At 69.4% G+C, this 55,208-nt stretch carries 50 protein-coding genes and 1 pseudogene; 31 read left to right on the top strand and 20 right to left on the bottom strand.

The genetic code is table 11. The annotated features are described in order from the left end of the window. Positions 1-259 precede the first annotated feature (259 nt). Together ABH920_RS48585 and ABH920_RS48580 are read left to right on the top strand one after the other, a co-directional pair. Positions 260-349 (top strand): annotated as a pseudogene (locus ABH920_RS48585) (short-chain dehydrogenase/reductase); the annotation flags it as partial. A 184-nt stretch (positions 350-533) separates the two neighbouring features. After that, complete coding sequence (locus ABH920_RS48580; RefSeq protein ID WP_370356417.1) at positions 534-743, top strand: hypothetical protein; 210 nt, start codon at positions 534-536, stop codon at positions 741-743. A 58-nt stretch (positions 744-801) separates the two neighbouring features. Here ABH920_RS48580 and ABH920_RS48575 read toward each other — a convergent pair whose 3' ends face one another. Further along, positions 802-1,251: a MarR family winged helix-turn-helix transcriptional regulator gene (locus ABH920_RS48575; RefSeq protein WP_370356415.1), complete on the bottom strand. Its 450-nt coding sequence runs from the start codon at positions 1,249-1,251 to the stop codon at positions 802-804. Positions 1,252-1,412: 161 nt separating this feature from the next. Here ABH920_RS48575 and ABH920_RS48570 point away from each other — a divergent pair, with 161 nt between their 5' ends. Next, the gene (locus ABH920_RS48570; protein WP_370356413.1) at positions 1,413-2,387 is read left to right on the top strand and encodes an amidohydrolase family protein; all 975 of its coding nucleotides are present in this window, start codon (positions 1,413-1,415) and stop codon (positions 2,385-2,387) included. 16 nt (positions 2,388-2,403) lie between these two features. On the opposite strand, the gene ABH920_RS48565 is transcribed toward ABH920_RS48570, so the two are convergent. Together ABH920_RS48565 and ABH920_RS48560 are read right to left on the bottom strand one after the other, a co-directional pair. Next, positions 2,404-2,565 (bottom strand): hypothetical protein, encoded by a 162-nt coding sequence (locus ABH920_RS48565; protein WP_370356410.1) that lies wholly within the window; start codon positions 2,563-2,565, stop codon positions 2,404-2,406. Positions 2,566-2,671: 106 nt separating this feature from the next. Further along, a complete protein-coding gene (locus tag ABH920_RS48560) occupies positions 2,672-3,613 on the bottom strand; it encodes an NAD-dependent epimerase/dehydratase family protein (RefSeq protein WP_370356408.1) in 942 nt (313 codons plus the stop codon). Positions 3,614-3,682: 69 nt separating this feature from the next. Here ABH920_RS48560 and ABH920_RS48555 point away from each other — a divergent pair, with 69 nt between their 5' ends. Next, the gene (locus tag ABH920_RS48555; protein WP_370356406.1) at positions 3,683-4,150 is read left to right on the top strand and encodes a MarR family winged helix-turn-helix transcriptional regulator; all 468 of its coding nucleotides are present in this window, start codon (positions 3,683-3,685) and stop codon (positions 4,148-4,150) included. A gap of 158 nt (positions 4,151-4,308) precedes the next feature. Here the strand turns inward: ABH920_RS48555 and ABH920_RS48550 are convergent, their stop codons facing one another. Beyond that, positions 4,309-6,072: a cell wall-binding repeat-containing protein gene (locus ABH920_RS48550; RefSeq protein ID WP_370356404.1), complete on the bottom strand. Its 1,764-nt coding sequence runs from the start codon at positions 6,070-6,072 to the stop codon at positions 4,309-4,311. Positions 6,073-6,937: 865 nt separating this feature from the next. Here ABH920_RS48550 and ABH920_RS48545 point away from each other — a divergent pair. Beyond that, the gene (locus tag ABH920_RS48545) at positions 6,938-9,541 is read left to right on the top strand and encodes a M4 family metallopeptidase (RefSeq protein WP_370356419.1); all 2,604 of its coding nucleotides are present in this window, start codon (positions 6,938-6,940) and stop codon (positions 9,539-9,541) included. A gap of 271 nt (positions 9,542-9,812) precedes the next feature. Further along, positions 9,813-11,120: a sorbosone dehydrogenase family protein gene (locus tag ABH920_RS48540; RefSeq protein WP_370356402.1), complete on the top strand. Its 1,308-nt coding sequence runs from the start codon at positions 9,813-9,815 to the stop codon at positions 11,118-11,120. Between the two features lie 308 nt (positions 11,121-11,428). On the opposite strand, the gene ABH920_RS48535 is transcribed toward ABH920_RS48540, so the two are convergent. Continuing rightward, complete coding sequence (locus ABH920_RS48535; RefSeq protein WP_370356400.1) at positions 11,429-13,003, bottom strand: PQQ-binding-like beta-propeller repeat protein; 1,575 nt, start codon at positions 13,001-13,003, stop codon at positions 11,429-11,431. Between the two features lie 266 nt (positions 13,004-13,269). Between ABH920_RS48535 and ABH920_RS48530 the strand changes: the two genes are divergently transcribed. The 5 genes from ABH920_RS48530 to ABH920_RS48510 all read left to right on the top strand — a co-directional run bounded on the left by ABH920_RS48530 (position 13,270) and on the right by ABH920_RS48510 (position 18,775). Then, positions 13,270-14,058 carry a DUF2306 domain-containing protein gene (locus ABH920_RS48530; RefSeq protein WP_370356398.1) on the top strand — a complete coding sequence of 263 codons (789 nt, stop codon included), beginning with the start codon at positions 13,270-13,272 and terminating at the stop codon, positions 14,056-14,058. A 151-nt stretch (positions 14,059-14,209) separates the two neighbouring features. Continuing rightward, complete coding sequence (locus ABH920_RS48525) at positions 14,210-15,229, top strand: alcohol dehydrogenase catalytic domain-containing protein (protein WP_370356396.1); 1,020 nt, start codon at positions 14,210-14,212, stop codon at positions 15,227-15,229. Positions 15,230-15,389: 160 nt separating this feature from the next. Further along, complete coding sequence (locus ABH920_RS48520) at positions 15,390-15,758, top strand: YciI family protein (RefSeq protein ID WP_370356394.1); 369 nt, start codon at positions 15,390-15,392, stop codon at positions 15,756-15,758. Positions 15,759-15,951: 193 nt separating this feature from the next. After that, entirely contained in the window at positions 15,952-17,163 is a 1,212-nt protein-coding gene (locus tag ABH920_RS48515; RefSeq protein ID WP_370356392.1) for a PucR family transcriptional regulator, read from the top strand. Positions 17,164-17,737: 574 nt separating this feature from the next. Continuing rightward, on the top strand, positions 17,738-18,775 hold the full coding sequence (locus ABH920_RS48510; RefSeq protein WP_370356390.1) for a PP2C family protein-serine/threonine phosphatase: 1,038 nt from the start codon (positions 17,738-17,740) through the stop codon (positions 18,773-18,775). Between the two features lie 83 nt (positions 18,776-18,858). Here ABH920_RS48510 and ABH920_RS48505 read toward each other — a convergent pair whose 3' ends face one another. Continuing rightward, positions 18,859-19,833 (bottom strand): LysR family transcriptional regulator, encoded by a 975-nt coding sequence (locus ABH920_RS48505; protein ID WP_370356388.1) that lies wholly within the window; start codon positions 19,831-19,833, stop codon positions 18,859-18,861. A gap of 123 nt (positions 19,834-19,956) precedes the next feature. On the opposite strand from ABH920_RS48505, the gene ABH920_RS48500 reads away from it, so the two are divergent. The 3 genes from ABH920_RS48500 to ABH920_RS48490 all read left to right on the top strand — a co-directional run bounded on the left by ABH920_RS48500 (position 19,957) and on the right by ABH920_RS48490 (position 23,694). After that, complete coding sequence (locus ABH920_RS48500; protein ID WP_370356385.1) at positions 19,957-20,901, top strand: NAD-dependent epimerase/dehydratase family protein; 945 nt, start codon at positions 19,957-19,959, stop codon at positions 20,899-20,901. Between the two features lie 186 nt (positions 20,902-21,087). Further along, the gene (locus ABH920_RS48495; protein ID WP_370356383.1) at positions 21,088-22,218 is read left to right on the top strand and encodes an MFS transporter; all 1,131 of its coding nucleotides are present in this window, start codon (positions 21,088-21,090) and stop codon (positions 22,216-22,218) included. Between the two features lie 324 nt (positions 22,219-22,542). Then, a complete protein-coding gene (locus tag ABH920_RS48490; RefSeq protein WP_370356380.1) occupies positions 22,543-23,694 on the top strand; it encodes a YbhN family protein in 1,152 nt (383 codons plus the stop codon). A gap of 43 nt (positions 23,695-23,737) precedes the next feature. On the opposite strand, the gene ABH920_RS48485 is transcribed toward ABH920_RS48490, so the two are convergent. The 3 genes from ABH920_RS48485 to ABH920_RS48475 form a co-directional block, all read right to left on the bottom strand. Then, the gene (locus ABH920_RS48485; RefSeq protein WP_370356378.1) at positions 23,738-24,922 is read right to left on the bottom strand and encodes an AI-2E family transporter; all 1,185 of its coding nucleotides are present in this window, start codon (positions 24,920-24,922) and stop codon (positions 23,738-23,740) included. Between the two features lie 253 nt (positions 24,923-25,175). Next, positions 25,176-26,093 (bottom strand): aminoglycoside phosphotransferase family protein, encoded by a 918-nt coding sequence (locus tag ABH920_RS48480; protein ID WP_370356376.1) that lies wholly within the window; start codon positions 26,091-26,093, stop codon positions 25,176-25,178. A gap of 126 nt (positions 26,094-26,219) precedes the next feature. After that, entirely contained in the window at positions 26,220-26,759 is a 540-nt protein-coding gene (locus ABH920_RS48475) for a hypothetical protein (protein WP_370356374.1), read from the bottom strand. Between the two features lie 161 nt (positions 26,760-26,920). Between ABH920_RS48475 and ABH920_RS48470 the strand changes: the two genes are divergently transcribed. Both ABH920_RS48470 and ABH920_RS48465 read left to right on the top strand, forming a co-directional pair. Continuing rightward, complete coding sequence (locus tag ABH920_RS48470; protein ID WP_370356372.1) at positions 26,921-27,496, top strand: AAA family ATPase; 576 nt, start codon at positions 26,921-26,923, stop codon at positions 27,494-27,496. Next, positions 27,493-28,284: a maleylpyruvate isomerase family mycothiol-dependent enzyme gene (locus ABH920_RS48465; RefSeq protein ID WP_370356370.1), complete on the top strand. Its 792-nt coding sequence runs from the start codon at positions 27,493-27,495 to the stop codon at positions 28,282-28,284. The genes ABH920_RS48470 and ABH920_RS48465 overlap by 4 nt, the downstream gene beginning before the upstream one ends. A 163-nt stretch (positions 28,285-28,447) precedes the next feature. Here the strand turns inward: ABH920_RS48465 and ABH920_RS48460 are convergent, their stop codons facing one another. Continuing rightward, positions 28,448-29,443, bottom strand: a complete 996-nt coding sequence (locus ABH920_RS48460; protein ID WP_370356368.1) for a hypothetical protein — start codon at positions 29,441-29,443, stop codon at positions 28,448-28,450. A gap of 297 nt (positions 29,444-29,740) precedes the next feature. Between ABH920_RS48460 and ABH920_RS48455 the strand changes: the two genes are divergently transcribed. From ABH920_RS48455 to ABH920_RS48430, 6 genes are all read left to right on the top strand, one after another. Further along, positions 29,741-29,989 (top strand): hypothetical protein, encoded by a 249-nt coding sequence (locus ABH920_RS48455; protein WP_370356366.1) that lies wholly within the window; start codon positions 29,741-29,743, stop codon positions 29,987-29,989. 110 nt (positions 29,990-30,099) lie between these two features. Next, positions 30,100-30,609: a sigma-70 family RNA polymerase sigma factor gene (locus ABH920_RS48450; RefSeq protein WP_370356364.1), complete on the top strand. Its 510-nt coding sequence runs from the start codon at positions 30,100-30,102 to the stop codon at positions 30,607-30,609. After that, positions 30,606-31,319 carry an anti-sigma factor gene (locus ABH920_RS48445; protein ID WP_370356362.1) on the top strand — a complete coding sequence of 238 codons (714 nt, stop codon included), beginning with the start codon at positions 30,606-30,608 and terminating at the stop codon, positions 31,317-31,319. The genes ABH920_RS48450 and ABH920_RS48445 overlap by 4 nt, the downstream gene beginning before the upstream one ends. 469 nt (positions 31,320-31,788) lie before the next feature. Further along, entirely contained in the window at positions 31,789-32,397 is a 609-nt protein-coding gene (locus tag ABH920_RS48440) for an RICIN domain-containing protein (protein ID WP_370356360.1), read from the top strand. Positions 32,398-32,688: 291 nt separating this feature from the next. Next, positions 32,689-33,273 carry a TetR/AcrR family transcriptional regulator gene (locus ABH920_RS48435; protein WP_370356358.1) on the top strand — a complete coding sequence of 195 codons (585 nt, stop codon included), beginning with the start codon at positions 32,689-32,691 and terminating at the stop codon, positions 33,271-33,273. Between the two features lie 135 nt (positions 33,274-33,408). After that, positions 33,409-34,395 carry a zinc-binding dehydrogenase gene (locus tag ABH920_RS48430; RefSeq protein WP_370356356.1) on the top strand — a complete coding sequence of 329 codons (987 nt, stop codon included), beginning with the start codon at positions 33,409-33,411 and terminating at the stop codon, positions 34,393-34,395. A gap of 28 nt (positions 34,396-34,423) precedes the next feature. Here the strand turns inward: ABH920_RS48430 and ABH920_RS48425 are convergent, their stop codons facing one another. Both ABH920_RS48425 and ABH920_RS48420 read right to left on the bottom strand, forming a co-directional pair. Continuing rightward, positions 34,424-34,807 carry a limonene-1,2-epoxide hydrolase family protein gene (locus tag ABH920_RS48425; protein WP_370356354.1) on the bottom strand — a complete coding sequence of 128 codons (384 nt, stop codon included), beginning with the start codon at positions 34,805-34,807 and terminating at the stop codon, positions 34,424-34,426. 82 nt (positions 34,808-34,889) lie between these two features. Then, a complete protein-coding gene (locus tag ABH920_RS48420) occupies positions 34,890-35,798 on the bottom strand; it encodes an alcohol dehydrogenase catalytic domain-containing protein (protein WP_370356352.1) in 909 nt (302 codons plus the stop codon). A gap of 82 nt (positions 35,799-35,880) precedes the next feature. Between ABH920_RS48420 and ABH920_RS48415 the strand changes: the two genes are divergently transcribed. Next, on the top strand, positions 35,881-36,414 hold the full coding sequence (locus ABH920_RS48415; protein WP_370356349.1) for a MarR family winged helix-turn-helix transcriptional regulator: 534 nt from the start codon (positions 35,881-35,883) through the stop codon (positions 36,412-36,414). 101 nt (positions 36,415-36,515) lie between these two features. On the opposite strand, the gene ABH920_RS48410 is transcribed toward ABH920_RS48415, so the two are convergent. Together ABH920_RS48410 and ABH920_RS48405 are read right to left on the bottom strand one after the other, a co-directional pair. Continuing rightward, the gene (locus tag ABH920_RS48410) at positions 36,516-37,568 is read right to left on the bottom strand and encodes an alpha/beta hydrolase (protein ID WP_370356347.1); all 1,053 of its coding nucleotides are present in this window, start codon (positions 37,566-37,568) and stop codon (positions 36,516-36,518) included. 104 nt (positions 37,569-37,672) lie between these two features. Next, the gene (locus ABH920_RS48405) at positions 37,673-40,498 is read right to left on the bottom strand and encodes a BTAD domain-containing putative transcriptional regulator (RefSeq protein ID WP_370356345.1); all 2,826 of its coding nucleotides are present in this window, start codon (positions 40,496-40,498) and stop codon (positions 37,673-37,675) included. Between the two features lie 219 nt (positions 40,499-40,717). Here ABH920_RS48405 and ABH920_RS48400 point away from each other — a divergent pair, with 219 nt between their 5' ends. Further along, on the top strand, positions 40,718-41,413 hold the full coding sequence (locus ABH920_RS48400) for an aspartate/glutamate racemase family protein (protein WP_370356343.1): 696 nt from the start codon (positions 40,718-40,720) through the stop codon (positions 41,411-41,413). Between the two features lie 49 nt (positions 41,414-41,462). On the opposite strand, the gene ABH920_RS48395 is transcribed toward ABH920_RS48400, so the two are convergent. Genes ABH920_RS48395 through ABH920_RS48375 form a run of 5 tightly spaced genes read right to left on the bottom strand, consistent with a single transcriptional unit; the run spans position 41,463 to position 47,037 of the window. Then, entirely contained in the window at positions 41,463-42,452 is a 990-nt protein-coding gene (locus ABH920_RS48395) for an N-acetylglucosamine kinase (protein WP_370356341.1), read from the bottom strand. Further along, positions 42,449-43,729, bottom strand: coding sequence for a 6-phospho-beta-glucosidase (locus tag ABH920_RS48390; protein ID WP_370356339.1), 1,281 nt, complete (start codon positions 43,727-43,729; stop codon positions 42,449-42,451). The genes ABH920_RS48395 and ABH920_RS48390 overlap by 4 nt, the downstream gene beginning before the upstream one ends. Next, the gene (locus ABH920_RS48385) at positions 43,726-44,631 is read right to left on the bottom strand and encodes a carbohydrate ABC transporter permease (protein WP_370356337.1); all 906 of its coding nucleotides are present in this window, start codon (positions 44,629-44,631) and stop codon (positions 43,726-43,728) included. The genes ABH920_RS48390 and ABH920_RS48385 overlap by 4 nt, the downstream gene beginning before the upstream one ends. Then, complete coding sequence (locus tag ABH920_RS48380) at positions 44,628-45,617, bottom strand: carbohydrate ABC transporter permease (RefSeq protein ID WP_370356334.1); 990 nt, start codon at positions 45,615-45,617, stop codon at positions 44,628-44,630. Before ABH920_RS48380 ends, ABH920_RS48385 begins: the two co-directional genes overlap by 4 nt. Positions 45,618-45,639: 22 nt before the next feature. After that, positions 45,640-47,037: an ABC transporter substrate-binding protein gene (locus ABH920_RS48375; RefSeq protein ID WP_370356332.1), complete on the bottom strand. Its 1,398-nt coding sequence runs from the start codon at positions 47,035-47,037 to the stop codon at positions 45,640-45,642. A gap of 197 nt (positions 47,038-47,234) precedes the next feature. Between ABH920_RS48375 and ABH920_RS48370 the strand changes: the two genes are divergently transcribed. The 5 genes from ABH920_RS48370 (at position 47,235) to ABH920_RS48350 (ending at position 52,985) form a co-directional block, all read left to right on the top strand. After that, complete coding sequence (locus tag ABH920_RS48370; RefSeq protein WP_370356330.1) at positions 47,235-48,071, top strand: GntR family transcriptional regulator; 837 nt, start codon at positions 47,235-47,237, stop codon at positions 48,069-48,071. A gap of 130 nt (positions 48,072-48,201) precedes the next feature. Then, complete coding sequence (locus ABH920_RS48365) at positions 48,202-50,229, top strand: glycosyl hydrolase family 18 protein (protein WP_370356328.1); 2,028 nt, start codon at positions 48,202-48,204, stop codon at positions 50,227-50,229. A 31-nt stretch (positions 50,230-50,260) separates the two neighbouring features. Continuing rightward, positions 50,261-50,383, top strand: coding sequence for a hypothetical protein (locus ABH920_RS48360; protein WP_370356326.1), 123 nt, complete (start codon positions 50,261-50,263; stop codon positions 50,381-50,383). A 247-nt stretch (positions 50,384-50,630) separates the two neighbouring features. Continuing rightward, on the top strand, positions 50,631-51,704 hold the full coding sequence (locus tag ABH920_RS48355; protein ID WP_370356324.1) for a LuxR C-terminal-related transcriptional regulator: 1,074 nt from the start codon (positions 50,631-50,633) through the stop codon (positions 51,702-51,704). A 183-nt stretch (positions 51,705-51,887) separates the two neighbouring features. After that, entirely contained in the window at positions 51,888-52,985 is a 1,098-nt protein-coding gene (locus ABH920_RS48350; protein ID WP_370356322.1) for a glycosyltransferase, read from the top strand. A gap of 107 nt (positions 52,986-53,092) precedes the next feature. Here the strand turns inward: ABH920_RS48350 and ABH920_RS48345 are convergent, their stop codons facing one another. After that, positions 53,093-53,629 carry a TetR/AcrR family transcriptional regulator gene (locus ABH920_RS48345; RefSeq protein WP_370356320.1) on the bottom strand — a complete coding sequence of 179 codons (537 nt, stop codon included), beginning with the start codon at positions 53,627-53,629 and terminating at the stop codon, positions 53,093-53,095. Positions 53,630-53,703: 74 nt separating this feature from the next. Between ABH920_RS48345 and ABH920_RS48340 the strand changes: the two genes are divergently transcribed. Both ABH920_RS48340 and ABH920_RS48335 read left to right on the top strand, forming a co-directional pair. Further along, positions 53,704-54,750 (top strand): aldo/keto reductase, encoded by a 1,047-nt coding sequence (locus ABH920_RS48340; RefSeq protein WP_370356318.1) that lies wholly within the window; start codon positions 53,704-53,706, stop codon positions 54,748-54,750. Between the two features lie 164 nt (positions 54,751-54,914). Next, positions 54,915-55,088 (top strand): transposase, encoded by a 174-nt coding sequence (locus tag ABH920_RS48335; protein WP_370356316.1) that lies wholly within the window; start codon positions 54,915-54,917, stop codon positions 55,086-55,088. The last annotated feature ends 120 nt before the right edge of the window (positions 55,089-55,208 follow it).

Below are 55,208 nucleotides of genomic sequence, written 5' to 3'. Positions count from 1 at the left end.
GAGACCTCACCTGCTTGTCAGCATCCTGCAACACCAGGGCGCCCGAGCCGTGACGGCTCAGGCGCTCACACCTCACTTTTCAGACACGGCCTAGACAAGGCTGACGTGCTGAAGCTGCTCGGCAGCTACAGCGCCGCAGAACGATAATGGAGAGCTCGCAGATGGCTGCCCGAGGCGGGCGAGGCAAGCGGGTCAGGCGAAGCAGGCAGCGCACTGCTGGCCGGCCCCTCGACGTCACCACGAACAGCAGGCCACAAAGGCCGTCACCGCTGGCTTCGGCCGGATCGACGTGCTGGTCAACAACGCCGGCTACGGCCTGTTCAGCGGCATCGAAGAGGTCACCGACGCCGAAGTCCGCGCGCTGTTCGACACCAATGTGTTCGGCCTGCTCAAGGTTCTCTACAGCGCTCGAAGTTCGCCGTGGAGGGAATCACCGAGGCCGCACCGACTTCCTGAGCACCGGCAGCAGACGCCACGCAGCCGAGAACATCCCGGCCTACGCCGCCACGCTCGGCCGACTCAACGAGGCGATCGTGGCCAACAACGGCCGCCAGCCCGGCAAACGGCAACCCGGCGAAAGCTGTGGCCGCGATCCGGCAACTGGCCACGGCAGACCAGCCGCCGCGCGCCTCCACCTCGGCGGCGACTGCGTGCAGCTGGTCGAGGGCAAGCTCGCGAGCGTCGCAGAAGAACTCGACCGGTGGCGCGAGCTCGCCCTGTCGACCGACTTCGCCGCCGTCTAGGAACTCCAGCGCGCCGGCTCACCGGATTCGTCAGGTCCCGCCGATCGGGTCCCGCCGATCAGCTCCCGCCGCGCGTTCGGGCGACAAGACGTGCCTCGATGTTCCGCAGGGTCGAGATCGCGGCGTCGATCTCGGCCTCTTCGGAGTCGGTGACAGCCCCCTCCATGAGGTGGCTCCAGGCCGTACGCAGTCGTTGCAGGTTCTCCTGCGCCTTGTCTGTGGGAAAGAGCAGCACGCGCCGCGCGTCCTGGGGATCGACGTCGCGTCGTATGTAGCCCGCCTTCTCCAGGTTCCGCACCGCCCGGCTGAAGTTGCTGGAGATCAGCTGCGTGGCCTCCGCCGCCGCACTGGCCGTGGTGCCCGGGTGCCGGTCGATGTAGCGCATCACCGCCCCCTCCATCGGCGTTCCCGACTCGGCCGCGGCCTCCTTGGACGCCTGGATGTGGCGGCCCACCGCCAGAATCAGGTCGGCGAGCTCGAACAGCCGCGAAGTCTGTTCCTCGTCCATCCGCCCGGGACCTCCGTCGTCGCCGCGTGATTGCCATCGCGTGATCGCTATCAATTGACAGCGAATTCTGCCCTGGGCTAGCTTTGCTGTCAATTGATAAGCATCGCGGTGCACGGCGGTCGACCGAGCCGCCGGCGGCGCCGATGGAAAGGGCGGCCACCATGACTCTCATCGCCATCGAAGAACACTGGATCATGCCGGAGCTCACCTCCGCCCTCACAGCCCTGCCGCGGCCGGACGAGAGCCTGGCCTTCAACGAGATGGGCGACCACCGGCAGCGGCTGGAGGACCTGGGGGACGGCCGGATCGCCGCGATGGACGAGCAGGGCATCGACGTCTCGATCCTCGCCCTGACCCCGCCTGGGACGCATCCGCTGCCGCCCGACCAGGCCCTGCGGCTCAGCCGCGCCGCGAACGACACGGCGATCGAAGCCGTCGGCAAGCACCCGACGCGGCTGCGGGCGCTGTCGACGCTGCCGATGTCCGCCCCGGAGCACGTCGCCGGCGAACTCGCCCGGGCCGCCGCGCAGGGACACGTCGGCACCATGGTCTACGGCCGCTGCGGCGAGCGCTTCCTCGACGATCCGGTCTACGAGGACTTCTTCGCCGCCGCCGCGCGCCTCGGCCAGCCGGTCTTCATCCACCCGCAGATCCCCTCCGACGCCGTCCGCGACGCCTCGTACCGCGGCTTCGACGCCGTCACCAACCTCGGCCTGGCCACCTTCGGATGGGGCTGGCACCTCGACACCGCCACCGCCGCCCTCCGGCTCATCCTGGCCGGCACCTTCGACCGGCACCCGGAGCTGCAGATCGTCCTCGGCCACTGGGGCGAGATGCTGCTGTTCTGGCTCGACCGCGCCGACAGCCTCTCGCGCGTCGCCGGCCTGCAGCATCCCGTCAGGCACTACATCCGCACGAACTTCCACATCACCGCATCCGGCATGCTCAACCCGGCGCTCCTGCAGTACGCGCTGACCGTCACCACCATCGACCGGCTCATCTTCTCCACCGACTACCCCTTCCAACACCCCACCCGAGACGAGATCACCGCGTTCCTCGCGCATTTCGCCACCGACGAGGACCGGCAGAAGTTCGCCGCGACCAACGCCGCAGCCCTCTACGGACTCGAACTCTGATCAGTGCGAACTCTGATCAGTGCGGAGCCTTGAGCCCGGCGAGGTCGGAGTCGGCCAGTTCGCCGAGTTCGCCCAGTTCGTCGTCGGACAGGGCCGCGACCAGCCGCCGGCCGTAGTCGGTGTAGTCATGGGCGGGGGCGATCACCAGGTTCGGCAGTTCACGGCGCAGCCATTGCACGCGTCGGATTGGACCGACGAGCGGCGGAGGGTTGTCGTTCGCGGAAGAGTTCTTCAGAGGTGGGCTCTTTCCTGAGGCATTCGGTAGGCCGCCGCCGCGACCGACCTCAGCGCGGGTTGCCTGCTCTGAGCCAAGCGATGTAGTCGGCGGCTGCGCGGGCGGTGTCGTACTCGGGCTCGAAGCCGGTGTCCTGCTTAAGCCTGCTGATGTCGAGGGCGGCTCCGGGCCGGCGCGTGCCTGCCGGGAGTTCGAGGTCGGCGTCCGGCAGCGTCCGGCGGATCGCTGCGATCACGTCGGCGTTGTCGGTCACCCGCCCTGACGCGATGTTGTAGGTGCGGTGCTCGAGGTTGTCGGCGAGCTGCAGCAGCGCGATAGCCCGGCCGGTGTCCTTGACGTAGCACAGATCGAGCCCGTCCCCGAGGTACGGCTGGGCGAGCAGGCCCGACAGGTCGAGGGGCTGCCTGCTGGCGGCTGCGTGGACGAGCGCGGGTGCGGCGAAGAACGGGTCCTCGTGGCCGAGCGGGCCCCACGTGCCGGAGATCCGGAGGTTGACGAATTCGACGCCGGTCGCCTCGGCGAACTGCTCTCCGAGGAGCTCTGCGATCTTCTTCGACCGCGGGATCGGGTGCGGAGCGGTCAGCCGCACCGGCAGATCCTCGGTCAGCGGAGCATCCGTCTCGACGCCGCCGTAGACCCCGAGCGTGCTGGCCAGGCCCACCCGGCGCACGCCCCACTCCTGGGCGACGCGGGCGATGTTGAGGAGCCCGTCCAGCAGACCCTGCGTGGCCTCGATGCCCCCGACGGTCCCACGCGGCGCGGGGTAGCCCGCCAGGTGCACGATGCCGGTGATCCGGTGGCGGGCACCGATTCCGCGCAGCGCGTCGAGGTCGGCCACGTCGGCCCGCTCGGCCGTGACGGGCAGATCTGCGAGGTGGTCGGGGACCTGGTCCGTCCCGCGCTGCACCACGACGCTCGCCTCACCGAGGCCGTGCAGCGCACGGACGGTGTGGGAGCCGATGAAGCCGGACCCGCCGGTGACGAGGATCATGACGACGCCTTTCGTTTGCCAGATAAATCATCGGAGCAACCGACGATAAGTCTACGATACGATACTGGCGTGTCGAGGCCGAATTCTGACGACGCGGACCAGATCCGCGCACACGACGACGTGCTCGGGTACCTCCTCAAGCACGCGCAGCGCGCGCTGGAGCAGCGCACCGAAGCCGCGCTCGCCGACCTGGACCTGACCCCCCGCGACCTCGGCGTACTGCGGGTCATCGCAGGCGGCGAGGCGAAATCGCAGCAAGAGGCCTCAGTCGTCCTCGGCGTCGACCCCACATCGATGGTCGCGCTCCTGGACGCACTCGAGCACCGCGGCATCGTCGCGCGCAAGCCGTCCGAACGAGACCGGCGCCGCAACATCGTCGAGCTCACCGGCCACGGACGCGACGTCTTCCGGCAAGCAGAGGACCGCTACGCCAAAGCCGAGAAAGCGTTCACGTCGAGCCTGGGCGACACCGGGGCGGCCGAGCTCCGCCGGGCGCTACAGACGGTCCTCCAGAACGCGAAAGACGAGAGCGCCTGACCCTCGTCACCGACCCCGACCGGCTGCACCGGACAAGGGCACTCGCCTGCACTGCTGGCGCCGTGGCCAGGCGGTGCAGGCGGTGCAGGCGGTGCAGGCGGGACCCTTTCGCTACCGAACGTACCCCCAAGGCCGACCACAGCGGCCCACGCCCAGCCCTACGGCAGCCCCGGCGCCACCCGGTTCTCGCCGTACCCCCAGTTGTCAGTGACGGTGACGGTGTCGGCGACGGCCGCCGCGACCGGAGGCGGCACCACGCTGTGGCCGCCGAACACGACGATCTCCTCGACGGCTGCGGAGTTCGCGGTCAGGTACGCGGTCTCGCCGGCGGACAGGCCGTTCGTCCCGGGGCCGGTCAGCAGGAGGGGGCCGGGGTGGGCGCCCAGCAGTGCGCCGCCGCCGAGGGCGTCGGGCCAGTTGGCGGCGGTCGCCACGCCGATGGTCGAGGGCTTCGATGCTCCGCTGTAGAAGTGGTTCGCGAGCTTGGCCGCGGTGTCGAAGCGGTCGTAGCCGCGGAACTGGGAGGTGATCGTGGCGGACGGGACGGCTGACGCCAGCGCGTTGCTGCCCTGGTTGCCCACGCCGAGCAGGGTGTCGCCGCTGTGGTGGTGCGCGGTCAGGTAGTTCTTCGTCGTCGCCGACAGGGTGTTGTCGTCGGACAGCAGGACGACCGCGTTCGGGATCGCCCCGGCGACGGCTCCGGCGGCGAGCGCGTCGGGGAAGTTCCGGCCGGTGGCGACCAGGAACGTGTGCGGCGTGGCGGTGATCTGCTGCGCGATCGCCACGGCGGTGGCGTCCCGGTCGGGCCCGGCGACCCGGGACGGGGTGAATCCGAGTGCTGCGACCTGCTGTGCGACCTGGTCGGACAGGGCGTTGACGCCGCCCAGCAGGTAGACCTTCGCGTGCGGCGGCAGGACGCGCTTGAGTTCCCGGGCGACCGCCGGGTCCAGTCCCGCGGTCCCGGTCAGCAGCAGCGGCCCGTGCTTGTCCGCGGCCAGCGCGCTGCCGGCCAGCGCGTCGGCGAAGGTGTCGGAGCGGGTCAGCACCGCCGCCTGCGCCTGGCGGCCGTCGGCGCCGGTGGCGGCGAAGCCGAGCTGCGAGGTGGCGATCGCGGTCCCGATCCGGTCGGCGCCCCCGACCCGGTCCTCCTGCACCGGGGTGGGGACCGGCCGCCAGGCCATCGGCAGGTCCAGGACGTTCGGCGCCGGCGCGACCGCGGCGGTGACCGTCCCGGTGCGCATGTCCCGCACGGCGACGTGCGTCTCCGTCGGCCCGGACGAGGACGTCGCGTCGACCACCGGGTAGGCAAGCCGTGTTCCGTCCGGCGACCACACGAGGTAGGCGATCTCGGTGCCCGACGCGATCTGCGTGCTCTGTCCGCCGGCGATGTCGACGAGGTCCACCACGACGCTGCCACTGCTTTGCGGCGTCCCGGAAAGGACCGCGAACGACCTGCCGTCCGGCGCGGCGGCGAACTGCGTCAACAGCCCCTGAGCGACCTGTCGCAGGGCGGCGTCGCCGGGGTGCCAGACCGAGATCGTGCTGTAGGTGCTGAAGTACTGCTCCAACAGGTAGCCGCCGCCGGGAAGCACGTCGTAGCCGATGTACCCGAAGGTGCTCGTCGGCGCGGGCGCGGGCACCTGCGCGGCACCGGTGCCGTCCGGACGCACCGTCCAGATCTGGGCGCCGCCAAGGGAATTCTGCTGGAGGAACGCGATCGCCGAACCGTCCGGAAGCCAGCGCGGCTGGAACGCGTGCTTGCCCGAGGGCGGCGTGTAGACCGTCACCTGGTGGCTGCCGTCGGCATCGAACACGGAGATCGTTCCGCCTTCGGAGGCGGCGAACTTGGAACCGTCCGGCGACCACGACATCCCGCCGTTGGGATACGGCAGCGTCGTCGCGTGGTCGCCGCCGGCGTCCACGGACCGCAAAGTAGTGGTCGACCCGACCTGCTTGGCGTAGTAGAGCCCGCCGTTATTCGCGACTCCGTGCGCAGCCGCAACCACATCAGCGTGAGCGCCCGATGTATTGGCAGCCGAAGCGGCCGGAGCGGCCAGCGCACCCGGTATATTCCCCGCCGCCGCCACACCCGCGACTGCAAACCCTAGTACGGCCCGCGCCGCGATATCGCGATTCCTGCTCTGTCGATTCACGCCGAGCACCCCTCTTCGTTCCATAGCCGATTGCTGTGATGGACGCATCAAGAGTCGGGGCAGGAAGCGTGGGCGACAAGTAGGGAGTTCTCTGTGCCGAACCGGGACTCCGCGGATGCGAAACCCGCTTTTGGGCGCGGCACAAAAACCAGGCTGCCTCGCAGATCAGGGTACTGATGAGAATGCGAATGATCGCGTCGTGACTGCCGCTCGCGTGCCCGATGGAATGCGTTGGACAAGGTGCGGTCGAGGGCGTTTTCGATCTCAGTGCGGCGTCTTTTGTGGTGCCCGCCAGCTCGACTAAGGCGGGGATGCACACAACCCGCAGGATCATCGTCCAGAAGCGCCTCGGCGCCTCCGATCCGGCCGCACGACCGTCTGGCCGTCCGCCTCGATGCCCCCGAAGCGTTGACGTTCCGCAATCAGGCCACTACTTTCCTCCGAAACGTCAGGGTTCTTAGAACACTCATAGCAAATCCTGTGCAAAACCTTGACGTTCTGCGCTGGGCCATGCCACCAAGCATCGGCGCGCGCTCTCCCCGCACCCCCTTCGCACCACTCCCGCGAGAGGAAGCCCGTGAGATCGCAACACCCCCACACCAAGCGCGGCCGTACCCGACTGCTCGCCGCCGGCCTGGCCGTCGGCACCGCCGTCGCGGCCGGCGTCACCGCGCTGACCGCCGGAGCCGTCACCGCGGCCGCCGCCGGACCGGTCGTCACCCCGAACGCACAGACCCTGGCCGCCCAGAGCGCTGACACGCTCGTCGCCGCCCGGCCCGCGTTCCTGCACGCCAGCGCGAACGACCAGTTCGTGCGCCAGCAAGTCATCTCGTCCAACGGTGCCCAGTACGTGCCGTATCTGCGCACGTACTCGGGTCTGCCCGTGGTCGGCGGCGACTTCGTCATCGCCACCAACAGCGCCGGCCAGGTCGTGTTCCAGTCGGTCGCCCAGGACCACGCGATCGGCGCGCTGTCCACCACCCCGACACTCAGCAGCACTCAGGCCGTCAAGGCAGCCTCCGGGCAGCTGAAGTCGGTCTCGAAGGTCGAGGGCACGCAGCTCGTCGTGTACGCGCTGGGTTCCGCACCGGCCACCCTGGCCTGGGAGACCACCGTCGACGGTATCGGCGACGACGGCGTCAGCCGGCTGAGCGTGGACGTCGACGCCAGGACCGGCGCGGTCCTGCACACCCAGGAGCACGTCGAGCACGGCAGCGGCACCAGCGCCTGGAACGGCCCCAACCCGGTCCACATCGACACCTCGGGCTCGGGCAGCTCGTTCTCGATGAACACCCCGAACATCACCAACATGCCTTGTCAGGACGCTGCGAACGACACCACGTTCACCAAGTCCACCGACGTCTGGGGCAGCACCGACAAGACCAGCCGGGAGACCGGCTGCGTGGACGCCCTGTTCGGGGCCCAGACCGAGTTCAAGATGCTCGCCCAGTGGGACGGGCGCAACGGCATGGACGGCAACGGCGGCGCCTGGCCGATCCGGGTCGGCGACCAGGAGGAGAACGCCTACTACGACGGCACCCAGGTCCAGATCGGCTACAACTCGCAGGGCCAGTGGATCGGCGCGCTCGACGTCATCGCGCACGAGATGGGCCACGGCGTCGACGACCACACGCCCGGCGGCATATCCGGCAACGGCACCCAGGAGTTCGTCGCCGACACCTTCGGCGCGTCCACCGAGTGGTTCGCCAACGAGCCCGCGCCGTACGACGTCCCGGACTTCACCGTCGGCGAGCAGATCAATCTCCAGGGCACCGGGCCGATCCGCAACATGTACAACCCGTCGCTGATCAACAACGACCCGAACTGCTACTCCAGCGCCATCCCCGGTGACGAGGTGCACGCCGCGGCCGGTCCCGGCAACCACTGGTTCTACCTGGTGGCCGAGGGAACCAACCCGACCAACGGCCAGCCGACCAGCCCGACCTGCAACAACTCCACGGTCACCGGCCTGGGCATCCAGAACGCCGAGAAGATCATGTACAACGCGATGCTGCTGAAGACCTCGGGAGCCTCGTACCTGACCTACCGCGTCTGGACCCTGCAGGCGGCCAAGACCCTGGACCCGACCTGCGCGGAGTTCAACACCGTGAAGGCGGCCTGGACCGCGGTCAGCGTCCCGGCCCAGTCCGGCGAGCCGACCTGCACCGCCAGCACCAACGACTTCTCGATGGCGCTCTCCCCCACCTCCGGCTCGGTCAACCCCGGCAGCTCCCTGACGGCGACCGTGTCCACCACCCTGACCAGCGGCTCAGCCCAGTCGGTCGCCCTGACCGCGGCCGGCCTGCCGTCCGGCGCCACCGCCTCGTTCAGCCCGTCGTCGGTCACCTCCGGCTCGACCTCGACGCTGACCCTGAGCACGGCGAGCACCACGCCCGCCGGCAGCTACCCGGTGACCGTCACGGGCACCGGCGCATCGGCGACACACACCGCCACGTTCACGCTGACGGTCAACGGCTCCGGCAGCGAAACGGTCTCGGTCACCAGCCCCGGTAACCAGACATCGACTCAGGGCACTGCCATCAGTACCCTGCAAATCTCGGCGACCGACTCCGCCGGCAAGTCGCTGACCTACTCGGCCACCGGTCTCCCGGCCGGCCTGTCGATCAGCTCCTCGGGCGCCATCACCGGCACCCCGAGCGCGGCCGGCAGCTCGAACGTGACCGTGACGGCGTCCTCGGGCACCGCCTCCGGCTCGACCTCCTTCACCTGGACGGTAAACCCCTCCGGTGGCGGCGGCTGCACCGCGACGCAACTGCTGGGCAACCCGGGCTTCGAGACCGGTAGCGCCGCCCCGTGGAGCGCCTCCTCCGGTGTCATCAACAGCGACACCACCTCCGAGCCCGCCCACTCCGGCAGCTACAACGCCTGGCTCGACGGCTACGGCACCACCCACACCGACACGCTCTCCCAGAGCGTGACGATCCCGTCCACCTGCAAGACGGCGAACTTCTCGTTCTTCGTCCACATCGACACCGCGGAGACCACGACCACCACCGCCTACGACAAGCTGTCGGTACAGGTCCTGAACTCCTCCGGCACTGTGCTCGGCACCCTGGCGACGTACAGCAACCTGAACGCCGCCAGCGGCTTCGTGTCCCACTCCTTCAACCTGGCCAGCTACATCGGCCAGACCGTCACCCTGAAGTTCACCGGTACTGAGGACGCGTCCCTGCAGACGTCGTTCGTGCTCGACGACACCGCGCTGAACGTCAACTGACACCACGAGTCGCCGTAGCACGATGACGCGATAACGCGCGTTCACGGTGACAGACAAGACCAGCGGCCGCCTGGCGATCCACTCCGGATCGCCAGGCGGCCACATTCGAGCCCCGGTCTTTGGCTGAAGATTGTGATGGAATCCGACCCCCAGCGGTTCTTCCGAAATGCGCTTTTCATGCGCCCACAAACTGCTTGATGGGATCTGTACCGTATCGAAGTACTCTGTCATGCTGGGGTTCGACCTCGGAGGCATGACGAAAGGACCGTACGTGTCAGAACCCATAGTCGTGGCGGAAGGATTGCAATTCCCGACGAGTCTCGCCTTCGACGCGGCGGGCCGGGTCTATGTGGCCGAGTCCGGCCTTCCCTTCGGCGGTGCCCCGCCCGGCGGACAGGTGTGGCGGCTGGACGCGGCCGACGGGGCCGACGGGGCCGACGGCGCCGCGCAGCGGAGCCTGGTGGCCGACGGGCTGGCCGGTCCGGTCACCGGGCTGTGCCGGCATGGGGAGCAGCTGTACGTTTCCGAGGGCGGCGCGGGCCGCATCACCCGGATCGACCCGGACGGCAGTCGTACAGCCGTCGTCGAGGGCATGCCGGGGCCGGGCAACTACCACACCAACATGGCGGTCGTCGGGCCCGACGCGAAGCTCTACTTCAGTCAGGGCTCGATGACCAATCTCGGCGTCATCGGCCTGGACTCCTTCGAGCTGGGCTGGCTGCGCCGGGTCCCGCACGCCCACGACATCCCGGGTCTGGACGTGGTGCTCACGGGCGCCGACTCGGCCACCCCGGACCCGCGCGAGGGGGCGTCCGAAGCCGAGGTGCTCACCGGCGGGTTCGTGCCTTTCGGCACCTCCACCGAGGCCGGGCAGCGGATCGCCGCGGGGTTGCCGTGCACGGCTGCGGTCATGCGCTGCGAGCTCGACGGCAGCGGCCTGGAGCTGGTGGCGTGGGGGCTGCGCAACGCGTTCGGCCTCGGCTTCCTGCCCGACGGCCGGCTGCTCGCCCTCGATCAGGGTGCTGACGACCGGGGCAGCCGCCCGGTCGGCGGGGTGCCGGAGCTGCTCTACGAGGTCCAGGCAGGTGCCTGGTACGGCTGGCCGGACTTCATCGGCGGGGTGCCGGTGACCGATCCGAGCCTCAAGCCGCAGCGCGGCCCGCAGCCGGGCTTCCTGCTGGCCAACCACGACGAGCTGCCGGAGCCGCAGCGGCCGCTGCTGGCCCTCGAGCCGCACACGGCGGCCACCCGCTTCGCGGTGGCGCCGTCGAACACGCGCTTCGCCGGGCAGCTGGTGATCACTCTGTTCGGCGACGAGGCACCGATGACCGCGCCGGCCGACTCCCCGCGCGCCGGGCGGCACCTGGTCCGCGTCGACCCGGCCGACTGGTCGGTGCACCGGCTGTGGCCGGGATCCCCGCTGCACCGGCCGATCGACGTCGGCTTCAGCCCGGTCGACGGCGCGCTGTACATCCTGGACTTCGGAGCCTTCGAGATGTCCGCCGACGGCGTGCAGGCCCAGGCCGGCAGCGGACGGCTGTGGCGGTGGCCGGACTGGGACGACCCGGCCTCGGCCTGAGTTCGGGGGCTGCGGGCGACGGCGGTTCAGGCCACGCTCGACACGTTCTCTCTCGCGCCGCTGCGAACAGATCCGGCGCCGCGTCCTCGACCAGCCGCCGCGCGGCGTGCCAGCCGATTCCGTGCTGCGCGCCGCGTGCCGATCCCGCTGCGGATCACGACGAACCGCCGCATGCGGGCGGACAGCAGTACCTTGAGTTTCTCCCGGACCGTCGCGACCACTCGCACGCGCCTGATGGCACAAAGCTGGGGATCCGCGGCGTATACGCCGCGGATCCCCAGCTTGCTCACGGGCCGCGCCTCGGGTACTCAGGGCAGGGAGTACTCGACGAGTTCCGGCGTCGTGCCGCCGGCGGGCGAGCCCGCGCCGATCAGGATGCTGTTTCCGATGACCGCCGGCGGCGAATTGATGCCGGCCGGCTGCTGCGCGGTCCACAGGGTGCTGCCGGTCCTGGTGTCCAGCGCGTACTCGGTGCCGTCCAAGGTGCCGGTGAACAGCACGTCGTTGGCCACGGTCGCGGAGCCGATGTCCATCTTGGGGAAGCTCCGCTGCCACACCACGTGCCCGGTGGCCACCTGGATCGCGGCGATGCCGCCGGTACCGATGCTGATGTCGGGGTCGCCCTCGGACGTGGAGGTGAACGTGGACGGATCATCGCACCAGGGCACGAACAGCAGGCCGTCCGACAGGGCCATCGGCGTCTCGACGCCGCCGAAGACGCCGGGGTACACCGTGACGGGGGTGTCGGGCAGCGGGCCGGTGTCGTTCTCGTGCTTGCCGACCGACACGGTCCACAACGGCTTGCCGTCGTCGGCGCGGAACGCGAGCACCTGGCCGCTCTTGCCCGCACCCACGACGACCTCGGTGCGGACCCCGTCGATCTCGGTGTAGGAGACGATCGGCGAGTCTTCGAAGTCGTAGTCGCGCAAGTCGTGCGACACCGCCTGGTGGTACCACAGGAGCTTGCCGGTCCGGGAGTCCAGGGCGACGAGCGAGTCGGTGTAAAGGTTCGCGCCGGGCCGGCTGGAGCCGTTCGGATACTGCACCGGACCGCCGAAGGGAGCCGGGTTCCCGGTGCCGAAGAAGATCCGGCCCGCACTGTCGACGGCGGGCGGGTACCAGGTACCGCCGCCGCTGTTGACCGCGGCATTGCCCCAGAGGTACCCGTCCTTGACGGTGTTGAAGTCCCAGCTGATCGCCCCGGTGCGCACGTTGAGGGCGTAGATGATGCCCATCGCGCCGCCGGCGTAGTCGGAGAACGTGGTCGGGACGGTGGAGACGATGAGATTGTCGCCGACGACCTGCGGCATGACGTCGATTCCGCCCAGTCCGTTCTGGACGAGCAGTCGGGACCACCGGAGCGATCCGTCGCGCGCGTCGAGCGCGAAGGCGCTGTCGACGGTGGTGCCGAACAGCAGCCCGTCGGCATAGACCAAGCCGTTGGGGCCCACCGTCGGGCTGGTGAAGGCGTGCTTCCATTTCAGGGTGCCGGTGGCGCGGTCGATCGCGAAGACGTCGGAGTCGGTGTTGATCAAGTAGACGGTGCCGCCCACCACGACCGGGGCCGACACGAGTTGCCCGGCGAAAGTCCCGGGCCCGGTCAGCGGGAAGCCCCAGGCCTTCGACAGGCCCGCCACATTGGCGGCGTCGATCGCGGTGTGCGTGGTCGCGCGGGTGTTCTGCAGGTTGCCGTTGGCGCTCGGCCAGTCGGTGCCGTGGGACCCGTGCGACGGGTCGACGCGGGCGGCCGCGGCGGCCGGGTCGGCGGAGACGCCGGTGGGAAAGGCAGCGAGCGGCGCGCAGAGCACCGCCGCGGCGAGCACGTACCGCAGTCTGCGGGTCGAGGCTCGTGCATTCGTGTTTACGCCGGGAAGTTCGGTCATGTCCTGCCTTACTGTCGTCGGCTTCAAGATGAGGTCGAATTTCCCGCGCGCGCCGGTGTGGACACGATCGCATCGCCCCGCCGCCGCGACTTCTTTCAGATTGCGCTGTTCGGCAACCGGCGGGAACTGCGCACAGAACGCAACTACAGAGAAGCCGACGCGCGCGCGTGCCAGCACAGTGGACTGCGGTGGCTCCCTTCGGGCACACCGCCTCAGTGGTCCGACCCCGTCGGCCCAGACACCGGAGCCAGGGCGAGGAGCCGAAAATGACCCAGCATTCTGATGTCGGCGGAGCGGGCCGCCTCAATCCCGGCGCGGGGCCCGAGGGCCGGCGCGCCGCGCGCCGGTGGTGGCGCACCCCGTGGGCGCTGGCGGCGCTGGCGGCCGTGGTGGTGTTCAACCTCTTCTACGCGCTGCCGCGCTACCTGCAGTTCAACCCCAAGCTGTCCCGGGTCCCGCTGGACCCCACCTTCTTCGGGCACGGGGACGGGCACTTCGCCGTGGTGGTCGTGCACGTCATCGCGGGCAACCTGGCGATGGTGACGATGTTCGTCCAGCTCGTGCCCTGGATCCGGCGCAACCATCCGAAGATCCACCGGATCAGCGGCCGGGTCTACATGCTCGGCGGAGTGCTGCCCACGGCGGTGCTCGCGCTGATCCTGGTGCCCTACTCGACGGCCCCGATCGGCAACGTCGGGCTGGTGGCCATGGCGGTCCTGTGGCTGTCCACCACCGCGATGGGCTATGTCAGGATCCGGCAGCACCGCTACCTCGAGCACCGGCGGTGGATGTACTACAGCTTCGCGCTGGCGCTGGGCACCTCCTGGGGCCGAGTCCTGGGCGAGCTCGGGCAGCACGTCCCCGCGCTGGCCATCAACGACACCGACATCTTCCTGGAGATCGCCGGCTGGCTCGGCTGGATCGTGAACCTGGCGCTCGTCCAGATCTGGCTGGAGTTCACCTCGAAGCGCGTGACCGAGGCCTCGCTCGCCCCGCGTCGGCGCCGCCGGACGAGCGAGGCCTCGGTCACGCGCACGGAGAAGGTGCTGCCGTAACACAGGCTACTGTCACACCACCGCCCTTCGCGACCCGAGAAACCCACCACGACCAGCAGGGACGGCGAACGGCGTCGCGCCCGCACGATCCGCGCGACGCCGTTCGCCGTCCCCGTCTTCGCATGCGCCGCAACCGAAGAAAGGTATCGCTATGAAAGCCGCTGTCGTCCCTGGGCCGGGTGTCCGCTGGGAACTGCGTGACGTCCCCGATCCGGAACCCGGACCCGGCCAGGTCCTCGTCAAGGTTCATGCCTGCGGGGTCTGCCACAACGACGTCTGGCTCACCAACGGCGTCTACAACCTGCCCGGGATCGATCCGGTCATCGTGGGGCACGAGGCGGCCGGCGAGGTGGTGGCGGTCGGCGCCGGCGTCACCGCCCGCCAGGTCGGCGACCGCGTCGGCACCACCTGGATCCAGGCCGGCTGCGGCCGCTGCGATTTCTGCCGGAAGAACCCGGGGTTGCTGACCGGGCGAACAGGTATGAACTGCACCAAGCCGGTGATGACGGGGATGACCGCCCAGGGCGCCCACGCGGAGCTGATCGCGGTCACCGCGCAGAGCACGGTGCTGCTACCGGACGCGCTGTCGTACGAGCACGCCGCGCCGGTGCTCTGCGCGGGCTACACCTCGTGGAGCGCACTGCGCGCCGCCGAGCCGCAGCCGCTCGACCGCGTGGCCGTGGTCGGGATCGGCGGGCTCGGACATCTGGCCGTGCAGTTCGCCAAGGCCTGCGGCTTCGAGACCGTGGCCGTCACCCGCTCCCCCGACAAGACCGCGGCGGCCCGCGAACTCGGCGCCGACCTCGTCGTGTCCGACGGCGCCGGCCTCGTCGCCGCGGGCGGCGCCGACGTCATCCTGGTCACCGGCCTGTCCCAGGAGACCGCCGCCGACGCGCTGGCGGGCCTGCGCCCCGGCGGCCGGATGGTGCTGGCCAACATCGACGTCTCCGGCGGGCTGAAGATCGGGCCGGAACGGCTCCTCTGGGCCAACGGACAGCGGATCCTCGGCGCCGGCCACGACGGCCTGCACCTGCTGACCGAGGCACTGAACCTGGTCGCCTCCGGACGGGTCACCCCGCGCACGGAACTGTTCCCGATGCAGCGAGTGGCCGAGGCCCTGGACCGTGCCGCGAAGGGCGACGTGCGCTTTCGCGCCGTCGTCCAGTACTGACCACGTATGCCGAGTACGTCGAGTACAAGGAGTCCTTGGCGCGGGCCCCGACTCCCCGTAACCGAAAAAATCTTTCGCAGCGATGTCGGGACCTTCGACTCGGCGCCGACTAAGGAGTAGAAGGGCGCACCGGGCGTCTCACGCAGTAAGGAATGACACGATGAAGTTCTTGATCATGATGTACCCGAACTCCGACGTCCTGGCCGCGCTGCCGGAAGACGAGCGCAACGCCGTCTTCCAGGGCCACGGCACCTTCATGGAGAAGATCAAGGCCTCCGGCGAGTTCGTCGGCACCGTGGCCCTGGCCGGCACCGACCAGAGCTCCGTGGTCCGCGTCCGCGGCGGCGTGCCCGCCGTGACGGACGGCCCGTACAGCGACGCCAAGGAGACGGTGGGCGGCACCTACATCATCGACGTCAAGGACCGCGAGCGCGCCCACGAGCTCGCCGCCCTGATCCCCGACGCCGCGGTCGAGGGCCTGGGCATCGAGGTCCGGCCGATCGTCTTCAGCGAGGACGCGACTGCCTAACCAGCAGCTGATCGCCCGGGGGCATCGCGCCCCCGGGCTCCTTGGGGCGACCGGGCGACCGCCGCGGTCGTCGCGGATCGGCCGTGTCAGGGACGTCCAGTACGGCACGGCCGCCAGAGTCCAATGCGAAGCTCGACGCTACGAACAGTTGTGTCCTTAGCGCGTAGCGCAATCAGTGCCTACGATCAGCTGTGTGGAGAATCAATCTTCGTCGATACATGACGAGGCCGCAGCGGAGGAGGCGCGGCTCGCGGCGCTGATGGCGGGGCAGGCCGACGTACTCGCCGACGTGATGGTCGAGCGGATCATGACGACGGTGCCGGCCTACGCCGAGGGCGGCGTCGATCCGGCAGGCGTGCGCCGGGCTTGCCTGGACATGATCGCCCACATCCTGGAGCCCATGTCCCGAGGCGAGGCTCCGACGCTCGACCTGTTCGACGGTACCGGCCGGTCGGTGGCCATCGCGGGCATCCCGCTCACGGCGTTGTTGGACGCGTTCCGGGTCGCGGCGGTCTCCGGCTGGGAGCTGTTCGTAGCGATGGCGCCGGCGCTGGACGTGTCCGTCGCCGGTGTGCTGCGGGTCGCCACCAGCTTCCTCCGTCTCCTGGACCTGTTCACGCAGGAGATGACCCGCGGCTACCGCGAGGAGATCGGCGCTCAGGTACGGAGTGAGGAGCAACGCCGGGCCGCCCTGGTCCAGGCACTCATCGAGGGCCGCCTGGTCGAGTCCGATCTCTGGGAAGCGGCCGATCTGCTGCAACTTCCGCATCGGGGACCATACGTCGTCATCGCCGCCCGAGTCCCCGGCATCGGCAGCCACGCACTGCCCAGCATCGAACGCGGCCTGGGCGGCCTCGGCATCGATTCGGCCTGGCGCCTGATGCACGACGTGGAGATCGGCGTGGCGCGCCTGCCGCGCACCGGCCCGGTGGTGTTCGAGCAGCTGGTGACGGCGCTGAAGGCGGGCGGCGAAGGCCGGGTAGGCGTCAGCCCGCCGTACGACGACCTGCGCCTGACCTCCCAGGCGCTACGCCTGGCCCGGATCGCACTCCACGGCGCCCTGGACCACCGCAAGGTGGTGGTGTTCGGCCGCGACCCACTGTCGGCAGCGGCCTCCAGCGCACCGGACATCATGTCCCGGGTAGCCGGAGAAGTCCTGTCCGGCCTGAGCGAACTACCGCCCGAGGACCGCACATCGCTACTGGACACCTTCGGCGTCTGGCTGGACTGCGCAGGCTCGGCGGACGAGGCCGCCAAGCGTCTGTTCGTGCACCCGAACACCGTGCGCTACCGTCTCCGCCGGCTGGAGGAGCGCACCGGCCGGTCATTGTCCGACCCGCGAGCGAACGCCGAGCTGAGCCTGGCCTTCGAAGTGGACCGGCGAACCCGCGATCTTCCCGACTGAATCCAGTCGAGCGCGACGGTCGAAACGTCGATGGAAGAGGCGAGCATGCCGCCGAGCGCAGTGCGCAGCCCTGCCAGCCCAGCAGTGTCGACGTTCTTGGCCGTCGCGTCACTCACGCACTGACGCATCCAGGCGAACAGACGGCTCGCGACCAGGTACACCAGCCTCAACCCCACAAACCGACATCGTCCCAGCTCACACCGGTTATCGACACCCGGACGCCGAGCGCGACTTCCTCAGACGCCGAGGCCGGACCGCTCGCGGATCGCTTCCTCCGCCGTGACATTTCGTCGCGGACGCGGTCGCCCCCGTGGTCGTCGCCCCGGTCGCCGGAGTCCACATCCGGGCCGTTCATGACGGACACGGTCCGGGCGAACCAGCTGCGGGATGCTGATCCGCAGGCTCTCGATCGCCTGAACCGCGTCCGTCCGCATCCGTCCTCCCGGCCCGCACCGCTTCACCGGCCCCGCACGTGGCGAGCGCATGGCGCCTCCTCGTGTCGCCGGAGGGTGCGGAAGGCGCGAGAGTGAGAGATGTGGGCCATTTCCGAGGAGTCGGCGCGCCCGAAGGGGCCGTGGCGGAAGCCGCGCAGGCTGGTGCGGCGGCGTCGGCCACGATGCCCAGGCGGTCGCGCCGAATGCTGACCGCGGCGTACCTGTTGATCGCCGCGGCCATCGTGGCGGACCTGCTCACCGGGCCGCACACCACGGTCTCGCCGATCCTCGCCGCGGTCCCGGTGCTGGCGGCGGCGGGCGCCAGGTCCGCCCGGGTGCCGCTGGTCGCCGGGGCGCTGGCGGCCGTCGGCGTCGGGCTGCTCGCCCTCGGCAACCAGGACGTGTCGGCCGCCGTGCACCTCGAGGCGGTGGCCGCCGTGGCGGCCGTCACCTTGGCCAGCGCCGCCGGCGTCGTGCTGACCAAGACCCGGGAACAAGAACTCCAGCAGGTCCGCACGGTCGCCGAAGCGGCCCAGCGGGCCCTGCTCCGTCCCGTCCCGGACAGGATCGGCGGGGATCTCTACGAGGTCCTGGACACCCCGTACGGCACCCGGGTTGTGCTCGGTGACGTGCAGGGCAAGGGCCTGGCCGCGGTCGAGACCGCCGCGGACGTCCTCGGTGTGTTCCGAGCGGACGCCCGAACGGAACCAGACCTCGCCCGACTCGCCGAACACCTGGACAGCGCGCTCGAGCAGAGCCAGCACAACGAGCGGTTCGTCACGGCCGTGCTGCTCGCGGTCCCGGCGGCGCAGGACCTGGTGGAGATCGTCAACTGCGGCCATCCGCCACCCCTGTTGCGGCACCGCTCCGGAGCCGTGAGCGAGATCGAGCCACCGTCCTATGTACCGCCGCTGGGATTGCAGGCACTCATCCCCGACGCCATCGGCGGCAAGACGATCGACCTGGAGCCCGGCGACCTCCTCCTGCTCTACACCGACGGCGTCTCGGAGACGCGCGACCTCCAGGGCCGGTTCTACCCGCTCGCCGCCAGACTCGCGGCGATCGGCGCGCGAGAGCCCGACGCGGTTCTCGACGAACTGCTCGCGGACGTGGTGGCCTACTCCGCCGACGGGATGACCGACGACGCAGCGCTGCTCGCCGTCCGGCGCGACGCTTGAACCACGGTGGCCATGGCCGCCACGTGTTCGGGCTCGTCGGCGCAACGAATCTGGACCACGCAACGCAGGTGTCACAGGATTTTTCACAGGATTGATTGCTGCGGTTTGGATTGGCCCGGGTGCGGCGGCGAGAAGCGGCCCGCATCGCGGTCGCCGCCAGCGAGTTGCCGGGCGATGTCGCGGGGAACGCGTACGCCGCGGGTGCGGAGGTCGGTGATGAAGCGGGCGGAGAGCGGATCCGGCCGTGCCGGCGTCACCGCGATCAGCTGCCTGACCCACTTCGGGGAGAAGGACCGGATCGCGGCTGGCAGGCCGGCGCTCACCGCACTCACCGGGGCGACGCAGACACCCAGACCGGCGGCGGCCAGTTGGGGCCCGGCTGCGGTGATCGAGGTGCTCATCACCGGCTCGGGCCGTACCCCGGCATCCGCGAGTGAGCGGTCGAGCCAGTCGCGCAGTCCGTTTTCCGGTGCGAAGTGCACCAGCGCCACGCCATCGAGTTCGTGCAGTTGCACGTCTCTCGGGCCGGCCAGACGGTGACCGACCGGCGCCGTCAGCACAATCTCCTCCTCGGCGATCACGCTGGTCACGTAGCCCTGCGGGACCGGCGCGGGTAGCAGCACGATGTCGACTGCGCCGGTATCGATGAAGCCGAGCAACTCGGCGAGTACGGCGGACTCGCGCAGGCTTACGACGATGCCCGGACGCCTGCGGTGCCATTCGCGCAGGACCGGGGCGACGAGGGGAACGGTAAGGCTCTGGGCGCACGCCACGCGCAGGCTCCCACCCGTGCCTTCACCGATCGCACGAGCCGAGTGCATGGCCGATGCGGCAGCCTCGAGCGCCCGGCGGGCGTGCGGGAGGGCGGCGCTGCCTGCCGGGGTCAGACTCACGCCGCGTGGACGGCGGTTGAGCAGCGCGGTTCGCGTCTCCCGTTCCAGCTCGGCGAGCTGGTGCGAGACCGCGGGTTGGGTCAGGTGCAGCAGCCGTGCGGCCTTTGTGATCGACCCGCAGTCGGCGACGGCGACCAGACACTCGAGCGCACGAAGGGATGCCATAGACAGAGTTTATGTCAACTCTCGGAACTATGAATCTCGCGATGGGAAGGCCTGGCGGGCTCTTGTCGCTGAATATCTCAGCGCCCGCATCGGGCGTGTACGAGCGAAAATCAGGAGGTTCCCATGACGCAAGTCTTTGTGACCGGCGGGTCGGGGTTCATCGGGCGGGCGCTGATCCGTCGGCTGGTGGACGAGGGGCACGACGTCCGAGCTCTCGTCCGGAGCACGACGGCAGCAGACACGGTCGCGGCATTGGGTGCGAAGCCGGTGCGGGGGGTGCTGACCGAGCCTGACACCTGGCGCGACGCGGTGTCAGGCAGCGAGGTGCTGTTCCACTTGGCGGCCGAGACCGATCTGGACGCCGACCTCGCCCGGCACCGGCTGGTGACCGTCGAGGGGACCCGGGCTGCACTGCTTGTCGCCCGCGAGGCCCAGGTGGCCCGCTTCGTGAGCTGTGGCAGCGAGGCCGCACTGCTGGCCGGCGACCCGCTCATCGATGTCGATGAGACAGCACCGCTGCGGCCGGACTCATCCGCACCGTATTGCGCAGTCAAGGCGCAGCAAGAGGCCATCGTGCTGGAGGCGAACACCAATGATTTCACCACCGTCTCCATCCGCCCCAAATTCGTGTGGGGTGCCGGAAGCCCCGTGACCGACGGCCTCGCCGCCGTCGCCTCGGCGGGGCAGTTCTCGTGGATCGAGGGGGGACGTCACACCACCGATATCACTTTCGTCGACAACGCCGTCGAGGGTCTGCTCCTGGGTTGGCGGCGCGGAAAGCCCGGCCAGGCGTACTTCGTCACAGACCAGGAACCCGTGCAGTTCCGCGAGTTCATGCAGACCGTGTTCGACATCTACGGCGTCGAGACCCCTATCCCTGACATAGACCTCGACACCGCGGCCCGAGTCGTTCCGGTGCCGGTCCGTTGGTTCATCGGGCAGACCTGCACGCTGCGCACTGACAAGGCCGTCGAGGACCTCGGCTACCGCCCGGTCGTATCCCGGACGACGGCACTCGACATCCTGCGTCGATCCCGCCAGGCCGAGACCACATCCGCGGAACGCTGACACCGGGCGTCGACGCAGAGGAATTCAGCTACCCGCTGAATTCCTCTGCGCCGGCGACGGCGAACTGGTCCTGCACCGGTCCACCCCGCCGGACGACTTCTGATACCGGTACGGAGAAGGAGAAGCGCCACCGTGTCATCTGTCGCGCACGACGACCGACCGATCACGACCGAAAGCACGCTCCCGATGCTGAGCCTGCTTGCCCTGTTCATCGCCGGCTTCCTCAGCATCCTGAACGAGACGGTGCCCGCGGGCCTGCTGCCAAAGATGTCCGCAAGTCTCGGCCTGTCGGATTCGGTCGCTGGTCAGACCATCACGGTGTATGCCCTCGCGACCGCCCTGACGGCGATCCCACTCAACGCTGCTCTGAAGAGCGTCGGCCGCCGTACCCTGCTCGTCTGGTCCCTCAGCGCGTTCGCAGCAGCCAACCTCGTCATCGCCCTCGAAAACAACTTCACCGTCATCCTCATCGCCCGGCTCGCCGCCGGGGTGGCCGCCGGTTTGATCTGGTCCAACATCGGGGGAATCGCCGCACGGCTGGTCCCGGAAAACGCGCGGGGCAAAGCGATCGCGATCGCCCTGGCCGGCACACCCGCGGCCCTCTGCCTCGGGCTGCCCGCAGGCACCGCCTTGGGGGACGCGGCCAGTTGGCACGCCACGTTCGGCGTGATGGCGGCACTGTCCGTGGCGCTGATCGCCTGGGTCTTCGCCTCGGTGCCGAACCTCGCAGCCGAACCAAAGAACGCGCACGTGTCTTTCCCGTCCATTCTTCGTGCTCCCGGCGTCCGCACCATCCTGTGGGTCGTCGCCGGCTTCATCACCGCCCACAACCTGCTGTACACCTACATCGAGCCGCTGGCGAGCCGATCCGGCACCGGCCGGATCGAATGGGTGCTGCTCGTGTTCGGGGTCGCGGCTCTGCTGAGTATCTGGGCGACGGGGCACTTCGTTGACCCGCACCACCGCGTGCTGATGCTCGTCAGCAGTTGTCTCCTAGGCGTGAGCGCCGCCGTGCTCGGGGTCGCCTTCGTCAGCCCTGCGATCCTCTATCTGGGCGTCGCGGCGTGGGGCGTGGGATTCGGCGGTTCGGCCACCCTGTTCGTGACCGCCGGGATCCGAGCGGCGGGCACCGACGGGGTTCAGGCCGCGATCGTCACGGTGTTCAACCTGAGCATCGCGGCGGGAGGAGTCTTCGGGGGCCTCCTTCTCACCGGATTTGGAGTGCTGTCCATCCCTTGGGCGTCCGCGGCCATCATGATCCCCACCATCGTCACCGTCGTGGCGGGGCGGCGGCATTCGTTCCCGCATTGGACCTGAGGGACTGTGATGCCTGCCGTGATGGGCTGCGGACGCGCTTCCCTGCCAACGGTCACCCGCCCACCGCGACCCCGGGTCTCCGACAGTTCGAGTGCGAGGCGGTCGCGGTCGCCGGCGGCCCCGGACCAACGGTTGCCGGTCTCAGCCTCCTCGTCGCCTTCCGACGTTTCAGGTCGACCTCGGCAGGCCGTAGACCTGGCCGACGTCGTGTTCTGGGAAACGCCCGCCCCGCTTGCGCAGCGTAGGCTCGGCGGACGGCACATGAAAACTGACAGCCGAGGTATCAGGGGCGCGCCATTACCGTCGGGCACGGGAGAGTGAGACGTGGAAATCTCGAAGGCGAGCCAGGACGGCGTGGACGTGCCCGAGTCGGACGCGCCCGAGCCAGACACGCCCGAGCCGAACCCGCCCGCGGCAGCCGAACTCCGCCGCCGGCCCCTGCGGCGCGTGTTCACCATCGGAATCCCCGTCGTCCTGATCATCGCCGTGTTCGGCTTCGCGATACCCCGCCTCGCCTCCTACGGCCAGGTGCTCGACACGTTGCGCACGATGACCGCGTCCTCGATCGCGATGGTCGCCGTGGCGGCGCTGGTCAACCTGCTGGCGAACTGGGCGCTGATCATGTCGGCCGTCCCGGGGCTGTCGTTGCCGCGGGCGGCGGCGTCGAACCTGGCCTCGACCGCGGTGGCCAACACCGTTCCCGGCGGCGGTGCGATCGCGTTGGGGATCAGCTGGCGCATGCTCGCCGGATGGGGCGTGACCTCGGGGGAATTCGCGGCGTACGCGGGGGTGACGGGGGTCTGGAGTGCGTTGGCGAAGCTGGCGACGCCCGGTGCGGCGGTCCTCGTGCTGCTCTTCACCGGCCGCCTCTCCTCCGGCCTCGGGGCGACGACGACGCTGCTGACCGGCGCTTCGATCAGCCTCGGGGTCTTCGCCGTGGCGGTGGTCGTGCTTCGCAGAGGCCTGCGTGACGAGCGGGTGGCGCAGGCCGTCGGCCGGGCGGCGCAACGCTCGGCCGGGGCCGTCTTCAAGGTGTTGCGCCGCCCGGCGCCCATGGGGGTGGCCGCGGCGGTCATCGGGTTCCGCGACCAGGCCAGAGACCTGCTGCACGAGCGCGGGGGCCGACTGACGCTGGCGACCGTGGCCAGCGACCTGGGCTGGCTGGTCGTGCTCCAAGCCTGCCTGCTGGCCTGCGGAGTACCGCAGAGCCAGGTCTCCTGGGCCCGCTGCTTCGCCGGCTTCGCCCTGGCCCGGCTGATCTCCACCGTCCCGATCACGCCCGGCGGACTCGGCGTCATCGAACTCGGCCTCACCACCTACCTGGCGGCGTCCCTGGATCCGGTGTCCGCGGCGCGCGTCACGACCGCGATCCTGCTGACCCGGGCCGTGACGTTCGCGCTGCCGATACCGCTCGGCGCCGTGACCTACGCCGGCTGGCATCTCAAGCAGGTGCGGGCCGCCGTCACCGACGGGTAGGCGACGACCCTCTCAACGACGCCGACGGATCGTCGGGGCGACCTCACAAAGCCTGGTCGCGCTTCGGGAAGACCACCTCCTGCAGGATCAGCCCGATCGCAGCGGCCGTCGGCACCGCGATCAGCGCGCCGACCAGACCCATCAGCGTCCCCATCACCAGCACAGCGATCATCGTCGCGATCGGGTGGATCCGCACCGTGTACTTCATCGTAAGCGGGTTGATCAGGTGGTCCTCGGCGAACCGGAACAGGGTGTAGAAGACCAACGACGCGATCGCGGTCGGCACGGAGACCGCCAGCGCGACCAGGCTGACCGCGGCGCCGCCAACGGTCGAGCCGATGACCGGGACCATGTCCATGATGGCGACCAGGAAGCCGAGCACAGCGGCGTACGGGACCCCGACGGCCAGGCACCAGACGAAGGTGGCCAGGCCGGCCAGCACCGAGGTGGCCAGGTTGGCCAGCATGTAGCGGCCGACCTGCAGCAGGATCCGGTCGGTCAGGTCCCGGCTGCGCGGCCGGTTGCGCGCGCTCACGAACCGCAGCCCGAAGTCCCGCACCGTGGGCATGCCGACCAGGAAGTAGATCGTCAGCGTCACCACGATGAAGGTCGAGGTGACCGCGCCGACGATGATCTGCCCGGCGGTCATCAGACCGGAGACGAGCTTGCCGGCCACGTCGCCGGAGGCGAACTGCGCCTTGGCCTTGGCGACGAGGTGGTAGCGGTCCTCGATCTTCCCCAACTGGGAGTGGTGGTCGTGGATCTCCTGCAGCCAGGTGGGGATCTCCTTGGTCAGCGCCGTGACCTCGTTGCTCACCGGCGGAATGACCAGAGCCAGGAAACCGCCCAGCACAGCGGTGAATCCGATCAGCACCACGGCGACCGCGAACCCGCGCCGCAACCGCAGACGCTCCAGACCCACCACCATCGGCTCCAGGCTGACGGCCAGGAACGCCGAAAGCAGGACCAGAATCAGAACCTGCGCGGACCGCAGGATCGCCTCAGCAGTCGCATACGCCAGGATCGCTCCGGCGGTGAACCCATAGCCGACCTGGAACCAGGACCGCTGCGCAGGCAGCCGCCGCACGGTCCGGCCGGGCACCCACAGCCGCTGCCCGTCCGACGCATCGGACTCCTCCGCGGCCCCCGCTATGCGCGATTCCGTCGCGCGCAGATCGTCGTGCGCCGCGATGGTCGCCGACGGCAGAACCGCCCCACTGTCAGTCACGCCTGACCCTCCCTAAGAGTGGCGACACTTCGCGAAGCCACAGAACATCGGTTTGGCCTGGTGTCCTGACTGCCCCAGAACAAACGTGCGCGATCAGCCATCGGCCCTCACGCCGTCTGCCTGAGCCGTCAATATCAGTAACCTGATGACTCTCACGGGACGAGGGATGATGGGGATGGGCTTGCGCAGGAGTAGGCGCGTCGAGGAAGGCTCAGGAGAACGGCAACCACTGCCGAGCACCCGACGGCCGCCCTCACAGGAGCAGCTCAGCCGTCTCCAAAAACGGCCGCGCGACGTCTTCGGCGCCGAACGCCAGCACGAACAGGCCCGTGGAAACTCGTTCCAGGAAGCCCCACTCCCAGATCGCGGTCTCGTCCACGCCGCTGTGCTCGGCCAGCAGGGCGCAGTAGCGACGAGCCACGGGCTTCGCGTCGCCGGCGAGCAGCTGAGGACACCAGTCCCGAAGAACGACGCCGAGGTCGTAAGCCGGCTCGGCGAGGAACCCGTCGGGGTCGACGAAGACGAAACCGGACTCGGCGCCCGGTCTCGACGCCGCCGCCCGCAGAGCGTTCCCTGGATGCGGGTCGCCGTGGACGACGACACAGCGGTCCAGGTCGAAGGCGGCGGCGCGGCGTTCCGCGAAGCGGAGAGCAGTCGCGACCGCCGCCTCGGAACAGGGGTGGCCGAGCCGGTCCCAAGTGTCGCGGACGAACCGGGCCAGCCGCGTCGCCTTCTCCTGTTCGGGGTCGACGGCCGCCCCGGAAGGTCGTGGAACCGTCCATGCCTGCGCGAGGGTGTGGCACAGGTTCTCGATCGCGAGTTCCGGCGGCAGGGTGAGCTGGTCCATCGACGGCCCGCAGAGCTCCAACAGCATCGCGTGACGTTCGGCATCCGCAGCGAGCAGATGCGCGTAGCCGTGGCCGTGTGCGTCGGCAAGGGTCCGAACCTGATCGTCGAAGCCGGTTTCCGGCATCGCCAGTTTGAGGACCGCCTCGCCGCCGTCTCCCGTCCGCACGCGCAATACGCAGGAAGCCGACCCACCGCTCAACGCCGCGACCGGGTTTATCGACCAACGGTGCCGCAGGTCGGCAACGAGGTCAGGCAGAGCGGCCAGCCACCGCTCGCCGACCTGTCCGAGGTTCGCGCTCTTCTGGCGCACCAGGGCGGGCATCTCAAACATATGGTCGGTCGCCCCGTATTCGTGACTTGGCCGCTTCGGCGGCACCAGCGTTTTCCCTCGCGAGGACGATTCTTGCGCGCCAGCTCCACTTACGTTCATTGTGACGGTGACAGGCGTTCAGGGGATGACGTGGCCGGTGTCTTGGTCTCGCTGGTGGATCTCCATGATTTCGGACCAGGGCGGCGGCCCACCCAGACGCCAGGGCACCTGCTGCTTGTCCGCGGCATGGAGCGATCGTCTGGCAGCCTGAACGAAGTTCCGTTGTGCGCTGTCGAGTCTCTGGTGGATCTGGCGAAGCTTTTCCAGGTCTTTCGGCTGCCCGAACGGGAAGGTGCTGAATTCTCCGATGGCCTCGCTGAGTTCGAGGGCCGCCATTCCGGTGCCGGAGTCGGCTACCAGGCTGACGGACACCAGCGCGGCGTTCCACTCTTCCCAATCGATTCCCTGGGGGACTCGTTCCTCCCAGTATGCGTGGCGCAGGCCGATCTCCACCGCGCCGAAGCTCTGAAGAAAACGCTCATACGCCGCAATCGTCCGATCGCGGCTCCACTGTCGGGCTTCGTTGCGCCGTCCAGCCATGGTGCCGACGAGGATGCCCAGGATGGTCGCGCCGGCTCCAGTGGCCGTGGATATGACAGTCCCCCATGCGGCGGCCATGACCTTCTACCTCTTCCTGGCGGCTCAGACTTCGATGGTGAAAAAACCTACTGATCTTCTGCGTTCCCTGACAACCATCAGCCGCAGGCCCCGTTGAGACCCTCTGGCAAGTGGGGGCAAATCTGTTGTCCCTGCGCAGGGTCGGCTGAAAGGCTCCGCTCATGGCGATGCTGATTCTGACTGTCGGCCTGCAGGGCGCGGGAAAGACCACGCGGGCACGGCAGTTGGCCACGAAGCTGAACGCGCTGCGGCTCACGCCGGATGAGTGGATGATCCCGCTCTTTGGAGAGCCGGAGGCGGACGGAAAGCGTGACGTCCTGGAGGGACAGCTGCTGAAACTCGCGCTCGAGGTACTGCGGCTGGGGAACACCGTCGTCCTGGATTTTGGCTGCTGGTCGCGCGATGAGCGCTACGCGATCCGACATTTGGTGGAGGATGCAGGCGGCTCGTTCGAGCTCGCGTACATGCCCGTGGACGAGGAGACCCAGCGGGTCAGGGTCGCCCACCGGCAGGCGACCGCGCCGCACGAGACGTTCCCCATGTCCGACCAAGAGCTGGCCGACGCTAGGGCCTACTTCCAGGAGCCCGATGATGCCGAACTCTCAACGGGGCAGATCATCGATCCGCCAAAGGGCTGGCATAGCTGGAACGAATGGGCAGCCGACCGGTGGCCATCGTTCGGCGACGCGACGCCGGCCCCGGCGCACGGCTGGGGCTGCACTAGGCTCGGCACATGAGCAACGCTGATGCTGTCATCGCCACCCTGCGCAGCGAGTTCGACGACCTCGCCGGACTGTCGTCCCGCTTTTCCGACCAGCAGCTCGCCGCGCCGACCGCCGCGGAGGAATGGGACGTCTCCCAGGTTCTCTCGCACTTGGGCAGCGGCGCGGAGATCAACCAGAACACCCTGCGGGTATCGCTGGAAGGCAAGCCGAATCCCGGGATCGAGTTCAGCAAAGCGATCTGGGCGAGATACGACGCGGCGGACCCGCGGGATCGGCTGGAGTGGTTCCTAGCCGCCAACGAGGCGCTGACCCAGTCCCTTGAGTCACTCGGCGAGGAAACCCGGCAGAGCCTGAGAATCGACACGGGCTACCTCCCCGACCCCATCGACGTAGCGGGTTTCGCGACCGCACGGCTGAACGAGCTCGCGCTGCACTCCTGGGACATGCGCGTCGGCTTCGACCCGGCGGCGACGGTCACCCCGGCGGCCACTGCGCACCTGCTGGCCCTGAGCACAGACGTAGCCGGCTACATCGGCCGACCTGAGGCACTGGATGGCCTGGCCGCCGTGATCGCGGTGACGACGACCGACCCGGGGCAGTCCTTCACCCTGACGCTGGGCGACAAGATCAGCGCCACGATCGGCGCCCCCGAGCAGGCCGACGGGACGCTCACCCTGCCCGCCGAGGCCTGGCTCAGGCTGGTCACAGGCCGGTTGAAGCCGCAGTACACGCCCGACGGGATCACCGCGACCGGCGTGGCCGACCTGAACCTCCTGCGCCAGGTGTTCCCGAAGTTCTAGGCGGGCACGTTCACCCGGTCGTCGCCCTGTCGCGTAGTCGGCTGCGTTGCAACGGGCCGGTGTCGCGGTCGGCAGTGTCTTGAGACACCGGGCGCGCGAATTAGCCGGCCGGGAAAGCGCGCCTTGACGCGCTCCACCAGCCGGCCGATAACTACCGACGAGCTCAGCCGCCGAAGCGGATCGAGACGATCTTCTTGTCGAAGCCGATCGCCCCCAGGTCCGGCACGTCGGCGGTGACCACGTGGGACGTGCCGGAGCAGTCCGGTCCGGTCCAGATCTTGATCGGGCCGCCGGAGAGCTGGAGCGAGGACGCCGCATCGGGCTGCCGGACGTTCACGCAGCCGGGTCCGGCGACGCCCTCGGAACCGTTGGGCTCGCTGAAGTTCGTCCCGCTGTCGAGGATGACGCTGCCGTTCCCGAGCGTGGTGCTGCCACCCGACGAGGAGGACGCGGCCGAGGACGGGGCCGAAGCGGACGAGGACGAAGTCCCCGACGGCACGGATCCGCCGGCCGGAAGGACCTTCTTACCGGTCGGCGAGACCGCGAACCAGGTGCCGCCGACGCCCTCGCCGTTGGTCTGGCCCGGGGCGGTGTCCTTGCTGAACCGGTAGATCGGCCAGTGGCCGATGGTCAGCTGCAGGGTGCCGTCGTCCCGCTTGATGACGCCGATCTGCTTGACGGGCACGCCGTCCACGAAGACCTTCGAGCCCGGGCGCACCAGAACCGGGGGCCACGTCACCGCACACTGACCGTCGCAGTGGGACGCCGACGGGTTCGGGGTGTCCTTGTCGAACCGGTACATGGTGAAGCCGGCGCCGTCGTGGACGATCGGGCTGAGTCCGTTGGCCGAGCCGGCGCTGAGCTGGACCCAGTTGAGCGCGGCCGGGTCTGTGCGCGGACCTGAGTAGAAGTCGCCGGTGTTGGCCGGAGCGTTGTTCTGCTTGGCGGTGCCGTTCTGGTACTGCATCTGCGTCGACAGGGTGTCACCGTTCGCATTCGCGTCCGCCCCGCCGGAGCTGTCGCTGCTGTCATAGGGCGAGCCCGCAGTGCTGCTGGTGGCGGCGACGACGGCGCCGGCCGGCTGCGCGGCGGGCTTCGCGGCGCCACTGCTGCACGCGGTCAACGACATCGCGCCGGCTGCCACTGCGGAGACGGCCATAGCAGTACGAATCCGGATCATTCTTGATCTTCCCCTCATCTCAGGACTGATACTGGTTCGTGGTGAACCTTGCGGGTGACTTACGCAGCCCCGCGGCGGCCGGTTCAAAGCCCGGAGAACTCTTTTTTTGAGGCCGCGGCCGGCCACACCCGTCGCATGGACGGGGCGCCTGGACTCCGGCGACCTACGCAGCCGGACCCGGACCGGTTCAATGCCGATCGATGGAGGATTCCTTTGAACCCGCTCGGGTTCCGCTGCGTGGGTTGAACCGTCACGGTTCCAACTCAAGGAGCGATCATGCGTTTCCGGTCGGGCCTCACCGTCAGAGCTCTCACCGATTCCGGCCTGGGCCCGATCCCCACCGGCCAGAACGGCCGCAAACTCTGCGCGTTCCTCAACGACAACAACGGAAGCAGCTCCTGCGCCAAGTGGCCGCTCTACTATTACGTCCGCGACACCGCGGCCGGTGACGTGGACGGACAATGCGTGGACGGCGTGTGGTTCGCCGTCGGTGCGGACGGCAAGCTCATCAAGCCCGCCGGGTGAGGAATGTGGACGCCGCCGTCTTTCTGCCTGGGGCGGACCTGGCCGGCCCCGGTCAGACACGACAGAACCGTGACCACGCCGACCGCTCGACCTGGAACGGCGGAAAAGCCATGCGCCATGGGGACGAACTGGCGGTTGATCTCTACCGCGAGCACGCAGCGCCGCTGCTACGCTTCGTCCTGAGCCTGAACGGCGGCGCCCGGCAGGACGCCGAGGACGTGGTCCAGGAGACCCTGGTGCGAGCCTGGCGGCACGCCGACCGCCTGGACGGGGAGACCGGCTCGCTGCGGCCGTGGTTGCTGACGGTGGCGCGTCGCCTGGTGATCGACGAGCACCGGCGGCGCAAAGCCCGGCCGCCGGAGGTCTCCGACGCGTCGCTGGAGTACCGGCCGAGCGAGGAGAGCGTGGAGAAGGCACTGTCGGCGATGGAAGTGTCCGAGTTGCTGGACACTCTCAGCGCCCCGCACCGCGAGGTGCTGGTCGCGACCTACCTCAAGGGGAAGTCCGTCGCCGAGGCGTCCGCCGAACTGGGCGTACCGCCAGGCACCGTCAAGTCCCGCGTCTACTACGCGCTGCGCGCGCTGAAGCTGGCGGCGGCTGAAAGGGGGCTGACCCGGTGACCGAGCCCGAACACACCGACATCGGCGCCTACGTCCTGGGACTGCTGGAGCCGGACGAGGCGGAGCGTTTCGAGGAGCACCTGTTCGGCTGCGACCGTTGCTCCGCGGAACTGGAGGAGTTCTCGGATCTCCCGGCGCTGCTGCAGCCGCTGGTAGCCGAGGACGACGACGCCGAACCACTGGCCGTGGCCCAGCCGAGCCCGGAGCTGCTCCCCAAAGTCCTGGACCAGGTCTCCGGCGCCCGCACCCGGCGCCGCCGCCGCAACCTGCTGGCCCTGGCAGCAGCCGTAGCGCTGATCGTGGCCGGCCCGGTAGTCGGCATCGCGATCGGCCGCCACTCGGCGAGCACCTCAACACCCACCGACAGCGTCGCGGCCGAACTGGTGATGATGGGCGAGCGCCACACCGCCACGAACACGGCGAACGGAGTCAGCGCCATCATCGGCCTCGAACAGCGCGACTGGGGCACCCACATCGCGGTCGAACTCCGAGGCGTGAAGGGCCCCCTCACCTGCGACCTGGTCGCCGTCGGCAAAGACGGCAGCACGCAGGTGGTCACCAACTGGTACGTGCCGCCGCACGGCTACGGCGTCCCCGGCCACACCGCCCCGCTGGACCTGCACGGCGGCTCGTCGATGGCGAAGAGCGACATCGACCACGTCGAGGTGCGGACCGACACGCAGCAGGTGCTGGTGAGCGTGCCGGTGTGAGGGCTGGCGCGAGCTTTTCGAAGACCAGCCCCGACCGCACGGTCACGGCTGTCGCCACGCGCTGGGGTGTCGTCGATCCGGGCCCATTTCAGCAGGCTTTTCAAGGCGACGTACGGCTACAACGCAGCCGCGCTCACAGCCGACAGGCGCGCACGGATGGTCAATGCGTCCGCCGCCGGGCCTGGCGAGGATGGCGGTGCCGGAATCGCAGAAAGGTGTGAAAGCCCTGGAGCCCCTGTCCGCCGGTTGACGCGAACGTGATCGCGGTTCCGGCTCAGGAACGTCGGGCCGAGTCAGCCGTCAGCCGCTCTGCCGATGCGCCGTGGCAGAAGCCTGGGACAGCCGAGCGACCCGGAAGCGACCCGGAAGCGACCGGCTCGCACGAGAGTGGTTCCGCCAGCTTCGTGTGAGACGGAGTTGACCTAGGCCTGATGATGCCTTCGCCTGAAATCGCTCTGAGAGGATTCCCTTGAAGACACCCCGCTTTGTGGCCGCCGTCGCGAGCGTACTGCTCGCCGTCGGCATCGGGATCGCAACGACATCCCCGGCCTCTGCTGCCAGCGCCGCACCCACGGCCAGTGGCCTCAAGCTCAGCGCACAGTCCGGCGCCGGACCCACCCTGACCGGAAACGGCGTCAGCGGACTCTCCTTCAGACCCAATAGCAACCCTTACGGGTTGGAGCTCAGAAACGCCTGGAACGCGTGCATCGGATTCCAGAACGGGGATACCGGCAATGGCGCACAAGCACGCCAGGAGCCGTGTGACGGCCAACCCGACCAAGCCTGGGTAGAGCATGGGGCGAGCAACGGTTATTGGTTCGTAAACGCCAAGGGCGGCAATTGCCTTGATATCGCATACGGAGCCACCGGCACCGATGGCGCATACGTGATGCTGTGGACCTGCAGCAACAGCTACTCCCAGACTTGGCTCTGGGGCAGCAACATCGGCATCGGTTGGAACCTAACGGACAAAGATGGTAAATGCGTTGGGATCGACGGCGGCAGCAATGGGGCAGGCTTGCCTGCGATCATCTGGGACTGCAACTCCAACAATGACCAGATTTGGAGGTTGACCTAGCCCCGAAAGTGGCTTGGCGACCGCAGCTTCAGCCGGCCGCCAAGCCACTTTGCCTTACCTCCCCGTGCAGAAATCCCTAACAGCTCCCGGGGCTTCGCCAGATCCGCGCGAATTGAGCCCACCTCGGGTGTAGCCCCACGACGGATTGTCCCGCGCCAGCCGCAGGATCAGTTCCAGCGCCGCCGGTGTACCGTATCCGCGCAGGTGAGACCTCATAGCAGGGTTCCTGAACCACACAGGCAGGTCAGTGGCCCCCTTGTTCTTGAATACCCATTCATCTATCGTGGGCGCATGCCCCGACCGCGCGAGTTCGAACCCGAAGCCGTCCTCGACGTCGCCATGCACCGGTTCTGGGAGCGCGGCTACCGTGCGACCTCGATCGAGGACCTGGTGAAGGCGACCGGGGTCAAACCGGGCAGCATCTACAGCGCGTTCCCAGGCGGGAAGCAGGCCCTGTTCCTGTTGTCGCTGGAGCGCTACTCCAAGCTCGTCGTGCCGCAGAAGCTGGGCGAGTTGGAGGGGGCGCACGCCGGGCTGGCGGAGGTGCGCGGCTATTTCGACGGCCTGGTGCGCGACCTGCTGACCCCCGAGGGGCGGCAGGGCTGCCTGCTGGTGAACACCGCGATCGAGAAGGCGGCCGAGGACGATGCGGCCGCGGCGGTGGTGCGGGGGCACCTGGCACGGCTGGAGCGGAACATGGCTGCGGCGCTGGAGAACGCGCGAAGCCGCGGCGAGGTGCGTCAGGACGTGGATCCGACGAGTGCGGCGCGGGTGCTGGTCGCGACGTGCCAGGGGTTGATGGTCGTGGGCAAGGCGAATCCGGACGAGGCGATGCTGACAGCCATCGTCGAGGGCGCGTTCGGCAACCTCGTCTGACCGCTGCGCCGCAGGGCGCTGAACATCGCAATGAACATGGCATTGAGCATGGCAACGAGCAGGCCGCCGGTGTGAGTCCGGCGGCCGTTTTCAGGCCCGATAGTTGAACACCTATTCAAGAATGGACCGATCAGCATGCGCGCCATCACCATCTCCCGCCCCGGCGGCCCGGAAGTCCTCACCCTCGCCGACCTGCCCGACCCGGTGCCCGCCGCCGGGGAGGTCCTGATCCGCGTCCGGGCCTTCGGGATCAACCACGCGGACGCCTACATGCGCTCCGGAGCCTGGGGCCAGGTCGCGGACGTGCCCGGCATCGAGGCGGCCGGCACCGTCGCGGCCGACCCGTCGGGAACGCTGGCCGCCGGCGCGCCGGTCGTGGCGATCCTCGGCGGCATGGGCCGGTCCCGCAACGGCTCCTACGCCGAACTCGTCACGGTCCCGGCGACCAACGTCGTCCCGGTGACCGGCATCGCCGCGGACCTGCCGTGGACCACCCTGGCCGCGATCCCCGAGGTGTACGCGACCGCCTGGAGCGCTCTGCACGCCAACCTGGAGCTCCGGCCCGGCCAGACCATCCTGGTCCGCGGTGCGACTTCCGCGCTCGGCCAGGCCGTCGTCGACCTGGCCCGCGACCTCGGCGCCACCGTGGTGGCCACCAGCCGCTCGGCCGAGCGCGCCGCCGCACTGAAGGAGTTGGGTGCGGACACGGTCCTCGTCGACGACGGCGCCCTGGCCGCGCGGGTGGCCGGGCACGGACTGCGCATCGACGCGGTGGCCGACCTGGTCGGCAACAGCGTTCTGCGGGACTCGCTGGCGTGCCTCGCCCCGCGCGGCCAGCTCTGCCAGCTCGGATTCCTCGGCGGACTCGCGCCGGTGGCGGACTTCAACCCGCTCACCGACCTGCCCACCGGGGTCCAGCTGAGCTTCTTCGGCAGCGCGTTCGTGCTGGGGACGCCGGAGTATCCGCTGGCCGGGATACCGCTGAACGACATCTTCGCCAAGGTCGCCGCGGGCACGCTGCGAGTCAGGCCGCCGCGGACGTTCGCGGTCGACGACATCGTGGCGGTGCACCGGCGGATGGAGGCCGGGACCGCCGGGGGCAAGATGGTGGTCGAACTCTGAGGTCAGGCTACTGATTCAGGGGCCGGACTCATCCCATCCGGCTGGTGAACTGGTTGATGTCGAAGTAGTCGCGCCAGGCGTCGATCTTGCCGTCGGTCACCTCGAAGGTTCCCATGACCGGCAGCTCGAACGATTTGCCGGGGAGCGTGAAAACGTCCACCCGTTCGGTCATCACGATCGGTCCGTTGGCCGCGATGTTGATGACGCGGAAATCGATGCGCTCGATGCCCGGCGTGCCGGGGCGGATGAACGTGGCGATGGTTTCGGCGATGGCCTCGCGGCCATGGACCGGCTCCAGGGGGATGTTGTGGTACGTGGCGTCGTCGGTGAAAAACGCTGCCAGCTCGGCGGCGCCGGCGTTGTCCGACCATGCCGCGCAGAACCTGCGCACCAGCTCGATGGGGCTTTCCATCTGGCTCCTCCTGCGGTCTGCGGTCTGCGGTCTACGGTCTGAGTTCTGCCGTCGATGGTGACAGTGCGCTGCGATAGCCGCGCTAGGCGGCGAGGATGAGCTTTTCGTGCGCTGTGCCCGCTTCGAGGAGGGCATGCGCCTGCGCGGCGTCCCGCATCGCCAGCAGCCGCTGTGGACGCAGGCGCAACCGCCCGGCGGCCAGAAGCGGCATGGTCAGCTCGACCGCGTCGGGCGCGCGGTCCGGGGTCGGGGCCGACAGGGCCACGCCGAAGTCGGCCGCGTGCTCATCCGCGAGGGTGATCACGCGCGCCGGCCCACCCGCGAGTTCGACGGCGTCGCGCAGGCCGCCCTTGCCCGCGGCGTCGAAGACGGCGTCCACCGTCTCGACGTGCGCGCGCATCTGCGCCAGCAGCGCCGATCCGTAGCGGACCGGGATCGCGCCGAGTTCCTTGGCGAACTGCTCGTCGTTCGGACCGGTGGCGCTGAAGACCGTGAGGCCCTGGGATACGGCCAGCTGGGTGGCGATCACGCCGACCGAGCCGCCGCCGCCGAGGACGAGCAAGGTCTCGCCGGAGGTGACGCCAAGCTGGCGCAGGACGCCGACGGCGGCTTCGGCCGAGGCCGGCAGCGCTGCGGCGTCGGCCCAGCCGACGGTGCCCGGTTTGACGGTCCAGGCCGAGGCGAGGGCGTACTCGCCGTAGCCGCCGAGCGCGGGCAGTTGGGCGGCGACCTCGTCACCCACCGACACGCCGGTCACGCCCGGGCCGAGCGCGTCGACGGTGCCGGCGGCCTCGAAGCCGAGCACGGCCGGGTCGGGCAGCGGGAAGACCGCCCGGAGGTCGCCGCGGCGGATCTTCAGATCGGTCGGCCCGACCCCCGCCGCGTGGACCCGCATCCTGATCTGGCCCGGTCCCGGTTCCGGCAGGGCGACCTGCGACCACACGAGCGTCTCGGGCGGCCCGTATCCGGTGAGCACTGCTGCGTACGGCATGGGTACCTCCTGCTCCTGGCGGCCCGCGCGAGAATGAGGCTGGCACGGCTCCACGTGGTGCTCAACAGAAAGCATAGGTGACATGTCACGCAATGCCAACCGCGGCGCGCCGGTGCCCGAGGGCGGGTGGCTCGACGGCGACCAGCAGCGGGCCTGGCTGGCGTACATCCGGGTGCAGCTGCGGCTGACCTACGAAATGAATCGCCAGCTCCAGTCCGACAGCGATCTGTCCCTGCCGGACTACGACGTCCTGACGGCCCTGAGCGTCGCCGACGGCGGCCTGATGCCGATCACGGTGCTGGCCGCGCAGATCGGCTGGGAGCGCAGCCGGGTCTCGCACCACGTGCGGCGGATGGCCGACCGGGACCTGGTGAACTGCGGTCCGTCCGCGAACGACCGGCGCGTGACCGAGGTGAGCCTGACCCGACACGGCCGCGAAGTGCTCGAAGCCGCGGCGGTGGGACACGTGGACCTGGTGCGCCGCCTGTTCTTCGACGGCTTGCCGCGCGAGCTGGTCGAGCCGCTCAGCCAGGCACTGGAGAGCGTCTACGCGAACATCATCGCGCACGGCACGCTGCCGGCACCGGTGGACTGGCCGCCGCCCCAGGAGGAGTGACCGGGCCGGTCACCCCAACCGGCCCGGCATCCCCTCCGCAGTCGGGAACGTCAGACGAGATCGCCAGGCATAGCGTCAGGCAAAAACGTCAGACAAGAACGTCAGGCGAAGCGGGCCCGCAGCCACTCGGCCATCAGGTCGACCACCTCCGGAAGCTTGGAGGCGGCGCAGTGCCCGGTGCCCGGGATCAGATGGACCTCGGTGTCCCGGCGGCCTTCGAACACGAGGGTGTCCGCCTGGACCACGTGCACGTCGTCGGCGCCGTTCACCACCAGCATCGGGCAGTTCTCGTCGCGGGACAGCAGGTCGGAGCGCTCGAAGGGCCTGACCGCCGCCATCAGCTCGTCCAGGGTCGGGATCGCGTCGAAGCCGAAGGCGTTGCCGGCGATGTCGCGCATACCGAACATGAGGTGCTCGAAGTTGGCCGGGGTGAACGAGCCGACCATCGGTCCGCCCAGGTCGATCGCGGCGTCGACCACGCCGCGCAGCCCCGAGGCGCCCGACAGGTTGGCGCCGAACGAGAACCCCGCGTGCGCGACGCGGCCGTCGCCCAATGCGCGGGCCACGGCGATGAGGCCGTCGATCACGTCCACCGCGTGCTCGTCCAGCCGGGCGCTTGTCTCACCGGTGCCCGGGTGGTCGAACGCCACCACCGTCACGTCCGCCGTCCGGGCGAAGGCCACCGCCAGGACGTGCAGGTCCACCTTCCAGCTGTCCAGACCGCCGCTGAGGATCACCACCGGCCGCGCGGACGGGTCCGCAGTCGCGGACAAGATGTGCACCGGCACCGGGGTCGTGCCGCCGAGGTAGGGGATGTCCAGCACGCGGCGCTCGAAGGCGACGGGGAACGTCGGCGCGGCCTTCACGTACTGCTCGATCTGCCGGGTCATGGCCTCCCGCTTCGCCTCGTCGGCCAGCGTCGGGAACCGCGCCACGCCATAGGCCAGGGCGGACTGATAGTGCTCGCCGGCCTCGGCATAGCGGGCCGCCAGCGCGGAGAACTCGTACGTCCAGCCTCCCGGCCGATCCGACCAGACATCGGTGACCCGGCTCATCGCCTCGTCCAGATCGGCGGCGGGCAGACCCTGGTTGATGAACTGGGGACGCCGCTCGCCGTAGAGGGCGGCGGCGTCCACCGGGAATTCGTAACTCATGCGGATCCCTACTCGGTGACTGGCGCCGGCCGGTATCGGAGGGCGCTCGCCACCAGGGTCGCGGCAGTCGATACCTTCACGGTCCCGACTCGATACCCGTCGGATCAGCACCGCACCAACGGCAGCTCAACGTCCTGTTGGATGCCCATCGCCGCGTAGTGCCTGGCGGCTTCAGCGCGATGCGCACGAGCCTCCGCGGCCCGTCCGAGACCGTCCTCAGCAGCGGCCATACCGTGCAAGGACAACGCGACACCCCGGCGAAACTCCACCTCCACGGCGCGAGCGTGGGCGTCCCGGTGATCGCGCAGCGCGGACTCGTACCGGCCTCGATCGCACTCGGCGGCCCCGAGCATACTCAGCATCCTGATGGCGGCGAAGGGCTCGACGGGTCCGCGCAGACACTCGCGGGCGCGGCCGAACCACAGGCTCGCCTGTGGTTCGGCCCCGAGCAGGTGATGCACATGCCCCAAAGCCGTCATGACGATCGGCCGGTCCGACTCCGCTCCGGTACGGTCCACGACCGCATAGGCCTCGGCAAAGCGGTCGCGCGCCGTCTCCCAGCGGCCCAGCGCGATCTCGGCGTTGCCGATGTCGAGCAGGGCCAGGGCCATATGAGGATGGGTCCCCGTACCTTCATAGATCCGCAGCGCCTCCACCGCGCTGGCCAGGCTGCCCTCGTGGTCGCCGATCGCGTGCTGGGCCGAGGCGAGGTTGACCAGCGTCAGGGCGGACATCGCGGCGCTGTCGCAGCTGCGGAAGACTTGTACGGCCCGCGTCAGCATCCAGATGGCCTGCGGGTAGTCGCCGAGGGTGCTGACGAAGCATCCGAGAGTGGACAGCCGTTGGGCCAGGGCAACAGGCGTTCCCTCCTTCTCCGCCAGGGCGAGTGCTTCTTCGGCCATAACCCGTCCGGCCCTGGCGAGCCCGACGGACCAGTAGGCGGCCGCCGTCTGGCTGAGTGCGGCGCACAGCAGTCCCGGATCGTCGGACCGGCGGATCACGGCCAGCAGGGACTCGCAGTGCCGGGCCCATGCGGCGCGCTCAGGTCGGCGGGTGAGCCGGTTGCGGCCGATCGCGGAGAACAAGGCCACGGCCTCGCGCCCCAGCCCGCACTCACCGGCCCGCAGCGCCGTCGCCGTCGCATTGTCCTGTTCGAGCTCCAACCACGCCGACGCCGCTTCCCCGCTCTCGAAGACCGGATGCGGGCCGTCGGCCGGCGTGCTGTCGAACGCGCAGCGCCCCGGAAACAACACACCGACGGCGGCTGTCGCCCACCGCAGGTAGTGGTCGGTCAGCCTGCCGACGGCGCCGGCGTCGCGATCTCCGTCCGGCGACGGCAGCGATCGCGCGAAGTCGCGCACCAGATCGTGGAAGACGTAGCGCCCGGCAACGTGCTGCTGCAGCAGGTTCACGTCCAGGAGGGCCTCCAGGCACCGCTCGGCCCGGTGAACAGGTGCGCCGAGCAGCGCGGCGGCTGCCCGGGCGTCCAGATCGCGGCCGGGGAACAGACCCAGCAAGCGGAACGACTCGCGGGCGTCGGCGTCCATCACCTCGTAGGACAGGCAGATGCTCGCCGCCACACTGCGCTGACCCGAGGCGAGCTCCGACAGCCGGCCGGGACCGTGGCTCAGGCGGTCGGCGAGGTAGCCCAGGTTCCACAGCGGCCGATCGGCCAGCCGCCGGGCCGCGATCCGCAGCGCCAGGGGCAGCCGTCCGCACTGCTCGACCAACGCGGCCAGCGCCTCCGGATCGGCGTCCGCACGGTCCCGGCCGACGACCCGCGCCACCAGATCCTTGCTGTCGTGCTCGGTCAACGCGCCGAGCGGCAGGACCCGGGCCCCGTCCACGGCAGCCAGCCGGACCCGGCTCGTGGCGAGGACGAGGCAGCCGGGCGAGGCCGGAAGCAGAGGCCGCAGTTGCTCGGCGTCCGCGGCGTTGTCCAGCAGTAGCAGAATCCTGCGATCGGCCGTGGTGATGCGCCACAAGGCGGTGCGGGCGGCCAGGTCGCCCGGGATGTCGGAGACCGGGACGGCCAGACCCCGCAGGAGGACGGCCAGCGAGCCGCCGACGTCGAGCGGCTCGCGGCCGGCGGTGAAGCCGCCGAGGTCGAGGTAGAGCTGGCCGTCCGGGTACCGCTCGGCGAGGCGGTGCGCGGCGTGCACGGCCAAGGTGGTCTTCCCGGAGCCGCCCATCCCCTCGATCAGGATGATCCGCACGTGCTCGCCGTCCCGGTGGTCCTGGGTCAGCTCGCGGAGTTCGGCGACCCGGCCCACGAAATCGGGAAGGTCGTACGGCAGCGAGCAGGGAGCGGAGCGACGGGGGTGGCCGGCAGAGACGTCCGGCGCGTTGCGAAGCATGTCCGTGTGCAGCCTGCGCAGTTCCGGCCCCGGGTCCACGCCGAGCTCCTCGGCCAACACCGAGCGGACGCGTTCGTACTCCTGGAGGGCTTCGACCTGCCGGCCCCCGCGATACAGCGCGGTCATCAGCTGCCCGCGCAGCCGCTCCCGGAGCGGGTGCAGTCCGACCAGTTGCCGCACCTCGCCGACGAGCTCGGACCCGGCACCCAGCGCCAGCCGCGCCGCCAGCAAGTCCTCCACGGCCGTCAGCCGTTGTTCCTCCAAGCCCGCGGCCCACGCCTCGATCACAGCCCCCTGAGCGGAAATCGGTCCCCGCCACAATCCCAACGCCTCGCGCAGCAGCTCCGCGGCCTCCTTCGGGCGCGCAGTCCGCGCCCGATCGACGAGCGCGGCGAAGCGGATCGCATCCACCTGCGCGTCCGCCGTCACCAGCTGATAACCCGAGCCAACCGTCCGCAGCACCCCGGCGCCGTCAGGGATCCGACGACGCAGCGCGGCGATCATCTTCCGGATCTGATGGACAGCCGTGGCGGGCGGACGTTCGTCCCAGACCTCACGAACGAGGTCAGGCATCGGCACAGGCCTCCCGGCCGCCGAGACCAGAAGGACCACAAGCCGCTCCTGCGTCGGCCCGCCCAACGGCACCGGCACCCCGTCCCACCGGCATTCGAGCGCCCCGAGTACCCCGAATGACAACCCTCGCTCACCGAACATCGCAGCCCCCTCCGTGATCACCGGCACCACGACGATACTGAGAGGTGCCGACGGTGCAGGAGATGAGGAGATGGCGTCATGAAGTTGGTCGGACTGCTCGGCGGGATGAGCTGGGAATCCACGCTCACCTACTACCAGGGCCTCAACCGCGGGGTTCGCGAGCGCCTGGGTGGTCTGCACTCGGCACGGTGTCTGGTCGCGTCCGTCGACTTCGCCGAAGTGGAGCGGATGCAGGAGCGCGGGGCCTGGGACGAGGCGGGCGCCTATCTCGCGTCCTGGGCTCGGCGCCTGGAAGCCGGCGGGGCCGAGTGCCTGGTGTTGTGCACGAACACCATGCATCGCGTCATCGACGACATCAGCGCGGCGGTCACCATTCCGATCCTGCACATCGCCGAGGGCACCGCCGACGCGTTGCTTGCGGACGACGTCCGCACGGTCGGACTGCTCGGTACCCGCTACACCATGGAGCAGGACTTCTACCGATCGATCCTGGAACGTCGGGGCCTGACCGTGGTCACGCCCGATGAGCCCGGCCGCACCCTCGTGCACAACGTCATCTACGACGAGCTCTGCCTGGGCAAAGTCCTCGACCACTCACGACAGGCCTACATCTCGGTGGTCGAGTCGCTGAAACAGAACGGCGCGCAAGCCGTCATCCTCGGCTGCACCGAAATCGGGCTGCTCCTCGACCGGGAAACCAGTCCACTTCCGGTGTACGACACGACCCTGCTCCACATCGAGGCAGCGCTGGACTGGGCCCTGAAACCCGCATAACCGGAAGTCGCCTCTAGCCGATGCGTCCATCGGCCAGAGGCGACGTGCTTCACCCCATCCGAGCAGCCCGGAGCTGGTCCAGCAATCGCTCGCGTATCGCCGTGCCGGCTTCGGCGCCGAGCGCGTGCAGAGCGGCACCGGCCACCGGCGCGTCGGTCACGACCCGCAGTTCAGCTCTCGACCGCTGCGCGAACCCTTCGGTGATCCGTCCCAGGAGGTAGGGATCCGCGGCGCCGAGGACGCCGCCGCCGAGAATGACCGGTGTCGGTGTCTGCTCCAGACCTAGCCGGCGCAACGCGGCCAGTCCCAGGGCGCAGACCTCGTCGGCCTGGCGGTCCACGACGGATCGCGCGACCGGATCGTCGGTCAGCGCGAACACCATGGGAGTCAGGGTCCGCAGTTCCCCCTCGGCGAGTTCCCCGGTGTGAATCGCCAAGGTCACGTCCAGTGCCGTGCGCAGCCCGAAGTGGCCGGCGACCGCCGCGGTCAGTGCCGTCCGCGGGCCGCGGCCGTCTTCGCCGCGCACCGCGTGCCACAGCATCTCGGTGCCGATGTCCTGGCCGCCGCCCCAGTCCCCGGACAGCGCGCCGAGCGCCGGGAACCGCGCCACCGAACCGTCGGGCCCGATGCCGACGCAGTTGATCCCGGTTCCGCAGACCACTGCGACGCCGGTACCGCTCGGCGACCCGGCGTGCAGGAGGGCGAACGTGTCGTTGGCGACGTGGACACGCCGGGCCCAGCCCCGCTCGACGAAAGCCGCCTGAAGCGCCGTCTCCTCGCTCGGAAGATCGGCACCGGCCACGAACGCGGACAGGCCGTCGACGTGCCCGGCCTGCCCGGCCTGCCCGGCCTGACCGACCGACGCCGTCACCCGCGCGACCACCGTTTCGAGGGCGTCGAGCGCCGCTCGGACTCCGGTGACCTGCGGCCGGAAGGGGCCGCCGCGAGCCCGGGCGTGGACCGTTCCGGTGAGAAGGTCGCCGAGGACGACATCGGTCTTGCTGTTGCCGCCGTCCACGGCGAGAAAGAGCTCGTTCACGACGCGGCCCAGGGCAGGTACCGCCGGTTCACCGAGATCAGCTCGGCGGCCAGCTTCTGCGCCGGCTCGGTCTGCCCGATCAGCGGATGCGCTATCAGGGCGTCCTCGACCCGACCGGCGCCTCCGCGCAGGGCGGCCTGAAGCGCGAGCTCTTCGTACGCCGCGACGTGAGCGATAAGTCCCGCCTGCAACGGCGCGACCGGTGCCGTAGGCAGCGGGTGCACACCGGTGGCGTCGACGCGGCACGGCACCTCGATGACGGCATCGGCAGACAGGAACGGCAGGGTGTCGCCGTTACGCACGTTGGCGACCTGGACGGTGCCGCGGTCGCCGTCGTCACCGCCGCCCTCGCCAAGAAGCCCGGCGACCAACGCGATCGCAGCCTCGGAGTAGTAGGCGCCGCCACGCTTCGCCAACAGCGGCGGCTTCACATCCAGCCCCGGATCCGCGTACATCGCCAACAGCTCCCGTTCCAACTCAGCCACCTGCTCGGCCCGCGACTGCTGGGCCGACTGCTCGGCGACCACGGCGTCGTGCGCGTAGAAGAACCGCAGGTAGTACGACGGAATCACCCCGTGCCGCCGCATCACCTCGACCGGGATCTGCACGCGCGCGGCCAGCGCCTCGCTGTGCTCGGCGAAGATCTGCGGCAGTACGTCCACACCGTTGATCCGCACCCCGCGCTCCCACGTCAGGTGGTTGAGCCCGACGTGGTCGAGCTGGACCTGCTCGGGATCGACGTCGAAGTACTCGCCGAACAGGTGCTGGAAGCCCTTGGCGACGTTGCACAGCCCGACCGCCTTGTGTCCGGCGTCCAGCAGGGCCCGGGTCACGATGCCGACCGGGTTGGTGAAGTCCACGATCCAGGCCTCGGGGGCGCGCTCGCGGATCCGGTCGGCGATGTCGAGGACCACCGGCACGGTGCGCAGCGCCTTGGCCAGCCCACCGGCCCCGGTAGTCTCCTGCCCGACGCATCCGCACATCAGCGGCACGGTTTCGTCGGTGTGCCGGGCGGCCTGACCGCCGACGCGCAGCTGGAGCAGCACCGCGGCCGCGCCGTCCAGGTGCTCGTCCAGATCGGTCCCGGTGACCAGCCGGCCGGGATGCCCCTGCTTGGCCAGGATCCGCGCCGAGACCCCGGCGACCAGGCGGAGGCGTTCGGCGTCGGGATCGATGAGCACCAGTTCGTCCACGGCCAGGGTGTCGCGCAGCCGGGCGAACCCGTCGACGAGTTCGGGGGTGTAGGTGGATCCGCCACCGACGACGACGATTTTCAACCCTTGACTCCTGTCAGTGTGACGCCTTCGATGAAGGCTTTCTGGGCGAAGAAGAACACGATGATCACCGGCGCCATGGCGATGACGGTCGCGGCCATGGTGAGGTTCCACTGGACGGCGTGCGCGGTCTTGAAGCCGGCCAGCCCGACCGCGAGCGTCCAGTGGTCCGGGTTCTCGCCGGTGTAGATGAGCGGTCCGTAGTAGTCGTTCCAGGCGTTGAAGAACGCGAACAGGCCGACCGCGACGACCGCGGGACGCATCATCGGCAGGACCACACGCAGCAGGACGCGCACTTCGCTGCATCCGTCGACGCGCGCCGCGTTCAGGTAATCCTCCGGGATCGTCAGCAGGAACTGGCGCAGCAGGAAGATGGAGAACGCGTCCCCGAACGCGCAGGGGATGACCAGCGGCCAGATCGTGCCGGTCAGGTGCAGGCGGGCCCACATGATGTACATCGGGACGACCAGCACCTGCGGCGGCAGCATCATCATCGTGATCACGGCGAGGAAGACGCCGTTGCGGGCCCGGAAACGGAACCGCGCGAGCGCGTAGGCGACGGGGATGCTGGAGACCAGCGTGCAGGCGGTCACCAGTCCGGCGTAGACGACGGTGTTGGTGATCCAGGTGGCGGTCGGGGCCTGGGAGAACACCTTGGTGTAGTTGGACCACTGCCAGTGCCTCGGCCACAGGTCGGAGGTCAGGGACTGCTGGTCGGTCATCACCGAGGTGAGCAGGATGAAGACGACGGGTCCGAGGAAGGCGACGGCCAGCCCGACCGCGATGGCGTGTTCGGCGATCCAGATCAGGACGCGACGGCGCCGGGACCGGCCGCGCGCGGCGCGGTGGGGCGAGGCGGCCGTCCGGGCGGACCTGTCGCGCGCTGTGGGCGCCAGGGTGGTCATTTCGCGGCCTCCTCGATGTCGAAACCGGATCCCCGGCGCAGCAGGACCACGGTGAACGCCATCGCCACCGCGAACATCACGACGGCCAGCGCGCAGGCATAGCCCATGTGGAACTGGTTGAACCCGGCGACATAGATCTGCTGGGAGAAGGTGAGCGTCGATCCGCCGGGGAACCCCGGCGAGGCCTGGATGTTCCCGTTGGCGGTCTGGGAGGCCACCATCGCCTGGGTGAAGTACTGCAAGGTGGCGATGACCGCGGTCACGGTCGCGAACAGCAGCACCGGCGAGATCGACGGCAGCGTCACGAAGCGGAACCGCTTCAGCGGACCGGCGCCGTCGAGGTGCGCGGCCTCGTAGAGCTCGGCGGGCACGTCGAGCAGCGCGGCCAGGAAGATGACCATCATGGTCCCGCTCCCCCACAGCGTGAGCAGCGTCAAGGCGGGCTTGGACCAGGTCGGCGAGTCGAACCACAGCGGCCCGTGCACGCCGAGCAGCCCCAGGGCCCGGTTCACCGGTCCGGTGGAGGGGTTGAACAGGCACACGAACGCGACGGTCGCCGCGACCGGCGGCGCGAGGGCCGGCAGGTAGAACACGGTCCGGAAGAGGCCCGCGCCGGCCTTGAGCCGGGCGGTCACCATGGCCACGCCGAGCGCGAACAGCACCTGCGTCGGGACCATGACCGCCATCAGCCAGCCGGTGTTGCGGACCGCCTGCCAGATCAGCGGGTCGTCGTGGAGCAGGTAGCGGTAGTTGCGCAAGCCCACGAAGTGCGGGGTGGAGATCATGTCGGAGTTCGTGAACGACAGCCAGAAGGTCATGACCAGCGGGTAGGCCAGGAAGACCCCGAAGCCGACGATCCACGGGGACAGGAACAGCAGGACCCGGATCCGCCGGCGCCGATGCTGGGCGCGCAGGGCCGGCGGGACGAGGAGGGACGGGGCGGGCCGCCGGCGGAACGTCCGGGCGGGCAGTATCGGTGTGCTCATGATGGGGGCCGGTCTCCGGTTCTCACTGGCTGAGCTTGAGCGCGGCGTCGTTCTGCTTGTCGATGTCGGCGAGCCCGGCCTTGAGGTCGGGAACCTTGCCGTTCTGCCACTTGTCGGCGAACGGGCCGAAGTTGGTCAGGTAGGCGCCACCGTTCGGGCTGGCCGGGGTGGTCGAGGTCTTCGGGTTCTTGAAGACCTCCAGGAACGTCGCGAAGTTCGGGTCCTTGGCCAGCGTGAAGTCCGGGGAGTCGAGCGCGGCCAGCGTCGTCGGGACGTTGCCGATGGCGTCGGCGAACGAGGCCACCGCGTCGGGGTCGGTGGTCAGGAACTTCACCAGCTTCCAGGCGGCGGCCGGATGCTTGGCGCCGCGCGGGATCCCGATGACGTTGCCGCCGACGAATCCGGATCCGTACAGGTCGGGCTTGTCGTCCGCGACCGGCATCGGCGCCGTGCCGTAGTCGACGTCCGACTTGTCGTTCTTGATGAACGCGGTGCGCCACTCGCCGTCCACCATCATCGCCAGCGCGCCGGTCTCGAAGGCGTTCTGCGCCGAGAACTCGTCGCCCATGCCGGCCTTGAACTTGGCCAGCTTGTCCGCACCGAACCAGTCGACCAGGTTCTTCTGCCAGGTCAGTGCGGAGACGAAGGCCGGGTCGGAGGCGGTGTTCGAGGTGCCGTCGGCCTTCAGCCAGCTGCCGCCCCAGCTGGGGAGCAGGTGCTCGGTGAGCATCTCGTAGGCCCCGAAATACGGCATGAAGCCCGCGGTCTTGATCGAGCCGTCCGGGTTGCGCACGGTCAGCTTCTTGGCGTCGTCGGCCAGTTCGGTCATCGTCTTGGGCGGTGCGGTGATCCCGGCGGCGGCGAACAGCTTCTTGTTGTAGTAGAGCCCGAAGGTGTCGGCCAGCCACGGCATCGTGCAGCGTTTGCCGGCGTAGGCGGTGTAGGACTGGACGGCCTGCGGGATCTGCGTCATGTCGACGTGGTCGGCGGCGATGTCCGGGCCGAGGTCCTGGAAGGCGCCGCTGGCGCACCACCCGCCGACGTTGTTCGCGTTGAACGAGGAGGCCACGTCCGGCGCGGTGCCGCCGCGGATCGCCTGGTTGATCTTGTCGTCGTCCTGGGCCTTGACCGCCTGCACGGTGATGTACGGGTACTTCTGGTGGAACTTGGCCAGGACCGCGTCGATGGAGGCGACCTCGTGCGGCGAGCTCAGACCGTGCCAGAAGGTGATGGTGACCGGCGTGGTGTCCTCGGCGCCGGTGTCGGCCTTGGCGGTGGAGCCGCCGCCGGCCGAACACGCGGCTGTCGTCCCGGTCAGTGCCAGGGCGAGGGCCGGGACGACGGCGGCGGCGGCCAGGCGGGCCCGGGTACTGTTCCGGGTGCTCGGCGAGCCTGCGGGTGTGCGGCGGTGCAGAAACATGGGGGCCTCCGACCCAGGGATGGGTGGAACAGAAGTGGTATGGATTCGGGTCATCTATGGCGGACCACGGCCACATCCAGGGCCGAAAACTTACCAACCATTGACCAGTGGGCTTATCGTGGGTCATTATTTGGTCAACGTCAAGGGTTCCGGATCACTAGTGGCGGAACGACGGACAGAGAGGGAACCGAGCACCGATGAACGTGGGCGAGAGCCGCTGGCAGAAACGCGAGCGCATCCGCGGACACCTGCTGGACCTGGTCGACGAGTACGGCCCGGGCCGGGCGATCCCCGGCGAGCGCCAGCTGAGCGACGAGCTCTCGGTGTCCCGCCCGACGCTGCGCTCGGTCGTCGACGACCTGGTCCGCGACGGCCTGCTGGTCAGGGAGCACGGTCGCGGAGTCTTCGTGGCCAAGGCCAAGGTGGCCCAGCGCCTGGGCGCCCCGGCCACCGCTCCCGGCCGACCGCTGGCCGTCGGCGGCGTGGACGGGGTCTGGACCAGCAGGATGGTGGACTTCCAAGCCGTCGCGGCCGGAGCCCGGATCAGCCGACGCCTGAACGTGTCGCCGGCCGAACCGGTCCTGCGCATCACCAGGCTGCGGCTGGCCGACGGGGACCCGATGTCGGTCGACACCCTGCACGTGCCGGCCGTCCTCGTGCCCGGACTGACTCCTCAGGACCTTGAGACCGGCTCGTTCTACCAGATCCTGGGACAGCGGTACGGGATCGGGCTGGCCACCGCCACGCAGATCATCGAACCGACCGTCGTCGACACCGCCGAAGCCGAACTGCTGGGAGTGCCGGTCCACACCCCGGCGCTGCTGTTCGAGCGGGCGACCGCCGACACCGAGGGCCGAGTCGTGGAGTTCACGCACTCGGTGTACCGCGGTGACCGCTACCGCATCGTGACGCAGCTGTCGCTGGCCGCCGACGACGACGGCAGCGGCGGCCGGGTGCTGGGCGGCTCCTGGTCGACGGCCTCGGCCGTCCCCGGCGCCGACACGCTGGTCCTGGACTCCTACTGGTCCGGCTGAGCAGTCGGCGCGGCGGTCAGCGCGGCGGTCCGCGCACCCGCAGGCACAACAGGCACCACCGGAACCACCGCCACGCCCCGCGCGGACCACCCGGTCCGCGTGGTGATCAGTCACGCTTTCCGGAGGACACATGCTTCGCCGAACAAGACCGCTCACCATCCTGACCGCCTGTGCGGCGGCGGGAATCGTCGCGACGACCGTGCCCGCCATGGCGGCCGTCTCCAAGCCGAAGCCCGCCGCGCCGACCGCCGGCGTGCAGTTGCAGACCTGGCTGTATCCCGGCTCCCCCGGCGACTCCACCTGCTCGGCGCCGCAGGAGTACGCCGACAACCGCGTCCTGAACGGCGCGCTCAAGCCTGAGTACTGGTCCGTGCAGTCGAACGGCTCGGTCAAGCTGGAGACCGCGGCCTCAGGGCTGTGCAACGCCTACAGCGCGGCGAACGTCGCCAGTGTGAAGGCTCACTCGGCGTATCAGTACCCGACCATCTCGGGGATGACGACCGCCGACGTCCACGCGCTGGTCAGCAGCTCCGGCAACCGGTCCAAGGCCGTCTCGCAGCTCACTTCGCTGATCGTCGGCAACGGCCTGTCCGGCGTCGACGTGGACCTGGAGGACTACTGGTCCTGGTCGCCGGCGGACTTCACGAACTACAAGAAGTTCCTGACCCAGCTCGCGACCTCGTTGCACGCCCACGGCAAGCGGCTGCAGGTAGACGCCCCGGCAATGACCGCCGACGCCACGTTCTACGACTACGCGCAGGTCTCGGCGACCGGCGTCGACGAGCTCGTGATCATGGCCTACGACGAGGAGTTCGACACCCAGCCCGGCGCCCGCTGCCTGCCGATCACGCCGTACGGCTGGCTCAAGCAGGTCACCACCTACGCCCAGAGCAAAGTCCCGGACCACTCCCGGTTGGTCATCGGGCTCCCGTCCTACGGCTACCACGCCCTGGACCCCTGCGACCTGAACGCGGTCACCGGCAACGTCCAGTTCAGCGACATGAAGAGCAGCCCCGGCTTCTCCTCCGGCCCCGCCGTCATCGCCGCACGCCGCGACCCCTCCTCGGGCGAGATCCGCTGGACCTCCGGCGGGGTCCTCTACGACTACGTCGACAGCGCTTCCCTGACCGCCAAGCTGAAAGTCCTCACCGATCTGGGCGTCACCAAGGTCTCGGTGTGGTCGCTCGGCGGCGGCAACCCCTGGTTCCTCCCCGCTGCCAAAGCCTCCTCGTCCGCCTCCGCCGTCACCGGCCTGCCGGTGGTCGGCTATCAGGAAGAGGGCGACGCCACCTCGCTCATCGACGCCAGTGCCGGCGCCCTCGGCTCCGTCGGCGCCGACGGTGTCAACATCACCGCCGACGGGACAAGCGTCGGTCAACCCAGCAGTGCCGCACAGAACCAGCTGGCCGCCGCACACGCCGACGGCCTCCCAGCCGAGTTCCTGGCCGGCAACTTCAGCCAGAGCATCGGGGACTTCGACGAGCAGGCCGCCTACAACCTGCTGAGCAACCAGACCAACATCGACACCGTGGTCGCCACCCTCACCAACGCGGTCACCTCCCAGGGCTGGGACGGCGTCACCATCGACATGGAGTCCCTGCAGGCCCGGGACACCGCAGGGCTCACGGCCTTCATGACCGCGCTGAAGCAGGCGCTGCCGGCCGGCAAGACCGTCAGCCTGGACCTGATGAACGGCCAGAGCGCGGACGAATACGCAGCCCTCGGATACGACCTGCCGGCCCTCGGCCAGGTCGTCGACCACCTGGTGCTGATGGCCTACGACCAGCACACCCAGGCCTCGGACCCCGGCCCGGTCGGCTCGCTGTCCTGGCAGCAGCAGGGCCTGGACGCACTCGTCAGCCAGGTCCCGGCCGCCAAGGTGGACCTGGGCGTCGCAGGATACGGCTACTCCTGGCCGGCCGGCGGCGCCGCGACCCAGGTCAGCGACCAGGCCGCGCGCGACCTCGTCGCCGCCGACGGCGCCACCGCCCAATTCGACGACGCCGCCGGGGAGTGGACCGCGACGCTGTCCGACGGCACCGTCCTTTGGTGGTCCGACGCCCGATCCTTCGCTCTGCGCCGCACCATGGCCGCGAACGAGCAGATCCACGGCCTCGCGGTCTGGGACCTCGCACTCTCGGACCAGATCCAGCCGTAGCACCTTCCCGGTCGCGAGGACTGGAGCCGCCGTGCGGGTGCTCGTGGCGGAAGACGATCCCGGACTCGCGCCGCTGATCGTCGACGGTCTGCGCGCGGCCGGCTGCGTGGTCGATCTCGCGGAACGGCTCGCGGACACACGGCCCTGGTGCTGATGCTCACCTCCTTCAGCACCGTCGAAGACCGAGTGTCAGGCTTCGAAAACGGAGCCGACGACTACCTCGTCAAACCGTTCGCCATGGCTGAGCTGACCGCGCGGGTACAGGCCCGGTGCCGACGCGGTCAGCCTCCCAGCGACTCGAACTCCTTCACGAGGCCGTTCTGCACCCCGTCGTTGCTACGGAAGTCGGGCCGTCCGGAGCATTGGGGCCACGGGATCGTTCGAAATCGTAGGATCTCCACATGGCCTACTCGACTGCCGCGCGTGCCAGAAGCACGATCGAGCAGTTGGCGGGGGCGAGCGTGTCCGGTGTCGAGTTCCAATGGTCCGTTGTGGACGCGCTGCGCCGGATCGTCGGCTTCGGCTCGATGTGCTGGACCAGCGTCGATCCCGCTACGTGGCTCCCGTCCTGGGCTATTTCGGACAATCCGGTGGTCGGGCGGCACCAGCGGTTGCTGCACCGGTCGTGGCCCACGTCGCGCGACCTCACGACGCTGGCCGAACGCGGGTTCACCGCGACGAGCGTGAGTACCGGCGGCGACCTGGCCCGCGATCGGTACTGGTCGGAGATCGCCGGTCCCGCCGGGCTGGGCGACAGCCTGTCTCTCGCGCTCACCGCCGGGGGTGCCTGCTGGGGCATGCTCCACCTCTACCGCGAGCGCTCTGATCCGCATTTCACGGCGGAGGACGCCTTCGCCGTGGGACAGAGTGTCCCGGTCTTGGCGCACAGGCTGCGCCGCGCCGCGCTCGAACCCGCCGGCGCACCCCCGAGCGGTGACGAGCTGGGCACGATCGTGTTCGACCACGACCGCCGTCTCATCGCGTCCACGCCGGCCGCGGACCGCTGGCTCTCGCGGCTGCCCCGCCCGGTTCCGGGCGGCGACCCCCTTCCCGGCTTCCTCTACGCCCTGCTCGAACGGGTCACGCCCGGCGACCTCGAACGCGCCACGCCGGATCGCCGGTCACCTCGACTGCGCATCCGCGCGACAGACGGCACCTGGCTGCTGCTGCGTGCCGCCCCGCTGTCGCAGTCGCCGGCCTTGGGGCCCGGGGCCGTCACGGTCACGATCGAGCCGGCTCGTCGAGGCGATCTCCAGCACCTGATCATGCGCGCTCACCGGCTCTCCGACCGGGAGCGCGAGGTCGCCGCCCTGGTCGTGACCGGGCTGACGAACCCGGACATCGCCGAGGCCCTGTTCATCACCCGCTACACGGTGGCGGACCATCTCAAGGCGATCTACGGCAAGGTCGGCGTCTCGTCACGCGGGGCGCTCGCCGCCGCGCTGTCCGGCGCTGCCGACGATCCCACACCTTAGGGATACCCCCGCGATCCTGCGCCCGGCATGGTGGCTTCCATGGCGGAAGGTACGCGGCAGCGGCCGGTAGCTCGCCCTTGTCCGGGCAAGGATCTTGCCCGGTTCGCCCGTATCTCAGAACTCATATTTCAGAACACGTATCTCAGAATTCGACAGCCACAGAACAGGTAGTGAGTGGTTCTTATGCGTATCCTCTTCAGCGCTGTTCCCGTCGCCGGGCACGTGCTGCCTCTGACGCCGATGGCCGCCGCGGCCGCCGCCGACGGTCACGAGGTCGTCATCCTGACGTCCGGTGACCTCAAAGGGCTGCTGGCACCGTTCGAGGTGCTGGCCGCCGGGCCGTCCATGGAGGTCAATGCCGCGGAGACGGTCAAGCGGCTCGGCAGGCGCTGGGCCGGAGTGGGGCCCGAGGCGGCGGAGATGTTCGCCGGCACCCGCGTCGACCTGACCTTCGACGAGGCGTGCATGCGCGCCGACGAGTTCGGCCCCGGACTCATCGTCTGTGACGCGCTGGACTACGTCGGCCCCGCGGTCGCGGCCAGGCTGAAGGTACCGTGGGCGGTCCACGGAATCGCCGGCGGCATGCCTCCCCAGTTTGCGCAGGCCCTCGACGAGCGGTGGGCGTCCCAGCTCGCACAGCGCGGGCTGACCGGGACCCGCCGGCTGGCGTACGTCGATCCGTATCCGGACCTGCTGCACGGCGACGGCGCGCCGCTGGCGCAGGACCGCGTGCCGGTCCGGATCACGCCGTACGACCGCGCCGACGCGGTCTACGAGTCCCCGGTGTTCGATCGGCCCGGTCTCCGGGTTCTGATCACGCTGGGCACGACGTTCCAGGACCGTGACATGGAACGGGAGTTCGTCCGGTCGGTGGCGAAGGCCGGCTTCAACGTCCTGGTCACCGGATCGGCGGACGATGAGACTGCCCAGGCACCGAACGTTCGTCATGTGGGATTCGTACCGCTGGCGCGCATCCTTCCCGAAGCGGACCTGGTGGTGTCGGCGGGCGGCACCGGGACCGTACTCAGCACGCTCGCTTCCGGATCGCCCATGGTGATCCGCCCGGTCGCCGCCGACCATCCCATCAACGCCGCCCGGGCCGAGAAGTTGGGCGCGGCCCGAGTCATCACCGACCCTGCCGACGCCGGAGCCGCAGCGCAGGAGGTGCTGGGCAACCCGGCCTTCCGGCAGGCAGCACAAGCAGTTCGGGAGCACAACCAGGCCCTGCCGTCCCCGGCGGAGGTCCTGCGCACTCTGGTGGCACTGAGCGAAGCGCGTTAAAAGGATGGGATCCGAGTCCGGGAATTAGCCTGTTTCTGAAGGTATGAGATGCCGTCGATCGTCGCAGTGTCGAGGTGGTAGGCCGGTCGATCATCAGCGAGACTTTGCTATCCCTTGATGATCGCCATCAGCGCCGCAGTGAAGGGTGCGGGGTCCAGATCACCGCGGATGGCAAGCTGCTGGCTGTAGCTGCTGCAGAGGGCCACGAACGCTTCGGCGATCTGTTCGGCATCCTCGCGGCGGCGGTCGGGGATCAACGCGGCGACTGCGGCCCGCCTTTCGGCGAGCTGTTGTTGGACGAGAGCTGCCAGCGGGGGTGAGACGGCCGCTTCGGCGTAGATCTGGGCTACCAGGCGGGCGTGGTCCTGCTCACGCGCCATCGTGCGCACGTGCTGGAGGAAGCCGTCGACAGTCTCGGCGGTCAGGGCCTGCGGGAGCGCTTCGGCTGCCTGTTCGCAGACGGCGATGACGATCTCGTCCTTGCTGGTGAAGTACCGGTAGATGGCTCCGTTGGAGAGCCCGGACTCGGTGACGATGTCGGCCATGGACGTGTGGGCGAAGCCGTGGGTGGCGAAGCGGGCGCGGGCGGCGTCGAGGATCTGCCGGCGACGGGCGTCGAGGTGTGCTTGGCTGACCTTGGGCATAAAAAGAGTGACCCCTCGTTTTTCTTGATACTGTCGTGGAGTCTACCTCGCAACACCGACTTTGAGGAGCCGCCATGCGCTATCAGACCTTCGGCCGACTGACCGGACTGCGAGTCTCGGAGTACGTGCTGGGGACGGCGAACTTCGCCACCTCGGACGCCGGCGCCGGTCCCGAGGGCTCACGGCAGATCTTCGAGGCCTTCGTCGGCGCGGGCGGCACCACGTTCGACACGTCCAACCTCTACCAGGACGGACAGGCCGAAACCGTGCTCGGCGGGCTGCTCGGCGGCCGACGCGACGACTTCGTGGTGATCACCAAGTACGGCGGGACCAGGCAGGCCGAGCCCCGTCCCGGCACCACCGGCAACGGCCGCAAGGTCATGATTCGTTCCCTGGAGGCGAGTTTGCGCCGTCTGGACACCGACTACGTGGACGTCTTCATGCCGCACTTTCCCGACGGAACGACCCCGGTCGAGGAGATCCTGGCCGCGTTCGACGACCTGATCCGATCCGGCAAGATCCGGCACGGCGGGCTGTCGAACTTCCCGGCCTGGCGGGTCGCCGGCGCCGCGATCCGGGCAGACCTGCGCGCTCAGGCTCCACTGGTCGGCATCCAGACCGAATACAGCCTGGCCGAACGATCCGCCGAGCGGGAACTGCTGCCCATGGCGCAGGCCCACGGCCTGGGCGTGGCCCTGTACTCCCCGCTGGCCGGAGGTCTGCTCACCGGCAAGTACCGACAGGGCGGACAGGGCAGGCTCACCGCTCGCGGCGACGTGATCGAGGCCACCGCACAGCGCACCGCCGTCGTCGACGCCGTCCTGGCGATAGCCGACGAGGTCGGCGCCAGCGCGCTTCAGGTCTCCCTGGCCTGGCTACGCCGCCGGACCGCTCTCGCGCAGACGGCGCTGATCCCGATCGTCGGCCCCCGCACCCTCACGCAGCTAGAGGACTACCTCGGGTCTCTCCACCTCGAGCTCGGCGACCAGCACTATCAACACCTGGACGAGATCAGCGCGGTACGCCTGGGAACCCCGCACGAGGATGTCGCGGCCGCGCTGAGCCGCGGCTTCGACGGCGACCGCACGCTGCTCGCACCTCCCCCTGTTCCCGTCATCTGACCATCGCTCGACTCATGCTTCGATTCTCCGGATCCATCCCACCCGCGATCTGAACCCGACCCGATGAGGAAATCGCCCTTGAGCACCTCGGCACTTCACCTTGGCGGCATCACCATCGAGGCTGCGGACCTCGGCGGTCGGCCGGAGGGCTACTGCCACGGGAGATGATCGACGCGATGCTGTACGTCAACGACAACGGCACGAAATGGCGGGCGCTGCCGGTGGAGTTCCCGGACTGGCTGGCGGCGTACCGGTTCTTCCGGCGCTGGCGCGACCAGGAGGACTCGCCGCAGGACGCCGAGCGGGCCATATGGCACGCGTATTCGTTCCCTGACTGAGACCTGGAGCCGCGGGCTGCTGCGCCGGCTAGAGAGTTCTCGGCTCGGGAGTTTCGCTGGGGTGCGCCACGCTGACATGCAGTAGCCGGCGCGCTATGTCGTCGTTGTGAGGTATGCGCA

The organism is Catenulispora sp. EB89 (assembly GCF_041261445.1).
Lineage (GTDB): Bacteria > Actinomycetota > Actinomycetes > Streptomycetales > Catenulisporaceae > Catenulispora.
This window is presented reverse-complemented; position numbering and strand designations above follow the sequence as displayed.

Coding starts and splice junctions, on each gene's coding strand:
- ABH920_RS48465 (WP_370356370.1), top strand. CDS start 27,493: ATGAGCAACGCTGATGCTGTCATCGCCACCCTGCGCAGCGAGTTCGAC.
- ABH920_RS48365 (WP_370356328.1), top strand. CDS start 48,202: ATGCTTCGCCGAACAAGACCGCTCACCATCCTGACCGCCTGTGCGGCG.
- ABH920_RS48375 (WP_370356332.1), bottom strand. CDS start 47,037: ATGTTTCTGCACCGCCGCACACCCGCAGGCTCGCCGAGCACCCGGAAC.
- ABH920_RS48415 (WP_370356349.1), top strand. CDS start 35,881: ATGTCACGCAATGCCAACCGCGGCGCGCCGGTGCCCGAGGGCGGGTGG.
- ABH920_RS48570 (WP_370356413.1), top strand. CDS start 1,413: ATGACTCTCATCGCCATCGAAGAACACTGGATCATGCCGGAGCTCACC.
- ABH920_RS48410 (WP_370356347.1), bottom strand. CDS start 37,568: ATGAGTTACGAATTCCCGGTGGACGCCGCCGCCCTCTACGGCGAGCGG.
- ABH920_RS48435 (WP_370356358.1), top strand. CDS start 32,689: ATGCCCCGACCGCGCGAGTTCGAACCCGAAGCCGTCCTCGACGTCGCC.
- ABH920_RS48460 (WP_370356368.1), bottom strand. CDS start 29,443: ATGGCCGTCTCCGCAGTGGCAGCCGGCGCGATGTCGTTGACCGCGTGC.
- ABH920_RS48350 (WP_370356322.1), top strand. CDS start 51,888: ATGCGTATCCTCTTCAGCGCTGTTCCCGTCGCCGGGCACGTGCTGCCT.
- ABH920_RS48495 (WP_370356383.1), top strand. CDS start 21,088: ATGCTGAGCCTGCTTGCCCTGTTCATCGCCGGCTTCCTCAGCATCCTG.
- ABH920_RS48500 (WP_370356385.1), top strand. CDS start 19,957: ATGACGCAAGTCTTTGTGACCGGCGGGTCGGGGTTCATCGGGCGGGCG.
- ABH920_RS48480 (WP_370356376.1), bottom strand. CDS start 26,093: ATGCCCGCCCTGGTGCGCCAGAAGAGCGCGAACCTCGGACAGGTCGGC.
- ABH920_RS48335 (WP_370356316.1), top strand. CDS start 54,915: ATGATCGACGCGATGCTGTACGTCAACGACAACGGCACGAAATGGCGG.
- ABH920_RS48520 (WP_370356394.1), top strand. CDS start 15,390: ATGAAGTTCTTGATCATGATGTACCCGAACTCCGACGTCCTGGCCGCG.
- ABH920_RS48455 (WP_370356366.1), top strand. CDS start 29,741: ATGCGTTTCCGGTCGGGCCTCACCGTCAGAGCTCTCACCGATTCCGGC.
- ABH920_RS48345 (WP_370356320.1), bottom strand. CDS start 53,629: ATGCCCAAGGTCAGCCAAGCACACCTCGACGCCCGTCGCCGGCAGATC.
- ABH920_RS48405 (WP_370356345.1), bottom strand. CDS start 40,498: ATGCCTGACCTCGTTCGTGAGGTCTGGGACGAACGTCCGCCCGCCACG.
- ABH920_RS48430 (WP_370356356.1), top strand. CDS start 33,409: ATGCGCGCCATCACCATCTCCCGCCCCGGCGGCCCGGAAGTCCTCACC.
- ABH920_RS48400 (WP_370356343.1), top strand. CDS start 40,718: ATGAAGTTGGTCGGACTGCTCGGCGGGATGAGCTGGGAATCCACGCTC.
- ABH920_RS48535 (WP_370356400.1), bottom strand. CDS start 13,003: ATGACCGAACTTCCCGGCGTAAACACGAATGCACGAGCCTCGACCCGC.
- ABH920_RS48475 (WP_370356374.1), bottom strand. CDS start 26,759: ATGGCCGCCGCATGGGGGACTGTCATATCCACGGCCACTGGAGCCGGC.
- ABH920_RS48450 (WP_370356364.1), top strand. CDS start 30,100: ATGCGCCATGGGGACGAACTGGCGGTTGATCTCTACCGCGAGCACGCA.
- ABH920_RS48525 (WP_370356396.1), top strand. CDS start 14,210: ATGAAAGCCGCTGTCGTCCCTGGGCCGGGTGTCCGCTGGGAACTGCGT.
- ABH920_RS48505 (WP_370356388.1), bottom strand. CDS start 19,833: ATGGCATCCCTTCGTGCGCTCGAGTGTCTGGTCGCCGTCGCCGACTGC.
- ABH920_RS48380 (WP_370356334.1), bottom strand. CDS start 45,617: ATGAGCACACCGATACTGCCCGCCCGGACGTTCCGCCGGCGGCCCGCC.
- ABH920_RS48385 (WP_370356337.1), bottom strand. CDS start 44,631: ATGACCACCCTGGCGCCCACAGCGCGCGACAGGTCCGCCCGGACGGCC.
- ABH920_RS48425 (WP_370356354.1), bottom strand. CDS start 34,807: ATGGAAAGCCCCATCGAGCTGGTGCGCAGGTTCTGCGCGGCATGGTCG.
- ABH920_RS48355 (WP_370356324.1), top strand. CDS start 50,631: ATGGCCTACTCGACTGCCGCGCGTGCCAGAAGCACGATCGAGCAGTTG.
- ABH920_RS48530 (WP_370356398.1), top strand. CDS start 13,270: ATGACCCAGCATTCTGATGTCGGCGGAGCGGGCCGCCTCAATCCCGGC.
- ABH920_RS48575 (WP_370356415.1), bottom strand. CDS start 1,251: ATGGACGAGGAACAGACTTCGCGGCTGTTCGAGCTCGCCGACCTGATT.
- ABH920_RS48560 (WP_370356408.1), bottom strand. CDS start 3,613: ATGATCCTCGTCACCGGCGGGTCCGGCTTCATCGGCTCCCACACCGTC.
- ABH920_RS48370 (WP_370356330.1), top strand. CDS start 47,235: ATGAACGTGGGCGAGAGCCGCTGGCAGAAACGCGAGCGCATCCGCGGA.
- ABH920_RS48340 (WP_370356318.1), top strand. CDS start 53,704: ATGCGCTATCAGACCTTCGGCCGACTGACCGGACTGCGAGTCTCGGAG.
- ABH920_RS48470 (WP_370356372.1), top strand. CDS start 26,921: ATGGCGATGCTGATTCTGACTGTCGGCCTGCAGGGCGCGGGAAAGACC.
- ABH920_RS48420 (WP_370356352.1), bottom strand. CDS start 35,798: ATGCCGTACGCAGCAGTGCTCACCGGATACGGGCCGCCCGAGACGCTC.